At 66.2% G+C, this 57,671-nt stretch carries 55 protein-coding genes and 1 tRNA gene (2 of these 56 cut by a window edge); 30 read left to right on the top strand and 26 right to left on the bottom strand.

What is annotated here, in order from left to right; genetic code table 11:
- The 3 genes from R2733_09815 to R2733_09805 form a co-directional block, all read right to left on the bottom strand.
- On the bottom strand, positions 1 to 67 hold the beginning of the coding sequence (locus R2733_09815; GenBank protein ID MEZ5376793.1) for an RNA polymerase sigma factor. 1,184 nt of this gene lie to the left of the window's left edge; 67 of the gene's 1,251 nt are visible here — the first part of the coding sequence; it begins with the start codon at positions 65 to 67; its stop codon lies off the left edge, out of view.
- Complete coding sequence (locus tag R2733_09810; GenBank protein MEZ5376792.1) at positions 57 to 410, bottom strand: YciI family protein; 354 nt, start codon at positions 408 to 410, stop codon at positions 57 to 59. Before R2733_09810 ends, R2733_09815 begins: the two co-directional genes overlap by 11 nt.
- A gap of 186 nt (positions 411 to 596) precedes the next feature.
- A complete protein-coding gene (locus R2733_09805) occupies positions 597 to 1,277 on the bottom strand; it encodes a helix-turn-helix domain-containing protein (protein MEZ5376791.1) in 681 nt (226 codons plus the stop codon).
- A 143-nt stretch (positions 1,278 to 1,420) separates the two neighbouring features.
- Between R2733_09805 and R2733_09800 the strand changes: the two genes are divergently transcribed.
- The 4 genes from R2733_09800 (at position 1,421) to R2733_09785 (ending at position 6,092) form a co-directional block, all read left to right on the top strand.
- Complete coding sequence (locus R2733_09800; GenBank protein ID MEZ5376790.1) at positions 1,421 to 2,605, top strand: acyl-CoA dehydrogenase family protein; 1,185 nt, start codon at positions 1,421 to 1,423, stop codon at positions 2,603 to 2,605.
- 65 nt (positions 2,606 to 2,670) lie between these two features.
- Positions 2,671 to 4,053: an acyclic terpene utilization AtuA family protein gene (locus R2733_09795; GenBank protein ID MEZ5376789.1), complete on the top strand. Its 1,383-nt coding sequence runs from the start codon at positions 2,671 to 2,673 to the stop codon at positions 4,051 to 4,053.
- Entirely contained in the window at positions 4,050 to 4,355 is a 306-nt protein-coding gene (locus tag R2733_09790; protein MEZ5376788.1) for a DUF4387 domain-containing protein, read from the top strand. Before R2733_09795 ends, R2733_09790 begins: the two co-directional genes overlap by 4 nt.
- A gap of 354 nt (positions 4,356 to 4,709) precedes the next feature.
- A complete protein-coding gene (locus R2733_09785) occupies positions 4,710 to 6,092 on the top strand; it encodes a hypothetical protein (GenBank protein ID MEZ5376787.1) in 1,383 nt (460 codons plus the stop codon).
- Between the two features lie 3 nt (positions 6,093 to 6,095).
- On the opposite strand, the gene R2733_09780 is transcribed toward R2733_09785, so the two are convergent.
- The gene (locus R2733_09780; GenBank protein ID MEZ5376786.1) at positions 6,096 to 6,608 is read right to left on the bottom strand and encodes a DinB family protein; all 513 of its coding nucleotides are present in this window, start codon (positions 6,606 to 6,608) and stop codon (positions 6,096 to 6,098) included.
- 395 nt (positions 6,609 to 7,003) lie between these two features.
- Here R2733_09780 and R2733_09775 point away from each other — a divergent pair, with 395 nt between their 5' ends.
- On the top strand, positions 7,004 to 8,233 hold the full coding sequence (locus R2733_09775; protein ID MEZ5376785.1) for an IS256 family transposase: 1,230 nt from the start codon (positions 7,004 to 7,006) through the stop codon (positions 8,231 to 8,233).
- A 222-nt stretch (positions 8,234 to 8,455) separates the two neighbouring features.
- Here R2733_09775 and R2733_09770 read toward each other — a convergent pair whose 3' ends face one another.
- From R2733_09770 to R2733_09760, 3 genes are all read right to left on the bottom strand, one after another.
- Entirely contained in the window at positions 8,456 to 8,740 is a 285-nt protein-coding gene (locus R2733_09770; protein ID MEZ5376784.1) for a hypothetical protein, read from the bottom strand.
- A gap of 4 nt (positions 8,741 to 8,744) precedes the next feature.
- Entirely contained in the window at positions 8,745 to 8,942 is a 198-nt protein-coding gene (locus R2733_09765) for a hypothetical protein (protein ID MEZ5376783.1), read from the bottom strand.
- A 1,529-nt stretch (positions 8,943 to 10,471) separates the two neighbouring features.
- Positions 10,472 to 11,674, bottom strand: a complete 1,203-nt coding sequence (locus tag R2733_09760; protein MEZ5376782.1) for an IS110 family transposase — start codon at positions 11,672 to 11,674, stop codon at positions 10,472 to 10,474.
- Between the two features lie 241 nt (positions 11,675 to 11,915).
- Between R2733_09760 and R2733_09755 the strand changes: the two genes are divergently transcribed.
- From R2733_09755 to R2733_09740, 4 genes are all read left to right on the top strand, one after another.
- Positions 11,916 to 13,409 (top strand): IS21 family transposase, encoded by a 1,494-nt coding sequence (locus R2733_09755; protein ID MEZ5376781.1) that lies wholly within the window; start codon positions 11,916 to 11,918, stop codon positions 13,407 to 13,409.
- Positions 13,406 to 14,164: an IS21-like element helper ATPase IstB gene (gene istB / locus R2733_09750; GenBank protein ID MEZ5376780.1), complete on the top strand. Its 759-nt coding sequence runs from the start codon at positions 13,406 to 13,408 to the stop codon at positions 14,162 to 14,164. The genes R2733_09755 and istB overlap by 4 nt, the downstream gene beginning before the upstream one ends.
- Positions 14,165 to 14,728: 564 nt before the next feature.
- Positions 14,729 to 15,955 (top strand): IS256 family transposase, encoded by a 1,227-nt coding sequence (locus R2733_09745; protein MEZ5376779.1) that lies wholly within the window; start codon positions 14,729 to 14,731, stop codon positions 15,953 to 15,955.
- Between the two features lie 481 nt (positions 15,956 to 16,436).
- The gene (locus R2733_09740; GenBank protein ID MEZ5376778.1) at positions 16,437 to 16,691 is read left to right on the top strand and encodes a hypothetical protein; all 255 of its coding nucleotides are present in this window, start codon (positions 16,437 to 16,439) and stop codon (positions 16,689 to 16,691) included.
- A gap of 151 nt (positions 16,692 to 16,842) precedes the next feature.
- Here R2733_09740 and R2733_09735 read toward each other — a convergent pair whose 3' ends face one another.
- Entirely contained in the window at positions 16,843 to 17,631 is a 789-nt protein-coding gene (locus R2733_09735) for a hypothetical protein (GenBank protein MEZ5376777.1), read from the bottom strand.
- Between the two features lie 1,180 nt (positions 17,632 to 18,811).
- Here R2733_09735 and R2733_09730 point away from each other — a divergent pair.
- Positions 18,812 to 19,936, top strand: coding sequence for a hypothetical protein (locus R2733_09730; GenBank protein ID MEZ5376776.1), 1,125 nt, complete (start codon positions 18,812 to 18,814; stop codon positions 19,934 to 19,936).
- Between the two features lie 1,757 nt (positions 19,937 to 21,693).
- On the top strand, positions 21,694 to 21,876 hold the full coding sequence (locus R2733_09725) for a helix-turn-helix domain-containing protein (protein MEZ5376775.1): 183 nt from the start codon (positions 21,694 to 21,696) through the stop codon (positions 21,874 to 21,876).
- 4 nt (positions 21,877 to 21,880) lie between these two features.
- Here the strand turns inward: R2733_09725 and R2733_09720 are convergent, their stop codons facing one another.
- The 8 genes from R2733_09720 to R2733_09685 form a co-directional block, all read right to left on the bottom strand.
- Complete coding sequence (locus R2733_09720) at positions 21,881 to 22,084, bottom strand: hypothetical protein (protein ID MEZ5376774.1); 204 nt, start codon at positions 22,082 to 22,084, stop codon at positions 21,881 to 21,883.
- 66 nt (positions 22,085 to 22,150) lie between these two features.
- Positions 22,151 to 23,236 (bottom strand): hypothetical protein, encoded by a 1,086-nt coding sequence (locus R2733_09715; protein MEZ5376773.1) that lies wholly within the window; start codon positions 23,234 to 23,236, stop codon positions 22,151 to 22,153.
- 168 nt (positions 23,237 to 23,404) lie between these two features.
- A tRNA-Ser gene (locus R2733_09710) sits at positions 23,405 to 23,494 on the bottom strand.
- A 97-nt stretch (positions 23,495 to 23,591) separates the two neighbouring features.
- Positions 23,592 to 24,182 carry a hypothetical protein gene (locus tag R2733_09705; GenBank protein ID MEZ5376772.1) on the bottom strand — a complete coding sequence of 197 codons (591 nt, stop codon included), beginning with the start codon at positions 24,180 to 24,182 and terminating at the stop codon, positions 23,592 to 23,594.
- 153 nt (positions 24,183 to 24,335) lie between these two features.
- A complete protein-coding gene (locus R2733_09700) occupies positions 24,336 to 25,397 on the bottom strand; it encodes an ABC transporter permease (protein MEZ5376771.1) in 1,062 nt (353 codons plus the stop codon).
- Positions 25,397 to 26,467, bottom strand: coding sequence for an ABC transporter permease (locus R2733_09695; protein MEZ5376770.1), 1,071 nt, complete (start codon positions 26,465 to 26,467; stop codon positions 25,397 to 25,399). The genes R2733_09700 and R2733_09695 overlap by 1 nt, the downstream gene beginning before the upstream one ends.
- A complete protein-coding gene (locus tag R2733_09690; protein ID MEZ5376769.1) occupies positions 26,464 to 27,429 on the bottom strand; it encodes an ABC transporter ATP-binding protein in 966 nt (321 codons plus the stop codon). Before R2733_09690 ends, R2733_09695 begins: the two co-directional genes overlap by 4 nt.
- Positions 27,430 to 27,494: 65 nt before the next feature.
- Positions 27,495 to 28,184, bottom strand: coding sequence for a hypothetical protein (locus tag R2733_09685; protein ID MEZ5376768.1), 690 nt, complete (start codon positions 28,182 to 28,184; stop codon positions 27,495 to 27,497).
- A gap of 130 nt (positions 28,185 to 28,314) precedes the next feature.
- Between R2733_09685 and R2733_09680 the strand changes: the two genes are divergently transcribed.
- The 5 genes from R2733_09680 to R2733_09660 all read left to right on the top strand — a co-directional run bounded on the left by R2733_09680 (position 28,315) and on the right by R2733_09660 (position 35,128).
- Entirely contained in the window at positions 28,315 to 28,767 is a 453-nt protein-coding gene (locus R2733_09680; protein ID MEZ5376767.1) for an SRPBCC family protein, read from the top strand.
- A 100-nt stretch (positions 28,768 to 28,867) separates the two neighbouring features.
- On the top strand, positions 28,868 to 29,872 hold the full coding sequence (locus R2733_09675) for an AAA family ATPase (GenBank protein MEZ5376766.1): 1,005 nt from the start codon (positions 28,868 to 28,870) through the stop codon (positions 29,870 to 29,872).
- A 37-nt stretch (positions 29,873 to 29,909) separates the two neighbouring features.
- Positions 29,910 to 30,917 carry a DUF58 domain-containing protein gene (locus R2733_09670; protein ID MEZ5376765.1) on the top strand — a complete coding sequence of 336 codons (1,008 nt, stop codon included), beginning with the start codon at positions 29,910 to 29,912 and terminating at the stop codon, positions 30,915 to 30,917.
- On the top strand, positions 30,914 to 32,836 hold the full coding sequence (locus R2733_09665; GenBank protein MEZ5376764.1) for a transglutaminaseTgpA domain-containing protein: 1,923 nt from the start codon (positions 30,914 to 30,916) through the stop codon (positions 32,834 to 32,836). Before R2733_09670 ends, R2733_09665 begins: the two co-directional genes overlap by 4 nt.
- Before the next feature lie 75 nt (positions 32,837 to 32,911).
- Positions 32,912 to 35,128: an ATP-dependent helicase gene (locus R2733_09660; protein ID MEZ5376763.1), complete on the top strand. Its 2,217-nt coding sequence runs from the start codon at positions 32,912 to 32,914 to the stop codon at positions 35,126 to 35,128.
- Between the two features lie 176 nt (positions 35,129 to 35,304).
- On the opposite strand, the gene R2733_09655 is transcribed toward R2733_09660, so the two are convergent.
- A complete protein-coding gene (locus R2733_09655; GenBank protein MEZ5376762.1) occupies positions 35,305 to 36,177 on the bottom strand; it encodes an alpha/beta hydrolase-fold protein in 873 nt (290 codons plus the stop codon).
- A 47-nt stretch (positions 36,178 to 36,224) separates the two neighbouring features.
- Positions 36,225 to 36,833 (bottom strand): TetR/AcrR family transcriptional regulator, encoded by a 609-nt coding sequence (locus R2733_09650; GenBank protein ID MEZ5376761.1) that lies wholly within the window; start codon positions 36,831 to 36,833, stop codon positions 36,225 to 36,227.
- Positions 36,834 to 36,975: 142 nt separating this feature from the next.
- Here R2733_09650 and R2733_09645 point away from each other — a divergent pair, with 142 nt between their 5' ends.
- Complete coding sequence (locus R2733_09645; GenBank protein ID MEZ5376760.1) at positions 36,976 to 38,595, top strand: DHA2 family efflux MFS transporter permease subunit; 1,620 nt, start codon at positions 36,976 to 36,978, stop codon at positions 38,593 to 38,595.
- Between the two features lie 136 nt (positions 38,596 to 38,731).
- Here R2733_09645 and R2733_09640 read toward each other — a convergent pair whose 3' ends face one another.
- The 3 genes from R2733_09640 to R2733_09630 all read right to left on the bottom strand — a co-directional run bounded on the left by R2733_09640 (position 38,732) and on the right by R2733_09630 (position 42,425).
- Positions 38,732 to 40,819 (bottom strand): CHAT domain-containing protein, encoded by a 2,088-nt coding sequence (locus R2733_09640; GenBank protein MEZ5376759.1) that lies wholly within the window; start codon positions 40,817 to 40,819, stop codon positions 38,732 to 38,734.
- A gap of 491 nt (positions 40,820 to 41,310) precedes the next feature.
- Positions 41,311 to 41,739, bottom strand: a complete 429-nt coding sequence (locus R2733_09635; protein ID MEZ5376758.1) for a hypothetical protein — start codon at positions 41,737 to 41,739, stop codon at positions 41,311 to 41,313.
- Positions 41,736 to 42,425 (bottom strand): sigma-70 family RNA polymerase sigma factor, encoded by a 690-nt coding sequence (locus tag R2733_09630; GenBank protein ID MEZ5376757.1) that lies wholly within the window; start codon positions 42,423 to 42,425, stop codon positions 41,736 to 41,738. Before R2733_09630 ends, R2733_09635 begins: the two co-directional genes overlap by 4 nt.
- A gap of 180 nt (positions 42,426 to 42,605) precedes the next feature.
- On the opposite strand from R2733_09630, the gene R2733_09625 reads away from it, so the two are divergent.
- From R2733_09625 to R2733_09595, 7 genes are all read left to right on the top strand, one after another.
- Complete coding sequence (locus tag R2733_09625; protein ID MEZ5376756.1) at positions 42,606 to 43,436, top strand: GNAT family N-acetyltransferase; 831 nt, start codon at positions 42,606 to 42,608, stop codon at positions 43,434 to 43,436.
- A gap of 115 nt (positions 43,437 to 43,551) precedes the next feature.
- A complete protein-coding gene (locus tag R2733_09620; protein ID MEZ5376755.1) occupies positions 43,552 to 44,448 on the top strand; it encodes an ABC transporter substrate-binding protein in 897 nt (298 codons plus the stop codon).
- Between the two features lie 19 nt (positions 44,449 to 44,467).
- Entirely contained in the window at positions 44,468 to 45,316 is an 849-nt protein-coding gene (locus tag R2733_09615; protein ID MEZ5376754.1) for an amino acid ABC transporter permease, read from the top strand.
- On the top strand, positions 45,316 to 46,068 hold the full coding sequence (locus tag R2733_09610) for an amino acid ABC transporter ATP-binding protein (protein ID MEZ5376753.1): 753 nt from the start codon (positions 45,316 to 45,318) through the stop codon (positions 46,066 to 46,068). Before R2733_09615 ends, R2733_09610 begins: the two co-directional genes overlap by 1 nt.
- 31 nt (positions 46,069 to 46,099) lie before the next feature.
- Positions 46,100 to 47,401, top strand: coding sequence for an adenosylhomocysteinase (locus tag R2733_09605; GenBank protein ID MEZ5376752.1), 1,302 nt, complete (start codon positions 46,100 to 46,102; stop codon positions 47,399 to 47,401).
- The gene (locus R2733_09600) at positions 47,398 to 48,633 is read left to right on the top strand and encodes an adenosylhomocysteinase (GenBank protein MEZ5376751.1); all 1,236 of its coding nucleotides are present in this window, start codon (positions 47,398 to 47,400) and stop codon (positions 48,631 to 48,633) included. The genes R2733_09605 and R2733_09600 overlap by 4 nt, the downstream gene beginning before the upstream one ends.
- A complete protein-coding gene (locus R2733_09595) occupies positions 48,627 to 49,925 on the top strand; it encodes an amidohydrolase family protein (protein ID MEZ5376750.1) in 1,299 nt (432 codons plus the stop codon). The genes R2733_09600 and R2733_09595 overlap by 7 nt, the downstream gene beginning before the upstream one ends.
- Here R2733_09595 and R2733_09590 read toward each other — a convergent pair.
- The 4 genes from R2733_09590 to R2733_09575 form a co-directional block, all read right to left on the bottom strand.
- Positions 49,891 to 51,039 carry a DUF4214 domain-containing protein gene (locus R2733_09590; GenBank protein ID MEZ5376749.1) on the bottom strand — a complete coding sequence of 383 codons (1,149 nt, stop codon included), beginning with the start codon at positions 51,037 to 51,039 and terminating at the stop codon, positions 49,891 to 49,893. The two genes, R2733_09595 and R2733_09590, sit on opposite strands and share 35 nt — an antisense overlap.
- 197 nt (positions 51,040 to 51,236) lie before the next feature.
- Positions 51,237 to 52,004 carry a hypothetical protein gene (locus tag R2733_09585; protein MEZ5376748.1) on the bottom strand — a complete coding sequence of 256 codons (768 nt, stop codon included), beginning with the start codon at positions 52,002 to 52,004 and terminating at the stop codon, positions 51,237 to 51,239.
- Entirely contained in the window at positions 52,001 to 52,732 is a 732-nt protein-coding gene (locus R2733_09580; GenBank protein ID MEZ5376747.1) for an ATP-binding cassette domain-containing protein, read from the bottom strand. The genes R2733_09585 and R2733_09580 overlap by 4 nt, the downstream gene beginning before the upstream one ends.
- Complete coding sequence (locus R2733_09575; protein ID MEZ5376746.1) at positions 52,729 to 52,935, bottom strand: hypothetical protein; 207 nt, start codon at positions 52,933 to 52,935, stop codon at positions 52,729 to 52,731. The genes R2733_09580 and R2733_09575 overlap by 4 nt, the downstream gene beginning before the upstream one ends.
- 130 nt (positions 52,936 to 53,065) lie before the next feature.
- Here R2733_09575 and R2733_09570 point away from each other — a divergent pair, with 130 nt between their 5' ends.
- Positions 53,066 to 53,542, top strand: coding sequence for a TetR/AcrR family transcriptional regulator (locus R2733_09570; GenBank protein ID MEZ5376745.1), 477 nt, complete (start codon positions 53,066 to 53,068; stop codon positions 53,540 to 53,542).
- A 14-nt stretch (positions 53,543 to 53,556) separates the two neighbouring features.
- Here R2733_09570 and R2733_09565 read toward each other — a convergent pair whose 3' ends face one another.
- Positions 53,557 to 54,348: a DUF4386 domain-containing protein gene (locus R2733_09565; GenBank protein ID MEZ5376744.1), complete on the bottom strand. Its 792-nt coding sequence runs from the start codon at positions 54,346 to 54,348 to the stop codon at positions 53,557 to 53,559.
- 177 nt (positions 54,349 to 54,525) lie between these two features.
- On the opposite strand from R2733_09565, the gene R2733_09560 reads away from it, so the two are divergent.
- From R2733_09560 to R2733_09540, 5 genes are all read left to right on the top strand, one after another.
- Positions 54,526 to 55,158 carry a TetR/AcrR family transcriptional regulator gene (locus R2733_09560; protein MEZ5376743.1) on the top strand — a complete coding sequence of 211 codons (633 nt, stop codon included), beginning with the start codon at positions 54,526 to 54,528 and terminating at the stop codon, positions 55,156 to 55,158.
- A 54-nt stretch (positions 55,159 to 55,212) separates the two neighbouring features.
- A complete protein-coding gene (locus tag R2733_09555; GenBank protein MEZ5376742.1) occupies positions 55,213 to 55,638 on the top strand; it encodes a VOC family protein in 426 nt (141 codons plus the stop codon).
- A 43-nt stretch (positions 55,639 to 55,681) separates the two neighbouring features.
- The gene (locus R2733_09550) at positions 55,682 to 56,242 is read left to right on the top strand and encodes an adenine phosphoribosyltransferase (protein ID MEZ5376741.1); all 561 of its coding nucleotides are present in this window, start codon (positions 55,682 to 55,684) and stop codon (positions 56,240 to 56,242) included.
- Between the two features lie 33 nt (positions 56,243 to 56,275).
- Entirely contained in the window at positions 56,276 to 57,244 is a 969-nt protein-coding gene (locus tag R2733_09545; protein MEZ5376740.1) for a histone-like nucleoid-structuring protein Lsr2, read from the top strand.
- Between the two features lie 66 nt (positions 57,245 to 57,310).
- A protein-coding gene (locus tag R2733_09540; GenBank protein MEZ5376739.1) for a thioesterase family protein crosses the window boundary here: on the top strand, positions 57,311 to 57,671 show its 5' portion. The gene runs 449 nt beyond the window's last position; only the first 361 of its 810 coding nucleotides appear in the window; its start codon is at positions 57,311 to 57,313; its stop codon lies beyond the right edge, outside the window.

The following is a 57,671-nucleotide window of genomic DNA, read 5'->3' as shown; positions in this document are numbered from 1 at the left end:
TGCGGATCAGCGTGGCCGTGCAGCGCCCGGACTCCCGCCGGAAGACGGCGGCGAGGTCACTCCTCACCCTGCATCGGTCGGACCTCGACCGGACCCTCACAAGCGATCGACCCTCGTTGCGCCCAGTCCAGCGCAGCATCGAGGTCAGCCGCCTCGATGATCCAGAAGCCGCCCATCTGTTCCTTCGACTCGGCGTAGGGGCCATCGGTCATCGAGGTCGCGCCGTCGCTGAACCGGATGACCGTGGCTGAGCTGGCGGGGTGCAGCCCAGCGGCGAATACGAAGGCACCCGACGAGATCAAGTCCTCGTTGAACTTCCCCACCTGCGCCACCATGCGCTGCGCGTCATCGGTCGAGAAGTCGACCTCGTAGTCCTCATCGTGCCAAACCGAGAGCAAGTACTGAGCCATGTCATTTCCTCCAGTGGAAGTGTGTCGTCGTTGCCGGCAGATCGTGTCCGGCAACCCTTCCACGAACGACCTCTCCGAAAAGGACCGCCTCGGTCAGAAGTTTTTCGGAGATGACTGACCACTCCGGTGCCAGGGTGCCGTGGACGACAGGGTGACAGAGGAATCGTCCCGAGCTACGCCGAGCGGTCAGCGTTTGGCGTTGGCGACCACCTCGGCGATCGGGCTCAGTTCGAGTGTGACAGGTAGGCGGCGCACGATGGCCGGGGCGCCGTGCATCACCACCCGTCCGTCCTTGAGCGCTCCCTTCAGAGGAAGCTTGCCCAGCCAGACCTGGTACATCGTGGACAGATCGCTCTCGATGGTGGCATCGATCTCGAAACCGGGGTCGGTCGTACACACCGAGGGTCCCTGGGAGTCCTTCATGATCCAGAACCCGCGTGGTTCACCCCGGAACCGGAACTCGATCACGACTCGTCGATCGGGCAGCAGCGAGAAATCGAGGCGCCGGTGCACCCACCACATGAGCAGCTCGGGATCGAGTTCGCTCTCTCGTGGCTCGTCGAACTGCCACCTGGCTCCCCACCCGCCGAGCCCGAAGACGACGTCTTGCAGGTCGCGACCGGCGTCGGTGAGGAGGTAGTCGTCGCCGACGTGTTCGATCACGCCGGCTCGTTCGAGCTGACGGAGCCGATTCGACAGCAGACTCCGTGACAGGCGCGGATTGCCCCGAGCGAGCTCGTTGAAGCGTGTGGCCCCGCACAGCAGGTCGCGCACGATCAACAGCGACCAGCGCTCGCCGAGTACTTCGAGCGCTCGGGTGATGGGGCAGTACTGCCCGTAGCCCGCTCGCTGTCCCGCTCCGCTCATGTCATCCCTCCTGGTTGCCTCCACCCGAGGGTAGATCGTCGCCCGGCCCACGAGTCCAGATCCTGTACTGGTTCGACACGCCGTGCCTTTCTACGGTCGTCTCATGGCCGATCAGCCCGGCCGACACCGGAGGGAACAGACCGATGACCATGACCGAACCGCCGACGACGCAACCGCCGATCGCAACACCCGCGACGCACTGGAGCGGTGCCGATGCCGACGCGCGATGGATCTCGGTCGCCCGGACCGTCGCCACCCAGTTGGCCGACCATGCCGAACGGCACGATCGGGAGGGGTCGTTCGTGCAGGACGGCTTCGATCTGCTTCGATCGAGAGACTTCATGTCGCTTCTCGTTCCCTCTGACCTCGGCGGGGGCGGAGCGTCGCATGCCGAGGCGTGCGCCGTCGTGGCTGAATTGGCGCACGGGTGTCCGTCGACGTCGTTGGCCTACTCGATGCATTCCCACCTCGTCGCTGCCCAGGTGTGGCGACACCACCGAGATCTGCCGGCGCCGGTGCTGGACAGGGTCGCAGCCAACCAACTGGTCCTGATCTCCACTGGAGCAGCCGACTGGATCGACTCGAACGGGTCGGCAACCAAGGTCGACGGCGGCTTCCGAGTGACCGCTCGCAAACTGCCGTCGAGTGGCTGCCCGGCTGGAGACGTCGTCGTCGCGAGCGTGCGATGGGAGGACGCTCCCGATGGCCCGCAGGTGATCCACTGCTCGATCCCCTTCGCCGCCGACGGCGTCACGATCGAGGAGACCTGGGATGCGATGGGCATGCGCGGGACAGGTTCGCACACGATCGTGCTCGATGAGGTCTTCGTTCCCGACGAGGCGGTGGCACTCATCCGACCGGCCGGCGTGTGGCACCCGATCTGGAGTGTCGTGGTCGGCGCCGCGCTGCCGCTGATCATGTCGAGCTATGTCGGCGTTGCCGAGTCGGCGGCCGGACGCGCGATCGAGATGGCAAGTCGCAAGTCGGACCGGCCCGACGTCGCGCCCCTCGTCGGGCGCATGCTCAACCGCCTCACGACCGCTCGCGACACCGTCCGGGCCATGATCGAAGCGAGCGACGACCTTCGTTTCGACAACACACTCGACAGCGCTGCCGCCTCGCTCACCCGCAAGTCGATCGCCGCTGAAGCGTGCATCGACACGGTTCGGCTGGCACTCGAGATCGGCGGCGGCGCGGCCTTCTCCCGCACCGAACCCATCGAGCGGATGTTCCGAGACGTGCACGGCTCACTGTTCCACCCACTGCCGACCGCCCAACAGGAACGCTTCACCGGACGGGTGGCGCTCGGCCTCGACCCTCTGGGCTGACAACGGCTCGTCTCGTTCACCCATCGGCGTCGCCACTGACCCCACCCGCGTGCTACGACACTGGCATGACGCAGCGGCTCAGCGACACCATCAACGTGCTGGTGCCCATCGGCGCCCTCGGGTCCGGCGTGCGGGCGAGCGACGTCGAGGCCGGGATCGCTGCCGGAGCTCACGCGATCGCCTGCGACGCCGGGTCGACCGACAGCGGCCCTGCCTACCTGGCCACCGCCACATCCAAGTACTCACGGGCGTCGGTGAAGCACGACCTCGAGATCCTGATGCGGGCGCAGGCGGCCGCCGGCATCCCGCTGTTGATCGGCTCGTGCGGGACATCGGGCACCGACGCCGGGGTCGACTGGACACGTGACATCGCCCTCGAGGTGGCCCGCGAGCACGGCCTGCGGCCCCGGATCGCGATGCTGTACTCCGAGCAGGACCCAGCAGTGATGGCCGAACGAACGCGGCGTGGCGAGATCGCACCCCTGCCGCCGATCACGTCGACCGAACCATCGCTGTTCGAGGGCTGCGACCACATCGTCGCCCTGATGGGACCCGAGCCTTACATCGCTGCGCTCGAGGCCGGTGCCGACATCGTGCTCGGCGGCCGCACCTCCGACCCGGCCGTACTGGCAGCCGTCCCCTTGGCCCGCGGCGCCGGCGCCGGTCCGGCCTGGCATGCGGCGAAGACGGCGGAATGTGGCGGGCTGTGCACCAACAAGTCCCGTGCGGACGGTGTGCTCATCCGCGTTGGACCGGATGCGTTCGAGGTCGAACCGCTCGCCGACGACGCCCGTTGCACCGCCCGCACCGTGTCGGCCCACATGCTGTACGAGAACAGCGACCCATTCGTCCTCACCGAACCCGGCGGTGAAGTGCACGTTGCCGGCGCCAGCTATCACGAGGTCGACCATCGTGTTGTTCGCGTCGAGGGCTCCCGCTTCGAGCCGAAGCCCTACACGATGAAGCTCGAAGGCGCCTCCGGCGGGGCGTTCCAGACGATCATGCTGATCGGCATCCAAGACCCACGTGTGCTGGGCGAGATCGACCGTTTCGTTGCCAGGATGCAGAAGGCCCTCGTGCGACGAGTCGAGACCACGATGGCGAGCGACGCCGGCGACTACGACATCTCGCTGCGTACCTACGGGTGGAATGCCGTCGACGGGCGGCCGGTGGCATCGGCTGCGACGCCGCGCGAAGTCGGCCTCATGTTCGTCGCCACCGCCGAAACCCAGGAGCTCGCCACCCAGATCGCCAAGACGTGCAACCCGCACTTCTTCCACCTCCCGCTCCACGCCGAACAGGAGCTGCCGAGCTACGCGTTTGCGTTCTCTCCCGCCGAGATCGAGCGAGGCCAGGTCTACGAGTTCCAACTCAACCACGTCGTGAGGGTCGAAGGCCCCGACGAACTGGTGTGGACGGTCATCATCGAGGCAGGAGCAACGCCGTGAACACCCTGGCGGAAGTGGCGCACTACGTGAGGTCGAAGAACGCCGGGCCGTTCTGGATCACGATCGACATCACCTGCGCCGACCGCGAGCGCTACGAGCGATGCGTGCGAGCCGAGTCACTACAACCGGAGGCAGTGGCCGCGGTGTACGGCGTCGATCCGGCCCTGGTCAAACGATTCGAGCTCCCTGACCTCTGCGTCCTCAAGATCTCGTATCCGCGACCCCAACCGCAGGGTGGTGCCGTCGAGCGAGACATGCACGGCGGCCAGCAGTACGTTCGACTCCTCACCTCGCCTGTCTGACCACGGGCGACGGTGCCGGACACGTTGACCGCCGGCCCGTGAGCGCGCCCTGAGCCTCGCTCGATCAGTCGGGCAAATCGACCGGCTGCAGCACCGAACCGGTGACACCGAGGGCCCGCCCACCATCGGTGAGCGGGCCCTTGGTTTGCCGAGCCTGGCCATGACGGCCGACCTTCACAGGTGTCGACCCCGACGGAAAGGAGGGCCCGGCGCCGCGAACCCTCACGGTTGCTAGAGAAAGGAGAAGCGACGGCAGAGACCAACCTCGTCGGGCACTGTGACAACAACCTCTCGGTCGCTCCATCGCGGGCCCACGACCCTCAGGAATCGCCGCTGACCTGCCGATGGACTCAGATGCCGTCGCGCGTCCGAACCGTCACGATGATGCTCGCCGTCCTGTCGGTGGCCGTCATGTCCGTGCACCTTTGGCGTGGTCCGAACTTCGTGCTCGACGACTGGTTCAACCTCCGGGCGGCCGACGACCCGGCGTCGCTCCTCGGGGTCAGCAGAGATGTTGCCGCTGGTCGACCCGGCATCTTGTTGGCCTACGGCTTCACCTATGCGGTGATCGGCAACCATCCGTTGCTCGCCGTGGGCCTTCTCGCGGTGATCCACCTGGCAACGACGCTCGTACTCTTTCGCTTTCTGCGCCGGCTTCTCCCCGAGCGGGTCGCTGCGCTCGCCGTCGCCATTTGGGTGATCAGCCCGAATCACATGTCGCTGGAAGTCTGGCCGAGCACGGTGATGATCGCGTTGTCGCTCCTCCTGACGATCACCGGCGCCGATCTGATCGCCCGTCGTGGCACGTCGCTGCAACGTGAACATGCGGCCGCTGCCATGTTCGGCTTCGCTGCGGTCTTCTACGAAGCCTCGATGCCCGCCATCGCCTTTCTCACCGTTGCCATCCCCTGGTTCGTCGAACGCCGCCTTCGCTACCGTCTGGTGGCCGTGACCGGCGTGAGCCAGCTGGCGATTGCCGCCTGGATCGTCAGCCATTGGCATTCTTCGCACTCGAGCGAGGGCGCCGTCTCGCTCCGAGCTGTTCTCGCCGGCCATTTCGGTGAGGGTCTGGTCGGCTCTCGACCCGTCGGCGCAGGACTCCTCATCGTCGTGCTCACCTCCGTTGCGGTGCTCGCCTACCGAGACCTGCCGCAACTCCGGCGCCCGCTCGGGCAGGACCGCTCGGGCACGACCGAACCGCTCTTCATCTCGATCGTCGGCGTGGCGCTCGCCGTCGTCGCTCTCGGCGCACTGCCATTCACGTTCTACTTCTATACGACACAGGGGCCTGGCGACCGCGTGCTGTATCTCTCATCGATCGCCTCGTCGGTGATCCTCGGGGCTCTGTTCGAGCGTGCACTGCAGGCCCGACGCGAAACGGCGATGGCCGTGCTCGCTCCACTGTTGCTCGTCGTCGGGGTTCAGCGATGGGACAAGGCAGCTGATTGGGATTGGGCGGGTGACGAGGGCGTGGCGATCCTGTCCACGATCCACGATCGTTTTCCTGCGCCGCCCACCGGCGCCATCGTGATCGGGCCGGAGCCGGTCAGCCGAGGCAACCTCGCGCCGTTCGTCGATCACTCCAACATCCGAGGGGCGATGGCCGTGCTGTATCCCGGCGCCGGGGTGGATGCGTACGTTGCGCATGACCGGGCATCGTTCGAACAGTTCGAGGAGCAGTACCGCTTCGACCTCGTGGCCATCGCGAACGACACGGTGGAGCTCACCGGCCCGTAGCTCTCAGGTGAGCACGATCCACTGCTTGCCGTCGATCAGTTCGCGAACGGCGTCGACATGGCCGGCGTGGACCGCCGTCTCGGTGAGCATGTGAAGGGCGATGTAGCGCACGTCGGGGAAGTCGATCCCCCACTCGTCCCACAGCGGATCACGTTGTCGAGGTGGCCCGTCGAGGCGTGCTGCTCGCAGGGTTGTGTTGGAGCGCTCGATCTCGGCCTTGTACTCGGCGATGACATCGGCGACGGATTCATCGTCGTCGACGATCCAATCCGCTCCCGGTTCCTCTGGGAACCAGCCAAAGGGTGCGCCGCCCACGATGCTGTCGAACCAGTAGCGCTCGTCGGCGAGGGTGAGGTGGCGGATGAGGCCGATCAGGCTCCAGCCCGACGGCAGTGTCGGCCGACGGAGTTGCTCATCATCGAGCCCGTCGATCGCTTGGAGGATGTGCGTGCGGTTCGCGTCGAGCGCAGCGATCAGGCGATCGTGCTCGGTGGCCGAAGCTTGCGCGCTGGTCATGAGCCGACGCTACTGGCGAATGCCACACCAGGCTCCTACTGCTCCCACCAGTGGCACCGCAGTGGCACGGAGGGCTTCTCGATGGTTGACCGATCACTGCGAACTCCGGCCGCCAGGTCCCGACAGGGCCTCAGCCCGCAGGGACTCGACCAGGGGTTGCTTGGCGGAGAGAGGGGGATTCGAACCCCCGGAACCCTTGCGGGCTCAACGGTTTTCAAGAACAGCCCTCTGACCTGGAGAAACTCGCCAAGTTGTGGGTCTTACCAGGTCAGAAGATGGGTGAGTCCCGTCTCGTGGTGTAGATCGGCCTGACCATCGGAGGGGCATCCCCTCGGGTGTGGTGGCCACCGTGCGATTCTCAGAAGTGACTAAACGAACTGAGAAGGAATCGCACGATGACCGAATACGAGTCTGCACTATCCGCTTTCGAGACGCGTCTCACCGGGACCGGCCTTGCCGGATCACTGGCGGAGATTCTGACCGATGCCATCCAAGAACTCATCGAAGCCGAACTCACCGCACGCATCGGCGCCGAACCCGGTGAACGGACCCTGGCCCGCACCAACCTCCGCAACGGGCACCGCCCGAAACTGGTATCGACCCCCGCAGGCGACCTCGAGCTGGGGATCCCGAAACTCCGGCAAGGATCGTTCTTCCCCGAACTCCTCGAGCCCCGCCGCCGCATCGACAAAGCCCTGTGGGCAGTGATCATGACCGCCTACATCACCGGCACCAGCACCCGAAAGGTCGACGACCTGGTCAAAGCGTTGGGCTGCGACACCGGCATCTCCAAGAGCAGTGTCAGCAGGATCTGCAAGAACATCGACGCCGACGTCGCCGTGCTACGCAACCGTGATCTCGGCCATCAACGCTTCGTCTACGTCTGGCTGGACGCCACCTACGTCCACGTCCGCGAAGCAGGCCAGGTCACCTCGAAAGCAGTCGTGATCGCGACAGGTCTCCGAGCCGACGGCTACCGGGAAGTACTCGGTGTCGATGTCGGGGACTCGGAGAACGAAACGTTTTGGACCGAGTTCCTCCGGAGCTTGAAAGACCGCAACCTCACGGGTGTCCGCCTCGTCATCTCCGACGCCCACGCCGGGTTGAAAGCAGCAATCCGGCGGGTGTTCCAAGGCGCCGGTTGGCAACGCTGCCGCGTGCACGCCATGAGGAACCTGTTGTCGGTCGCCAAGCACCAGCACCGCTTCATGATCGCGGCGTTGATCCGCACCATCTTCGCCCAACCCGACGCCGGGTCGGCCCGCACCCAGTTACGTAACGTCGTCACCCAGCTCGCTGGTGTGTCGCCCGAGGTCGCTACCAAGCTGGAGGGCATGGAGACCGACTTGTTGGCCTACACCGGGTTCCCGCCGGCGCACTGGTCCAAGATCTGGTCGAACAACCCGATCGAACGATTGAACCGTGAACTGAAACGACGCACCGATGTCGTGCAGATCTTCCCCAACACCGAATCGGTGATCCGCCTCGTCGGCGCGCTGCTGGTCGAGATCAACGACGAAATGATCTCCTCCGACCGGCGCTACATCGCCGCCGGCAGTCTCGAACCACTCGTCGACCATGAAGGAGAACCGCTAACGTCATTGCCCGCAGCCCCAAGAACCTGACCAACAGAATCGCACGGCACTCCTACACCACCCGACGGGACTCCATCTCAGAAGATCGTCAACACGAGCAGCCGTCGACCCAAAACCTCGGCTACCGACCCCTGTTGACTCCTGCCAGTGGCACCACAGTGGCACGAACGACCGTCGATGCCCGACCGGCCGTCGTGGATCCCGAAGGCTGTCCAGAGCACGCCCTGATGCAGTCCCGTCGTCAGTCGCAATCTAGTCAGGCTCCGGAGCCCAGATGTCCACCGCATACACCGTGATCGGACCATCGGCCGCGCCGACCGCTAACAGGTGGAACAGCGGAACGGTGAGCCCCTCAGCGCTGTAGCGGCGCCCCGGAGCACCTTGCACGTCAGGCAGGTCAGGCCACCGGGCCGCCATGGCTGCCAGCGCAGGCAACATGTCCAACCGAGTGAACGACCATGCAGTATCGGGGTCGAGCTGGCGTGCAATGTCGCCAAGGGCTTCGTCGGTCACTTCGACCGACGGAAGATCACTCACCCTGCTAGAGGAGGCCCAAGCGGCGGACCCGCTCCGCGAACTCCGGGGCCCGCGCCTCCAGCGCTTGTGCGGCCCCCTCGGGAAGTTGGTCGTCAGACCCATAGGGCCTCAACTCGTCAGGGGAGGGAGCATCAGCGTGCGGGCCAGCACCCAGCGCGACCCGTAGTGCCGTGATCTGGTCGGCCTGAGTCGTGGTCTCCATCGGGCTGATGGTAGTCGACGGCGGCGCCTTCCGAGCGGTCGGAGATGGCGTTGGGTGCGCTCCCGAAGCCGTCGGCCAACCGCTCCTTTTGGTCCGACTCAGACTCAAGATCCTGCTAATGGGTACGCGTCATCCTCCCGGCGTTCGGTGATGGGGGCGGAGCAGCCAATGCCGAACGTTCGGGGGCGCCGTTGTGGCCAGCAACTGGATGTCATGTTCGCTGCTCGAGACGTGGGGCTTATGTCGGTGACAGCCAGCTGGCGGCAGTCGGTGGGCTTCAGATGCATCCGCGGGTGGATTTCATGCGCCGAAAGTGACCGGTCCACGACAGATGGTCACTCAATGTGACGAAATGCATCCGCGGATGCACGGTCCTCAAGCCGGCGATCTGGGATGGACTCCTGGCATGGATCGGCGGGGTTCGGGGGTATTTCGTCGTCTGCGTTTTCGCCGATCTCGCTCGGCTGGGCGCCGTGGTCCGCGGTGCTCAGCGGTGGTTGCGCGGCTCGCTCGGGCAACGTTCGCGATGGCATCCGGTCCAGTGTCGATGGCGGTGGTGGTCCCGTGGCGCTCACTTTCTGGACGGTTGGGGTTCGTCCGCGAGGCTGGCGCGACGACGATGTTCGCGAGACACCAACGTCTCTTGATCGCGGTATCCAGGGAATCGCTTCGGCCAAGCAAGGTAGACGAACTCTCGATCGAACCGTTCGTTCCGGGTCATCCGCCAAAGCGGATGTCGAACGACCATCGGAACACTCACAAGCGTGCCGAACGACATCGCGATGGCGAGAAGGCCGATCGACGCGCCACCGACAAGTCCCACGACTGCGTAGGGAGCAAGGATGATGGCCATTCCCAGCAGGTAGCTTCCGAACGGGCTCACGACAGAGAGCCGCTGCAGCGGATTCGGTGAGGCCCCGATCGGTCCGCGTGTCGAAGTTGATGCCGTTTCGGCCGGAGACGAGACAGCCACGTCGGGATCGGGATGGCTGTCTGGAAGCCATGTCGGCCACGACACGTACCGCACGAGACGCGAACGGCGGTCTAGATGAGCGGGGCGGCTGGCGGACGAGTGCGTACTTTGCAGCGAGAGCTCCGAAACCGGCAGCGAAGCACTGCAAACCGGTCGACGCACCGAGGAACCCGATCGCTGGCCAACCGAACAGCCACCACGCGGCGAACAGACGGGCGAGGTATGGGTGTCCGGCTTCCCACCGTTGGATCGGGTTCGGTGACTGGCAGGCGGGGCCGAACTCGACCGACCGTTCAGAAGTCATCGGCGTCACCACACTCGAGGGCCGCCAGCGGTACGCAGCGAGCGGCCCCCGAAGCGGCGGATCGCTGGTGCAGCAGTGGCAAGCATTGCTGCCGAGCGATTGTGATCATCGAGCGCACTTCTTCAGTATCGGGCGTCATCGCCCTGCGCTGAACCATCGCGCCCGACTCGTGGTCGACGCAGCCCTCGATCCGGCGATATGGGGCGGTTTCCGTCGCTCTGGCTGTAAGCGGTATGTGCCCCTATGCGGTTGTCAAGCAGCTGCCGACATTGTCGGGTCGTAGGGAACGCCGTCTCGGATCATGGCGTAGATGACGTCGCTGCGGCGACGGGCGAGCGCGAGGATGGCTTGCTGGTGGGTCTTGCGCTCGGACCGTTTGCGGTCGTAGTAGCGCCGGGAAGCGGGATCGCCGAGCGACGAGAACGCTGACAGATACAGCGCTCGTTTCAGTCGACGGTTCCCACGCTTGGAGGGATACTCGCCTCGGATCGAGGTGCCTGATCGTCGGGTGACGGGTGCGAGCCCGGCGTATGCGGCGAGGTGCCCGGCGGTGGGGAACTCGCGTCCCGAGGTCTCCACGATGATGCGTGCTGCGGTCCTGGCCGCGATGCCGGGCATCGAGGTCAGGACTTCGCAAAGAGGGTGCGCGTCGACGAGCTCCTCAACCTGGTCGGCGATCTCACGGCGTTGACGGCGCAGCATCAACAGTTGTTCGGCGAGCCGGGGTAGCACCTTGGCTGCTGCGTCGGTGCCGGTCACTACGACGCTCTGTTCGGCGAGGGCAGCCCAGATCGCGTCGGCGAGACGATCACCTTTGCGTGGCGCTCGGCGCCGCAGACGTGTCGCCATGCGTGCCCGGCCCAGTGACCGCAACGCAGCCGGTGACGGATAGCGGACCAGCAACTCGAGGACGGCCCGATGGTCAAGCTCAGGGCCGATGACACGTTCCAACGCTGGATGGATCTGGGTCAACAGGCCCCGGACCCGGTTGGAGACCCGGTTGATCTGACCGGCGAGGTCGTCATCGAAGCCGGCCAGCATCGCCAACTCAGCGGTGATCTCATCGTCCACGCGCAGCGCCCGTAGTGCGTGTGGCATCGTGCGGGCTGCGTGGGCGATCACGAAGGCGTCGCGGGCGTCGGTCTTGGCTTCGCCCGGGTGGAGATCGGCGATGCGGCGCATCGCCAGGCCGGGTAGATAGCCGATCTCGACCCCGCACGAGCGTGCGACCGCCAGGGGCAATGCCCCGATCGTGGCCGGCTGATCAACCACGAACAACACCTGCCCATGGGTTTGCAGAGTCTCGACCATCTCGACGATCTGTTTCTCGTCTTGCGGGACGGGTCGATCGAGGATCACCTTGCCGACACGGTTCAACGCCACCGCGTGGTGGCCGGTCTTGCCGACATCGACCCCCACGAACACATCGATCTCAATGTCATCGTCGTCGCTCATCAACTCGCTCCTTTTCGGTCAGGATTCTGAGTCGGCTCGACTGCGGTGTCGGCGGCCATGAGATTCTGAGCGTGGGCGGACACGTAGCTGCGCGGTGGTGGCCAACGGTTTTGCGCGTTGGTGGCCATCAGAAGCGCGCGGTTGTGTTCGTTGCTCTTGGGCGGGGTCCACCGCTGAGGGCGCTCCTCCCGGTCGAGTTGTCGGTGACGAAACCGATGACACCCGGCCGGGAGGAACTGTTGTGAAGGATGGCAAACAAGTGACGGAGATATTGGAAGCGTTCGATCTGACGAGATCGTTCCGTGCCGCGGCTGCGTTGGCGGGGTGCTCGCCGAACACGGTGGCTGATTGGGTAGCGAAGCGGGACCGGGGCGAACTCGGCGATGCTGCGGGACCGGTCCGGCGGGAGCGTCTGGTCGACGGGTTTGTCGACAAGATCGAGGAATGGGTGGATCGGTCCGACGGCAAGATCCGTGCCGATGTCTGTTACGACAAACTGGTGGCGCTCGGGTTTGAGGGGTCGCCTCGCACGGTCCGGCGGGCGGTCGCCGACGCCAAGGCGTCGCTACGGGCAGGCCGGCGGCGGGTGTATCGGCCCTGGATTGTCGAGCCTGGGATGTGGGCGCAGTGGGACTGGGGCCAAGGCCCAACGATCGAGGGCCGGCCAACGAATTTGTGGTGTGCGTGGTTGGCGTGGTGCCGTCACCGGGTGGTGATCCCGACCTGGGATCGGACACTGCCGACGGTGATCGGCTGTCTGGACGCTTCGATGCGGGTCTGGGGAGGGGCTCCGACGTATTGGCTGACCGACAACGAACGGACCGTGACGATCGATCATGTCGCTGGGATCGCGGTTCGGCATCCGATGATCGTGGCCGCCGGCAAGCATTACGGGGTCACGATCGCGACGTGTGTGCCGGCTGATCCGGAATCCAAGGGTGGATCGGAAGCAGCGGTCCGGATCGCGAAAGCCGATCTGGTGCCCACGGCTGCGAACCTGCGTGACGTCTACGGGTCGTGGGCGGAACTGGTCGAGGCGTGTGATGTGTTCATGGCCAAGGTGAATGGCCGGGAGCATCGGATCACCCGGCGGGCGCCGGCTGACATGCTCGCTGATGAACAAGCCCGGCTGCATCGGTTGCCTGATGCTGCGTTCACCCAAGCGTTCGGGCAGACCCGCAAGGTGACGTGGTCGGCAACGATCAGTTTCGGCGGTGTCACCTATTCCGTCCCGCACACCCTGGTTGATGAAACGGTGTGGGTCCGTGTCGATGGCGACGAGATCGTTGCTGTGCACGTCGCAGCGGCTGGCCCGGTCGAGGTCGCCCGCCATCGCCGGTCCACACCGGGCACCCCGGTGATCGATGAGGCGCACTATCCGCCACGCCCCGAAGGCGCGTTGGCCCGTCAACCACGGCCGGTGTCAGCTGCTGAGGCAGAGTTCTTGGCGTTGGGTGACGGGGCGAGGATCTGGCTCGTGGAGGCTGCAGCAGCCGGGACGACACGGATCAAGGTGAAAATGGCTGAAGCGGTCACGCTTGCCCGGCTCCGCGGCGCTGACCGGGTTGATTGGGCGCTCGGTCACGCCGCCATGTTCTCGAGGTTCGCCGAGGGTGATCTCGCGTCGATCCTGGAAGCGAACCCGCCCGGCCAGCGTCGCCGGGCTGATGACGTTCACTCGATGCAGGCCAGCACCAACGCCTGGGACGGCTTCGGCCAAAGCGGCCAGCAATGACTACCCCGATCGACGAGGTCGTCGAACTACTACGCGGGCTCCGCCTGCCACACATGCGCGCTGCCGCCCCTGAGTTGTTGGCGACTGCGAAAGCGCAACGATGGGAACCCGCCGAAGCCATCCGAGCCCTCCTGGCCGAAGAGCTCGCCGGCCGGCAAGCATCCTCGATCCGGGCCCGCCGAAAAGCGGCCGGGTTCCCCACCGGGAAGACCTTCGACGTGTGGGACGAGAACCTGTCATCGATCCCGGCACCGACCCAGCGGGCGCTGCGCACCCTGGAATGGGTCGGCCGGGCCGAGAACCTCGTGGTCTGTGGGCCATCCGGCACCGGGAAAACCCATTTCCTCGAAGGCCTCGGCCAAGCCTGCATCGACGCCGGCCACAAGGTGTCGTGGTTCAGCCTCGAAGACCTCGGCGCTCTCATCCGCCGCCACGGAGCCGACGACAGCGCGGCCAAAGCGATCCGCCGGATCATGCGAGCCGATGTCATCGTCATCGACGACATCGGGCTGCTACCCGTCGCGACCGAGACCGCTGAAGCGCTCTACCGCGTTGTCGACGCCGCCTATGAGAAACGAGCGCTCGCACTGTCCAGCAACCTGCACCCCGCCGGGTTCGACGAACTCATGCCCAAGACCATCGCCAACGCGACCGTGGACCGGCTCATGCACCACGCCCACGTCGTGCTCACCAACGGTGACAGCATCCGCCTCACCCAAGCCACCGCCGGCAAAGGAGTCACACCACTGACCTGACCCTCACCGCGCGGTTCTACTGGCCACCACCGCGCGATTCACCCGGCCACCAGCGCTCAGTCCCACTGACCACCCACGCGCGATCCCCACTGGCCCTTGACACTGCGGTGACGGGCGTCGGCATCCACGTTACGCGGCCTCGACGAGACGGTCTGGCCCCTATCAGCGATCACCTGTCACCTCGGAACCCGCCGGCGACACCACATATCAGATCATCACCAACAGGACACTTGAGTCATACCGACGAGCCCGAGCCGACACCGTCGGACGCTAGGTCCGACGACAACGAAGAACGTAACGGGACACTGCGATGTGCTCGAACTCGTACGGCCGATGCCGAACCGCTGTACGTGCTGTCAGCCCGGCGGCAGCAACCGGCCTACGGTCAGATGTCGAGCCGTGGACAGAGTGGCGAACAGACCAGACATGACCGGAGAACTCGCCTGGTGTACGAGTATGAGTCCCTTGGCGTGGTGGGGTTTCGGGGCGGGTCCACCTGTGGGTGAGTCACCGGCGTGATGCTCGGTGTGTACGACCAAGTGCACACCATGGAGAACCACACCGATGACTCTTGAACAGTCTGACATCGACCGCTTGCTCGACGCGATCTCGATCGGAGAAGGAACCGATCTGGTCCGCCAGCTTGCCCAGTGGGCGCTGCAACAGTTGATCGAGGCTGAAGCCGCCGAGACGATCGGCGCCGGCCCCTACGAGAGGTCGATCCATCGGACGACGCATCGCAACGGGACCCGGCCGAGGACCTTGTCGACCAAGGCCGGCGATCTGGAACTCGGGATCCCGAAACTCCGCAAGGGTTCGTTCTTCCCCAGCATCCTCGAACCCCGCCGCCGGATCGACCAGGCCCTGTACGCGGTGGTGATGGAGGCCTATGTCAACGGCGTCTCCACCCGAGCGGTCGATGATCTGGTGGTGGCGATGGGGATCGACACCGGCATCTCCAAATCAGAGGTGTCGCGGATCTGCGCCGGTCTGGACGAACGAGTCGAAGCGTTCCGGACACGCACCCTGGGTCACACTTCGTTTCCGTACGTGTATCTCGACGCCACCTACATCAACGTCCGTGACGACGCCCTCGGCCAGGTCGTGTCCCGGGCGGTGGTGATCGCGACCGGGATCACCGCTGCGGGTGACCGCGAGGTGTTGGGGGTCGATATCGGTGATTCGGAGGACGAAACGTTCTGGCTCCGGTTCCTCCGCTCGATGCGTAAACGTGGTCTTGGTGGTGTCCGCCTCGTCATCTCCGACGCCCACGAAGGGCTGAAGGCCGCCATCCGCAAGGGGATCAGCGGGGCGAGCTGGCAGCGGTGTCGCGTGCACTACGCCCGGAATCTGTTGTCCAAGGTCCCGAAAGGGCAGCAAGAAATGGTGGCGGCCGCGTTCCGGTCGATCTTCGCGCTCGGCACCACCAGCGAGATCAACACCCGTTGGGACGAGGTCGCCGACATGCTCGAGGCCAAGTTCCCGAAAGCGTCGTTGTCGATGCGTGACGCCAAGACCGATGTGTTGGCGTTCGGGGCGTTCCCGTCGTCGCATTGGCGCAAGATCTGGTCGAACAATCCGTTGGAACGACTGAACAAGGAAGTGAAACGGCGCACGAACGTGGTCGGGATCTTCCCCAACGACGCCGCAGCGATCCGGCTCATCGGGGCCGTGCTCGCTGATCAGCACGCCGAATGGGCGGTCGCTCGCCGCTACATGACCGAGGGGTCGATGGCAGACCTCAACACTGTGCGCGACACTGAGCGATCACGGGCCCAACTCGAGGCCTGACACACCGAGCAACACACTCGGAACCCCACCACTCCACGGGACTCTGTCGTGTACGAATCGTCCAAGAGCCGTGAGTCATCGAACCGAAGCAGTTGGTGGACCTGATCGCCGGTTGATGAGACGGCCGGCAACGGCGGCCTTGCTCTCCCTGGTCTTGTGGCCTGTCGGCTGCGGCTCGGCAGCCGTCGATCGCTCAGCTGAGGAGTCTGTGGTCTCGTTGGTGCCAGCGACACCTGATGACGGCGTGGCCCCTTCGGTGTGTCCAGATCGGCGAAGTACCGTGCCAGCGCCTGATCCGCCCAAAGATGCCCGGTCAGCGATCGCTAGCGGCGGGAACGCTCTCGATCGACTGCTTGCTGAATACGAGCCACCACACGGTGTCTGGGTCGATCAGACAGGGACCGTGTGGCTCAACCTGACAGCGCAGGACACTCCGCCCGCCGATGAACTCGTCCAGTCAGTCGGTCGTCCCGTGCGTTTCGTGTTGCGCTCTGACTCTCAGGCAGAAGTGGTTGCGCGGGCCAATGAGGCGATGGATGTGGTCGCAGCGATCGTCGAGCCGTACGACGCAATGATCAGTGTCCGATGGCTTCCTCGGCAGTACTGCGCAGAAGTCGTGGTCGATCCTCGACGTTCCAATGAGGATCTGGGGCCGATCTGGCAGTCCCTCGCCGATGTCGATCTCGGTGATGGAGTCGGCCTCGACGTCTCGGTTGACGTCGAGGCGGGGAGCTGACCACCTCGCTGGGCAGTGCGCCGGCCCCCAGCGGCAGCCTGTAGCCCGCTCCCACGGCCGGCGGTATGCGACGCTTTCCTGCACGTCCGGAGCGAGTGGTAGGGGGCAGCGGAGCTCCGCTGGCTGAGACCGGTTCGGCAGCGTTTGGCCTCTAAGTGATGTCGGTGATCTCGACGGTTGCGGCGCCGGCGTCGCCGGCAGCCTGACCGATAACGGCGACCATGGCGTCGCGCATCGCCGGTGTCATGACACCCTTGGTGTCGATCGTGATCAGCCAGTCGTCACCATCGACTGCGACCGAAGCGAAGTTGGGGGTGTACACCATGGACTCTGCCGACGACCAGTCATCATCGGACACAAGTTCCCGCCCTTCTCCAGTGATTGCCATCAACCGGCCCTCCAACACCACAACCGCATCGGCCGCCATCCCCGCCAACGAGCGGTCAGCAGCGACACGAACGGTCTCAGTCATGCGCCCCAACTCCCCGCCCTCGTCCACGAGGACGAACCCGCCGGATGCATCGACCGGGATCGGCGACACCTCGACCGGCACACCCACCATGACGGGTAGTTGTGTCTGCGTGCCGACGATTGCAGCCAGTTGTTCGTCGAAACCGGCAAGGAACTTTTCCTCGGTGAGTTCGGTCCCCGCAGCACACCCCGATCCGTCAGCGGCCGCAGAGGTCAGTGACCGGTACAGGTCAGCGACCAGGGTCCGGAGCTGGTCGATGGTAGGGACGGTTGCTGCATACTCTGAGCCGGCCACCGCCGAGTAGTCGAAGTTTCCTCGCTCGAACGGCTCCGGGTACCAGGTAAGCCTGACCGACATGAGCTGGGGCTCAGAATCTGCGAGACCAGACGGGCTGCTCACGTTCAACGCCACTGACACCTGGGCGATGAGGCCCGCTTCGTTGAGGAACTCGCGTTGGACACGTGGCATCGAAAATCCCTCGATCTTCGAGTACGCCATGACTGCCAGCTCGCCCCCGTCAATACACCCGGTGACAAACGACACGCTATCCAGCTTTGGCTGCTGATCAAGATCGAACCGGCTGCGGTGGACACTGGCCCAAAGACGTGCTTCGGAATCGATGAACCGGAATACGGGTGCTTCCTCAACCACGCCAGGGGCAGGCTCGCGAGGCCCGTAGAGAGGGACGACCTCTGCGCCACGGAAACTGAACTCGACACCGGCGATTACCGCTCGATTCGCCACGCCTGCACCTCCACTCGTTGCGTCCACTCCGCACGACACCAACAAAACGACCATCATCGCCGCCATCGCAGACAATGTGGTGCGGTACGAGGTTCGCCGCATGACCGTCAGCGTTCCATGAGGAACGAACAGGCTGACGCCACGACCAGACCGAGTCGCCGAGCGGCTGGCCGACGACGAGGTGATGCGTCATCGATGATCATCGAGGCCATCCAATCCCTTCGGCTTGCCCCGCGTCGAGGTAAGCACAGGTAGCCGGGACCCTGCGCGGTGCGCAAGTCAGCTCCGAATCGAGCCCGCCACCACCTGAACTCATCGCGCACGACGATCTGCACCATCGTCCCGGCGGTAGGTGGCAGGGTTCGGTACGCAGGGCTTGGGTGATAGGGGACGGTATGGAGATCGTTGTTGTCCAACCGATCTGGCAGGGGCGCAGCGCCGGGAACCAGACAGCGTTGTCTATCGTCTGAATTGTCATGCGGCGGACCTGGTTGGTGTCGGTGGTGTTGTTCTTGGTGGCTGGGTGCACCGGCGCTTCCAGCAACAGTACAAGCGGTGTCTCGACGGCCGCGACCTCGACGTCGACCGCCGAGACGGCCGGCGCAGCGCTTGGTGCTACACCGTTGTGGTCTCAATCGGAGACCGTTGCACCTGGCTTGGTGCTGGATCCGCTCGGCCCGATCGATCCAGGCGTCGCTGTAGAGGTCGAGATGTTGCCGCCGACGCTGGCGGTGACGTTGGGGGGTCTCGAGGGTGTGAGGATCGGTGTTGATTCCTGCCGCACCGTGGCACCGGGCCGGTGGGTGATCGAAGGATCAGTCGCAGTGCCCGACGATGAGACGGTTTCGGGGGTCCTGGGTGTTGAGGTTGGCGCGCGGACACCTTCAACACCGAGTATCTCGGAGTGACATTTGCTGGCTCTGGGACGTTCGCTCTCGGGTTCGAGCGACCAGCGCCGTCGACGGGGAAGCTCGACAACGGTGCGCTGTGGTGGGAGAACGAAGTGTCGCTGACGAACTGCCAGCTCGTGACCGCGACGACAGCAGGCCGGTTTGTCACGATCGAGCATTTCGAGGATCTGCCAGGGTGGGAGGCGACCGATGGCACGGTGCAGTCCTACGCGCTCGACGTTGCGAACTCGCGCCGGGGTGGGTTGGGTTGGAGTCTGGGCGTCGACGTTTGGCTGGGTGTCGCCTACCCCTTCGGGGAACTCTGGCTGCCTGATGATCCAACCCTGTTCGGTCCGATCGGCTCATCGAACCAGCCGGGTTGCGCCTCCACCGCCTACTCCATGATCGTCGGCGATGTGCGGGTCGCTGACGTCACCCACTTCGCCGGGTCCTGTCATGGCGATCCGGCGACGTTGGGCGCGGTCGAGGGGGCTGCGGGATGGGAATGGGTCGAGGCGTGGGGGACAGCAGTGACGGCTCGTCGATCGCTTGATGATGGTGGGCTCGAGGTCCGAGCGGCCGATCGTGACATGGCGCTCCAGGTCATCGATGACTTGCACCCGTACCGGAACCTGCTGGTCGGTGAGCCGGTCGGCGCGTCGACACTCGACGAAGCAGTTGAGACGGCGATGGCGGCCCAACTCGAGGGTGGCGACTCGTTTCGAGACTTGGTCGAGCGTGGCCGCGTGCCGATCGAGTCCGGCGTCGTCGTTGTTCTCACCGGTGTCACGGTTCGCAGCTGCGACGGTTGCACGGCCCGGCCCGAGTGGTATGGGTTGGTCGTGCGTGAGCGTTCGGGTCGATGGGACGCTTCCGTGCTGGGTGGCGGAGAGTGGGACGAGTGTCTCGCCCTCAGCTACGGAGGGTCCGATGATCGGGGCTTCGACACAGTGGCGATCACCGGCGAGCCGACATGGACTATCGAGAATCTCGTGGACGACGAGTGGGAAACGGTGGACACGATTGACGGACTCTGGGCCATTGTGGGGGCGCCGGATAGCGATCTACCGGTGATCCGCGCTGTCGATGAGACCGGCGTACCACAGCCGTGCGCTCTGACTGAAGTACTCGGCGGCTGACCAGACCCGCCCTCACATTCAGCAACACTGCCGCATTGCGTCATCTTCCCGGCGATCAGGGGCGGACGAACCGACCTTGGCGTTTGAGGGATAGGGGCTGAGTAGTCGTCAGGCTCCAGTGTTGTCAGATCGCTCGACGGCAGGCCCGTAGAGCAAGGGGTGAGGGTTCCCTTCAACGATGACCTCGAACCCTGCGAGTCTTGCTGCCTCGGCCACCCGTATCGGCCGGGAGCGAATGAATCCGGGAAGTGTTGGCCAGACTCCCCATAGGGCCGGAACCTTGAACGTGTCCTGCTTGTTCATTGGTCGGAGCAGGAAGCTGAGAGTGTCGTACCGCCAACCCGTGTTGCGGTATCGCTCGATGAGCACCCAATCGTGTGGGGAGTAGGTCGTGCGAGCGCGCCACCCCTGCACGATGAGCTCGTCTGGGCCAAACACTGCGCTCAATCGGGAGCGACGCACGAGAACTGCGCATAGTGCGACGGCGGCGAGAGCTGTCCCGGTCACAACGGAACTGGTGAAAAGCCAAGCCCAGAAACCCAGACCGAGAGCGATCGTGTACGGGAACATCGAGCTGGGGTGAAAGGTGGCGAATGGCGACGGCGTGCCGTCGATGCTTCCTTCCACTGACTGATAGGCCCGAATCATCGTGTTCCCCTGGGAGCTTCGACCGCCAACGTACCCGAGTGAGCAAGTTGCCGGCCCAGCCCGCTACGGCGCAGCCCGATCGAGAACAGTTGCCCGCCCATGACCACAGAGCGGTCTCGGATCCTGCGACTCGCTCGAGCAATCGGCGACGATTCGATGACCCATAACCCGCAACCGATATCCAACTGGGGCATGCCCGCAATGTGCCGTTTCGTGACGCTTTGATATCGCTACTCGCGAAGGTCTGGCGGCACCTCCCCGCCGATGCGAATCACGCCCACATAGTGTTGACACGTCCGGCTACTACGTCGCCGGGCCGACGGTGTGCGCCGCCACCACCGACTGCACCGGCCGCTGCACCACGTCACCGATCTCTGAACCTACGACTGCACCAACCGCTGCACCAACGTCGCAGAAGTGCAGTCCAGACAGCGCCAACGCTCATCGGGCCAAACGCCGGTGGAGCGATCGTCATCCAAGCTTCACCCGGGGAGACGACCGGAGGCTCCGCAGAAAGCCCCGCCGTGCACGGCGTGCGGAGGCGAGCGATGGCCACGGCCACCGGCCGCTGCTGCCGACCATGCCGAAGTCGCGTCCCTCGAACACAACGACGCCCCGTCGACATGCTCCGAACCGCTCGAAGCTACATCCACCTGCCCTTCCGCAATTCGTAGCGAGCAACGTAGGCGTCGACGTCACCAGCCGATCCCGAATTGTCCGGCACAGACTTGCTACTTCCGCCGGAGGCGGCGGTAGCGGGAGCGTCACCACTGCCGAGAACCGGGGTCGCCGCGACACGCCACGACGCCGAATGGCTGGCCCGCCCGATGGGCTGGGAACGTCAGCCGCAATCGACAAGCCGTTTCCGCCGCCAGGCGGAAGGGGCAAGTCTGTGCCGAACATCGGAGCGCCAAGTGGTGCAGTGGTGATCGAGCTCGGAAGTCGCGCCTGCACCACGGCGCCATGGTTGGATCGACGGCGAACGGAGTCGGGCTGCTCGGCGGCGAATCAGGGCACGGGTCGGCCAGGTGCGCCGTGCGGTCCCGGTGGTTGCCTGCAGTTCGCTCCAAAGGCGTCGCGTTTGGCCATCCGCAGATGCCTTCCCGTGCATGACCCTTCTCGACATCGATGGTGCCGCCGACCATCTCAACGTCAGCCCACGCTTCATCCGGCGCCTCGTGGCGCAGCGACGCGTCAACTACCTCAAGATCGGAAAGTTCGTCCGCTTCGACCAGAACGAACTCGATGAGTGGATTCAGCAGCAGCGGGTCGACGCGCGGCACCCTGCCTGAAGCGCTACGCAGGCCCGGCGGCCTCACCACGCTGCGCCGCCATCTCCGCTTGGATCATCACGTTCGAGCGGTCACGCTCGTCCTGGAAGACACCGGCGTAGACACGCATCAGCACATCGACCGAGTGTCCGAGGCGACGGGCCACCTCCGAGGGCATCACACCGGATCGCAGCATCGTCGTGGCCGCTGTGTGCCGAAGGTCGTACACCGTCGTCTTCGACAGGGCATGGCCGTCCGGCCACAGTTGCTCTCGCGCTCGACTCCATACGGGGCTTTAGTTGCTCACTGCCACCGGACGCCCGCTCGCGTTCGTGAACACCTGCGGCACGTCCGAGGGGAAGCGCTCGACGTGCGCACGCACCAGGCCTACCAGATCGGGCGGAAGCGGAACCTCGCGTGTCGCCTCCACCGGCCGGTGTTTGAGGCCCTTGTGCTCGAGGGCCTCGCCATCGGCGGTGTAGCGAGCACCGGGCGACGTGATCGCTCCCCGCAATCGAGCCGATCCCCAACCTGTCACCGGCAGGTCCAGGTCTGCCGACGTCAGTGCTGCGACCTCCGACGGTCGCAATCCGGCCAATCCGATGACAGCGAAGAACGCCGCGAATCGGGCGCCACTGGTCGAGAGTGCGGCAACGACCTCGACGATGCGGTCGACATCGCTCACCGATGGAACGGTCGAGACGTCGACCTCGAGGGACTGCTGCGGCATCTCCCATTCCATGCGGTCCATGGGATTCGCATCGATGATCCCTCGCCGCACTGCGGCCGCAAGCACCGTCTTCAGCGAGTTTCGGCGACGACGGATCACTGGCGTCGACATCGCGTTGCCATCGAGCTTGGTCGTCGCTGCCGTCAACGCCGACTCGAGCAGCCCGGGACCGAGATCCTCCAACGGCACCGACCATCGATCCAGCCACTGCGACGCCGCAGAGGCGATGGCCGGTTCATGATCGGGGCGATAGCCCGAGGCCCGCAGCCACTCACCGAGTGACTCCGGCGGCTCGGGTGCGCCAGGACGAACCAGGTGCGGAGTCAACGCCACGAGCGTCTCGACCGCAGTACTTCGGGTCTTGCCGGCCCACCTCGGCCACTTCAGGCCCAACCACTCCCTGCTCCATGTCCACCAGGTGGCATCGGAGCGGATCCACTCAACCGGCAATCCACTCACAGGATCGAAGCGCGACCCATCGTTGATCGCCACCAGCAGCTGCGAGCGGAGTCGGTCGCCCTCGGCCTTCGACTTGAACGACCGGCTGAAGTCACGACCGTCGAGCCGCCACTTCAGCCGCCACCGCCGCTTGTCCTTCACCGTGCCGGGCGGTGGGCCCTTCAGCGCAAACACCTGGATCCGTTGCCTCATGACGCGATCCGGTGTGTGTGGACAGCCTCGTGCCACTGGATGCCACCATGCCCCAAGACGAGCCGTTGCCAGTGGCACCACAGTGGCACGGCGTGCTCTCGAGCGGTCATTCCGCTACCCCCTTGCACTGAGCCCGACGGCTCGTTGTGCACTCTAGCAGGGGATACTTGGCGGAGAGAGGGGGATTCGAACCCCCGGAACCCTTGCGGGCTCAACGGTTTTCAAGACCGACGCAATCGTCCGCTCTGCCATCTCTCCGGGGTCGAGACTAGCGGGTACCGGAGAGGCCCGGACCCGGACCCGGCAAGGTGGTCAGAAACGGAGACGAACGCCGCATTCTGGCCACGGCACAGGATCAGGTCGTCGGGACGTAGTCGGAGCGGCCGTCCCAGGTCCCGTACTCGCCGAGCGGCCGGAACCTGAGGGCAACGAACTCGTGGTGGAAGTCCTTGCGGCGCTGCTCCCCCATGGCATCGACGTGGCGTGTCGGCTCGGGCACCTCGCGGTGGCCGCCGACCATGTCGACCATCGCACGTTGGCTGGTCCACACCGAGAACGTGGCCAGGGTTCGAAGCGGTCGCATGGCGGCGACCGCGAGGGTCGATGCGGGATCGTCTCGCACCAGCTCCTCGACCGGCTTGCCCCAGCGAACGAAGCGGGGGAACTGGGTCAGCTGCAGATGCGCAAGCGTCACGGCGACGACGGGCTGGTCGGGATCGTCGACGGAGGCGTCACCGGGCCGCTCGTCGAAACCGGAGACGTGGCCCCACCGGCGCAACAGTTCCAGACGGACGTGCCAGCCGTCGGCCAAGACGCTGCCGAGACCGGGCTGGCCGAGGAACCGGTCGACGGCGACCTCGTCCTCCCAGGCCGCGAAGACTGCCAGCCTCCGCATCGGGAGCCGAGACGGGGACACGATCGGAAGACCGAGGTCCATCATGGTCATGCATTCGGCCTTGATGAGACCGGGGATGCTCGCTGGCGTCGGTGGTTGCACTAGTGCACGAGCTGTGGTCGTCAGTCCCGCCGTCGCCAGATGGAACGAGTGGACCGCCACGCCGCCACCGTAGTGGCAGATCGCGCCGGTCGATCGCCGCCGTCAGCCTGCGGTCATGGCTCGGCGCAGGGATCCGGCTCCGAGCACCAGCAGGACGACGCTCGCGCCGAGCAGGATGCCGAGGTTGGGAGCGATGGCGCCAATCGATGCTCCGTCGAACATCAGCTCCTTCCATCCCTCGAGCGCCCAGTAGTGCGGCGTGACCTTCGAGGCCGTCCGGAGGAACGAGGGGAAGACCTCGCTCGGCACCATGCACCCACCGAGGGCGGCCAGGACCAAGGCGAACGGTGGCACGGCCGAGGACACCGTTTGCTCCGAGGTGAAGACCGACCCGAGGAGGATGCCACCGGCCAGGCCGACCAAGCCGAACGTGACCGCCAGCGCCGCTGCTGCCAACGGGTTACCCCAGTCGACCCCGAAGGCGAAGGCTCCGATTCCCATGATGATGAGCGTCTGCACCATGGCCAGTGCCATCCATCCGGCGCCGATACCGACACCGACCGCCGCAGCGCTCACGGGCGCAGACATGCTTCGCCGAAGCACTCCCGACTGCCGGGCCCGCACCAGGAGCGCCGCGGCGCCGAGCGAGTTGATGAAGACGAACAACACGAGGTTCTGCGCTGCGGTCAGTGCGAATGCGCCCTGCGAGGCCAACCGATCGTCACCGACCGAGCTCACTGCAACCGGCACGGCCGACTCGTCGGCCACACCCGCCTCGAACCGGTCGATGACGCGCTGGGCCGCCGCACGGGCAGCGAAGCCCGACGAGTCGGCGTCATTGGCGAGGAAGCCGTAGGTGCCGTCGCCGTTGACCACGATGGCGCCTTCCAGGTCGAAACGGCGGATGTCGCCCGTCACCTCGTCGAGGTCGGAGCGGCGTACGGACTCGATCCCGTCTTGGGCGTTCAGCTGCTCGACGATCGCTGCCGTGGTCGGGTCGTCCGGTCCGACGACGGCGATCTCGATCGACTGCACACCACCGAAGGTCGACCCGATGATGACCATGATCGCCACCGGCAACACGAGCATGAAGAAGAGGGAGGTCTTGTCCCGACTCTGCTGTTGCAGCTGCACCGCAACGAACGCCTTGATCGAATCCCACATCAGGTGCCCACCGTCTGCCGAAGTCGAACCAGACCGACCGCACCGAAGACCACGCCGAAGCCGATCAACGCCACAATCGTGACGGCGATCGACCCGAACGAGACGGCATCGACGCTGAGGCGGGTGAACGCCTCGAGCGCCCGACCATTCGGGGTGAACGAGCGCAGCGCCCGGAGCGCAGCCGGTGCGTCGGCCGGTCCGGTGAAGTTGCCGCCGAGGAGGCTGAGTCCGAACGTGACGACCGCAGTCAGGGTGGACGCCTGCTGCGGCGTCTTGGCGAAGCCACCGACGAAGGTGGCCACCCCGGCAAGCGCGACCACCGTGGCGACGATCAGGATGAAGACCGCCGGCGGGCTACCCCAGTTCGCACCGAACAACAGTGTGGTGACGATCCACACGGTCATGAACCCCAGCACGGCGAGCACCGCAACGGCGAGCACCTTGCCGATCAATACCGACCAGATGGTCGTCGGGCCGGACAAGATGCGATCGAGCGTGCGTGACTGGCGGTCCTCCAGGATCGACTGCGCCGCCATGCCCGTCGAGAAGAAGAGCAGCAGGATCGCCATCGATGCCCCGAAGTAGACGGGTGCCGAAAGCTCGCGACCGCCCAGCGTCAAGTCGGCCAGCTCGACCGGCGGCCGGCCTCCCGTCTCGATCGAAGTGGCGACGCTCGATGCGATCGACTGGGCGACCTGGCTCGACAAGGGACTCGCCGGTGTCTCGATGACCCGCAGTCCGATCCCCGGTGCACCGTCGGCCGCCTCGAACACGATCGCAGCGCCAACGTCGTCGTCCTCGACAGCGGTCTCGGCGGCAGCCACGCTGTCGATCGAGGTGAAGGTGACCTGGTCGTCGGACCCACCAACCATCGAGTCGACGATCTGACCCGAGATCGGCGACCCCGCAACATCGACGAGGCCGATCGTGAAGGACGCCGAGCCGGACGAGCTGAACATCAGACCGAACACGATCGCCATGGCCAACGGCGCAACGAACGAGGTGATGATCGCCGAACGAGAGCGGAGTCCTCGGAGCAGGTCGGCGCGAGCGATCGTGAAGATGCTCATGTGTCTCGGAGCGCTCGACCGGTGAGGTCGAGAAACACCGCCTCGAGGTTGGGCTCACGGAGTTGCAGTCCGGCGATCTCGGCATCGCAGGCGGTGAAGGCAGCCACGAGCGGACCCAAGGTGGCCCGGCCTCCCGTAGTCGACACTTCGAGACCACGAGTGGTCACTTCCACGTCGGCGACGCCCGGGGTTGCAGCGATGGCAGCCAGAAGGGCCTCGTCGTCGACGGCGGGCGTGTCGACGATGACGAGGTCGTACTCCCCCACCCGGCTCACCAGTTCGGACTGGGTGCCCTCGGCGATCAAGCGACCGCCATCGAGAATGCCGATGCGATCACACAGCCGCTCGGCCTCCTCCATGTAGTGCGTCGTGTACAAGACCGACACGCCCTCACCACCCAGGACCTCGATACTGTCGAGGATCTGGTTGCGGCTCTGCGGGTCGACGCCAACAGTCGGTTCGTCGAGCACGATCAGCTGAGGCTCGTGCAGCATGCCGGCCGCGATGTTGACTCGGCGCTTCATGCCGCCGCTGAATTCCTCGACCCGATCGTCGGCCCGGTCGCGCAGGCCGACCACTTCCAGCACCGACGCCACCCGGGCCTGGAGGTGCTTGCCGCTCAGGCCCTGTAGGCGTCCGAAGAACCGCAGATTCTCGGCTGCGCTCAGGTCTTGGTAGAGCGCGATCTCCTGCGGCACCAGCCCGACGGCCCGCTTCGCCTCGGTCGACGACGGCGTGAGCGACTTGCCGACGAGCGTCACGGTGCCGGCGTCGGGCAGCAGGATGCCTGACAGCATGGAGATGGTTGTGGTCTTGCCCGAACCATTGGGGCCGAGCAGCCCGTAGGTCTCGCCTCGGGCGACATGGAACGAGACGTTGTCGACCGCCGTGCGGTCACCGAAGCGGCGAGTCAGACCGTCACACCGCAGCACCAGATCCTGATCGGTCGGCGTGGAACCCATGACCGCAACGTAGTCACTTCACCCGTGCCCTGTCGGCGTGGTGGAATCTTTCACACGGGTTTCGTTCACACCCGGGCAGCGTCGTCGTGGCGCAGCGTCGTGACGATCACTCTCGGCAGTGGATCGACACCGGCGGAGCGAGCAAGCGCCTCGAGCACATGGGACCACATGTCGGTCTGGACCCACCAGGCGAAGGGCAACACATCATGGAGCAACCAGAAGCCACGACTTCCTGCCCGCGCCGTCGATTCGATCCGGAGCACTGGACGGTCACCATCGACCACTCGAAACTCGATCCAGCCCGCCTCCATGTGGTCCTCGAGCGTGGCGAGCCGAATCCGGTCGGGCGCGTCCTCGGCCACCTCGACCGGGCCGTTCCACGGTCCGGCCAGGTCGATGGTGAACCGCATCCCCTGGCGAAGCGGCCCGCTGGTGAACTCGGCGTATTCGATCGGTGCGAAGTCGTCGGGGTCCTGACGAAACCGATCGAGGAGCTCGATCGGTTCGACCGAGGTGCCGTCCAGTCCGATCTCGTAGCGTCGGAGGAGGAGATCGCCCACACCGTCGTCGATGGTCTGGGCATCATCGCTGCGAGCCTCGACCGGCTCGGGATCGAGCTCGGCCTCGAGCTGCGTCTCCGACCACCAACGTCGCCGCAACAGCCGATCGAGCAGCGCCAGCGGGGGAACGACCGGGCGCAGCATCGGTAGCGGGAGCACAGCGATGGCGGTGCGATAGAGCAGGCTTCGTGACACGGACGGGTCCTTCCCCGATGAGGACGGTTCAATCCACCTGCTCCGGGTAGGCCCCTCCGGTGCGAGAAGAGCTGATGACCGCCGCCATTCGACAGACCGACGAGATGATCGACGACAAGGAGGTGAACTCATGACCGTCCGCTTCGAACGCTCCGTGTTCATCGACGCTGCCATCGACCGAGTGTTCGCACTCTCGTTGAGCGTCGACTTCCACCTCGACTCCTTCGCCGACACGGGTGAGCAGGTCGTTGGCGGCGTGCGTACCGGCATGATGGCGCTCGGCGACGAGGTCACGTGGCGGGCCAAGCACTTCGGCATCTGGTGGGAGCTGACCTCGGTGATCACCGAGTTCGACCCGCCGTACTTCTTCGTCGACGAGCAGCAGCGGGGCCCGTTCTCGTCATACCGCCACGAACACATCTTCGTCAGCCACGGCACGGGTACCGAGATGCGCGACGTCGTCGAGTTCCGCGCGCCGTTGGGTCCGCTCGGGGTGATCGCCGAGCGGCTCGTATTGCGGCGCCACCTCGAGGACCTCATCGACCTTCGCAACGAGGAGCTCCGCACCATCGCCGAGGCCTGATCGGCCGCACAAAGGGGGCGGGCCTGAGCTTGACGCTGGCGGCTTCCGCACGCTCGTCGCACTTCTCAAGGCGCCCCCGAACCGCGTCGATGACCAGGGCATGTCCTCTTCGACGACGTTGCACCCTCCCATGCCCGGTGGGCCCGAATCCATGCCACCGGCACCGTCGTCCGCTGAGCAACGACCGTCGCTGACCGAGGTCGCCCACCAGATCGAACGACAGTTGGGCTCGATCCTGATGGGCAAGCCCCGACAGGTGCGGGTCATGACGGCGGCGATCCTCACCGGGAGTCACGTCTTGCTCCATGACGTGCCCGGCGTCGGCAAGACCACGCTCGCTTCGGCGGCCGCCCGAGTGGTCGGGGGCGAGTTCCGGCGAATCCAGGGAAGTCCCGACCTCCTCCCGACCGATCTCACGGGGTCGGTGGTGCTCGATCAGAAGACGGGCGACTGGCGCTATCGACCCGGTCCGCTTCTCGGCAACGTCATCCTCGTCGACGAGATCAACCGCATCTCGCCCCGTTCGCAGTCGGCACTGCTGCAGGTGATGGCGGAGCGTCAGATCTCGATCGAGGGCATGGTTCGCCCTCTCCCCGATCCCTACCTGGTGATCGCCACGATGAACCCGACGGGGTCGTCGGGCACGTTCGAGCTGGCGTCGGGCCAACTCGACCGGTTCGAGGTCGCCTTGTCACTCGGCACCGTCGACCGCGCCACCGAGCGCCAGCTCCTCCGCCAAGAGAGCGGACCGGAGATGGCGAGCCATCTGACTGCCGCCCTCCCCGCTGCTGCGTGGGCCCAGGTGCGCAAGGCCGTCGCGGCCGTGCACGTTGCCGACGCCATCACCGAGTATCTGCTCGACATCTGCGACGACGTGCGGCAGGCCGGCTACGTCAGCGTCCGGGCCTCCCGTGCCCTGATCAGAATGGCGCAAGGCATCGCCGTGCTCGAGGGACGCAACTTCGTCGTGCCCGACGACATCAAGACGCTCGCCCCCGCCTGTCTCGCTCACCGCCTGATCGAGCCGGGGGTGACCCTCGAGTCACTCACGAATCGGGTGATCGCCGCCACCGAGCGGGCGAACGCTCCCATCGTCAACCGCTGATCCATCCATGACGGGCTGGGCGCGACGACCGACGGAGATGACCACTGCGATCGTCCGGCGCCGGCGCGTCATGTTCATGTCCGAGGCATGGGTGCTCATCGCGATCGCGCCGGTGCTCTACCTGCTCTCGACAAGTGGCCACCGGGGCCTTCGGTTCCTGATGCTCGCCTTCATCTTCCTCGTCGTCGGTGACGGACTCCTCAGCCTCTTGCTCACCCGTTCCATCCGGGTCGCCGCGCAGCTGCCGTCCACCGTCGACGTCGGTGTGGGCCACGACGTTCCGATCGAGATCACCTGGCCGATCCGCGGACCGGTCATCGCCCATTTCACCAGCGGCCTGGTCTCGGAGAAAGCAGGCTCCCCCGCCGACGTGCAGGGCACACTCGCCTCGGTCGCCACTCGCCGAGGCACGGTCAACGAGGTCACGATCACCACCGCGGCCGGTGCCTTCCTGGGCCTGATCGGCTACGTGACCGAGTCCACGCTGACGCCGGCTGTGCCGATGCTCGCCGTCCCGCCCGCCGTGCCCCACCCCGAGATCGTGGCGTACCTCCAGACGATCACCACGCCGAGCGAACCCGAACTCGTCGGCGTCCGCCCCTACCGGCCGGGAGATCGACCGGCCGATGTCCACTGGCCGAGCGTCGCCCGGACCAGCGAGATGATGGTTCGCGAACGGGTGGCCGCGCCCCTCGAGGCGCCACCGCTCACCATCGACGCCACCGATACGACGCCCGGCCGGCTCGACCTCACACTCGGCCTCGCCCGGTTCGCCGTCGAACGGGCGTGGCAGCTCGGCGTCCCGGTGACGTTGGTGACCCATGAGGCCAGCGAGCCCAACCCGTCGCACACCAGCACCAGCCGCTTCCAGATCCCCTACGTTCCGCCGACACGACGAGTCGAACCACGACTCGCCGTGCGAGAACTCGAAGGCCCGGCCGATCTTCACCGAGCACTCGCCTCGGCCATCGCCGGGCCCTCGACCGACCGAGCTCTCGACGGATACCACCTCGTCATCGGCGAGCTCACGCCGGACATTCCATGACCGTTCCGCTCCAGGCCGAACAACGAGCCCACATCGTCGCGCTCCGTGCCTCCACCGTGCTCATGTCGATCGCTGCGGTGCGCCCGTCGGCCAACCAGTGGATGGTGGCGCTCGCCTGCCTCGGCGTCGGCATGTTCGGCATCCCCCAGCCGCGACGTGCCCCGGCGCCGCGTTGGGTCCTCGGCATGTTGGGCCTCGCCCTCATCGCCGCCAGCCTCCAGCGCACCGCAACACACCAACTCGAAGCGGTGCTCGTTTTTTCGACCGGGCTGATGTTGGCGGGCTGGATGGTTCGTGGCCGAGCGCTCGGTTCGGCCGCAGCGTCGATCTCGCTGCTCGGGCCGGCGATCATGGAAGCGGTGAGCCTCGCATCCGCTCGCCAGCCGACGGTGTCCACCGACACCCGCTGGATGGTCGGCGGCTTCGCCACCATGCTGGTGACCCGCTTGGTGGCCGAGTTCAGCCCCGACCCCATCCCGATGCCGCGCATCGGACGAACGCATCGCCCACTCGCCCAACCGCTCCTCCTCCTGCCGATCATGGTCGCCGTGATGGTCGCGGCCGTCGGAGGTGCAGCGGTCGCCAACGACGCGCTGCCAGACAGCAATCGACGGCCACCCTCACTCCAGTGGAGCCCTGGCCAGCTCGGTGGCGACACCCTTCGCTCCCATCCGGGCCTGTCCGGTCGGCTCGACGCCGGCGACACACCAACCCTCGACGACGAAGTGGTGCTGCGAGTCCGCTCCGAGCGGGCGCTGTATTGGCGGGGGATGACCTACGGCGACTACGACGGCCGCTACTGGACCGACAGCGGTCGCACGCAGGAGTTCATCACGCCGGCCGGAACGCTCGAACTGCAACCTGGAACGTCGCCCATCGGCTCCGAACGCCTGCTGCAGACCTTCACCGTCGAGCGCGCCGGGCTCGACGTCTTCCTCGCCGCCGATCGCATGGAGGTCCTCCACTTCGACGGCTTCGAGGGGACCTGGGGAATCAACGACAACTCGATCCGTCCCACGCGTCCGCTCGCAGCCGGCGCCCAGTGGACCGTCGAGAGTGCCATCATCCCGGTCGACGCAGCGCAGCTGCGAGCCGCCGATCAGTTTCCTCAGTTGGTGCCGCCGAGCGTGCTCCGCCAGTACGGAGCCGAGAACGACGTGTCCTCGGCGACGGCGGACTTGGCCGAAGCGATCACTGCGGACGCTGTCACGACCTATGACAAGGTGCTGGCGCTCGAAGCCTGGTTCGCCGACAACGTGTCGTACCGACAGGACGTGCCCGCCGCGCCGGCCGGAGTGGACCCCGTCGACCGCCTGCTCTTCGACGTCAACGAGGGCTACTGCGAGCAGATCGCCAGCGCCATGACCGTGATGCTGCGTTCGTTGGGCGTCCCCGCCCGGATCGCCGTCGGCTACGTGCCCGGCGAGTTCGACGCGACGACCGGCGAGTGGCTGTCTCGTGGCACCGACGCCCACGCGTGGACCGAGGTGTACTTCGCCGGCATCGGCTGGCAGGGCTTCGACCCGACGGCGAAGGTCCCGCTGGCGGGCGAACAGGACCCCGACTCCTTGGCCGGTACCTCCGTGCCGTGGCGCCTGGTCGGCCTCCTCGTCGCCTGCGTTCTTGCGGCCGGCCTGATCACCTGGTTGGTGACACGTCGCCACGGCAACGCTCGCCTGCCCTCGGAGGTCGAACGGCTGAACCGGATCGGGCGTTCGCTCGGCATCGAGTGGCCACCGAGTGCGACGTTGCGTGAACGACTCGATGCTCTGGCCACGCACGGGATCGATACAGCGGCGATCTCCGCCGCTCGAACCGCGATCGAGGCAGCGGAGTTCGGGGCGGACCATGAACCCGCCGCAACCTCACACGCTCTGGACGCGCTCGAACTGGCGGCAGCCGGCGTCGCAAAGCCGTAGCTCGCACCCAGCAAATCGAACATCTGTCCGATCGCATGGTTGCATTCTGCGGATTTCACCGTCAGCCTTCGAAGGGTGAGGTCGTTGGATGCGGAGCAGGTGCTCGCCGGGCTCGATCCGGAACAGGCCGAGGTCGTCCGTTGGCGAGGTGATTCGCTCTGCGTGATCGCCGGCGCCGGTTGCGGCAAGACCCGCACCGTGGCGCACCGTATCGCACACCTCGACGCCACCGGCGACATGCCCTCCCGCCATGTCCTGGCCGTCACCCACTCCCGCAAGGCCGCTGGTGAGCTTCGCGGCCGGCTCGTCCAACTCGGCGTGGCCAACACGTCGTGCCGGACCTTCCACTCTGCCGCGCTGGGACTGGTCAAACGCTTTGACCCGGCAGCGGCACAACGCCAGCTCGTCACCGATTCGTGGGCACCGCTCAAGCGGATCATCTACGGCGGGAAGCGGCTCGACCCCGACCAGATGGCGATCGTGTCCGATGTGAAGGCCGAGATCGAGCTGGCGCACGCCCGACTCGAGACCCCGAGTTCGATTGCCCGCATCGACCTGCTTCCCACCGGCCGCCCCGGCAACCAAGTGGCGAAGGTCTGGGAGAAGTGGATCGACCACAAGGACGACCAGCACCTCGTCGACTTCGGCGACTACCTCACGCTGGCCACGGGCCTGATCGAAGACGACGCCACTATCGCTTCGACCATCCACGACGAGTGGCGCAGCGTGGTCGTCGACGAGTACCAAGACATCGATCCGTCGCAGCAGGCGTTCCTCGCCGCGCTGCTCGGTCGTACCGGTCAGCTCTGCGCTGTTGGCGATCCCCGCCAGACCATCTTCTCGTTCAAGGGTTCCGAGCCGACCTTCCTACGCGATTTCGCCACACACTGGCCCGGGTCGGAGATCCGCTACCTCAACCGCAACTACCGCTCGACCGAACCGATCGTCGCCGCCGCCAACCTCACCTCGGGCAGTGTCGGGCGACCCGAAGCGCTCGTTGCACAGCGGGGCGACGGTCCGCTCCCCCGCCTGGTCGAAGCCCCGTCAACCGACGTCGAGCCACTCAAGGTGCTCGACGCCCTGCAAGCCGCCCACCGCGACGGCATTCCCTGGTCCGAGATGGCTGTGCTGTTCCGACTCAACTTCCAGTCGGCGGCGCTCGAAGGTTTGCTGCGGCGCCGATCGATCCCGTTCCGGGTGCTCGGCAACAGCCTGTTCTACGAGACCGACGCCGTGCTCGGCATCCTGCGCCCGTTCGGTCAAGCTGCTCGCACCGATGGCGACCGAAACGGTCTCGAACTCCTCGTACAAACCGCCAAGCGACAGGGCTGGCACCCCGACCGTGCGCCCGATGGAGAGGGCGCAGCGCTCGAGAAATGGGAGTACCAGACCACCCTTGTCGAGCAGGGGGAAACCTTCGCCGCCGAGCACATGGCTCGCACCGGATCTCCGATCGGTGCCGCCGCCCTCCGGCAGGCGTTCCTCGAATCGGCCACCAACGATGCCGAGCCGACCACCGATGCGGTCACGCTGGCCACGATCCACAAGGCCAAGGGCCTGGAGTGGGACCAGGTCGTCCTCTATGGCGCAGCCGAAGGCATGCTGCCGTATCACAAGGCGGTCACGGCCGGCGGTGAGGCGATCGAGGAGGAGCGCCGCCTCTTCTACGTCGCCATCACCCGGGCCCGCAAGCACTTGACGATCACCCACGCCGCCTCCAAGACCACCGCCAAGGGTTGGACGATGAATCAGGAGCGGTCGTCGTTCGTCGATGCCATCCTGCCGGCCCAGGTGCGCAGCGCCGGTGGCGGTCGATCGCCTGGGCGAGGCGGTGGAGGACGCAGTGGTGCGGGCCGCAGCGGTGCCGGGCGCAATGGCGCGGGGCGGACCGGCTCAGGAAGTGGAGCGACTGGGCGGGGCGCTGCAGGTCGTTCGACCGCTTCTCGGAACGGTGGCCGGGCTGGCGGAGTTGGCCGCAAGGGATCGGCGGCCCCGACGTGCGCAGCATGTGCGGAGCGACTCAATGCCGGCGAGCAGAAGCTCGGCCTCCACCTCTACTGCCTGATGGGCAACGCCGGCGCCACCGCCAGGGATGTCATCGAGTGGCGCACCCGGGTCGCCAACGACCTCGGGACCACCGCCGACAAGATCGCCTCCGACGAGCAGGTGGCCCACTGGATCGCCGATCGCCCCACCTCGACCAGCAACGGCGCGTTCGACAAACTCCCGCAGCGCAGCCTCGTCCTCCAACGCTTCGGCGACGAACTCCTCACTATCCTCGCCCGCGCCTGAGCGACCGCTACCGCCATCCGTCGACGCTGAAGCCCAAACCACCCATCTGTCGACACTGAAGCCCGGTTCCGGGCTTCAGTGTCGACAGTTCGGCGAGATGGGCTCGAATCGCCGACGGTTCGGGTCGCAGCGGTGCCGGGCCCGACGGGCCGGATCAGACCGACGGGGCGAGCGGATCAGCGGGGTGCGTCGAATACCGAACGCAGGCCGCGGGAGAGGTGCAGCGGACCCACCGTGACGTGAAACTCGTCGGGCAGCACGACCGACTCCAGCCGCAGGCTCGGATAGTTCCGGCTGCGAAGGACGGCGGCGAAGCGCTCGGTGTCGTCGACCATGTCGAGGCGTCGAGCACGGGCCATGGCGACGGCCTCCGGTGGCATGTTCGCGTTCTCCCGCTGACGACCCTCGTGGGTCTCGAGCTCACCGACACCGATGAATACCGTCGCTTCGAGGTCGTCATGGCGGGCGGCGAACTCCGCCTCGGTCGTGAAGCTCTCGTTGCCGTTCCACCACAGCGACGGACTCCCGAGGATGTATCGCTGGAACACCCCTGGCTCCGTCAGCAGCACGTGGGAACCGAGCAGGCCACCGAACGAGTGCCCGAAGAACGTGGCGTCGTTCGGGTCGATGGCGTAACGAGCAGCGACCCACGGCTGGAGTTCGTCGGCGAGGAACCGGACGAACGCCGGACCGCCACCGCTCGGTGTGCCACCCATCCACTCGTCGGTGAATGCCTGATCGGTGCTCGGCGTGAGGTCGCGCACTCGAATGGCGACCGTATCGATCAGGCCACCCATCGGATAGCCGACGCCGACGACGAGCATCGGCGGCAGCATGGCCCTGAGCTGCAAGTTGCGAACGGTGTCGACCGCCGTCCCGAAGAACCCGTTGGCATCCGTGACGTACAGCACGGGTGCGGGCGTCGATGCCTCGAGATCGCCGCAATGGCCGACGAAGATCTTGAACGTGTCACCGATGGCTTCCGAGGCGAGTTCGTGGACCTCTGTGCCGGCAAGCGGGCTGTTTCGATCGAGGTCGGGATCGGTCACGACCTCGACCCTACGTCAGCGACACCCGAGCGTCGTGGCGGTTTCGATCAAGCAGGGCGGGCCCGGAAGCCATCGACCATGAGCGTGGTCATGTCGGTGATCAGATCGTCGAGTTCTCGGGGCGTGGTGCCCATCAGATCGTTCATCATCTCGAACTTGGGCGACAGCACGACCAGGCCCTGCATCATCGCCCACGCCGTGATGGCCGCCGTCTCGACGTCGAGGTCGGGATTGCACTGGTCTCGCACCAGCTCGATGGCGGCCACCAGCTGGCCGTACGCACCGAGGCTGACCCCCATGCAGTGGTCGTTCTCGGGATCGATGAGGTCGGGCTGGAAGATGACGGCGAAATGGCCGGGGTACTCGAGCGCGGTGCGCACGTAGGCCTTGCCCAAGGCTTCGAGCCGGTCGCGAGCGTCGACGATGTCGGCCGAGTCGCGCATGGCCTCGTTCAACCGTTCGAAACCCTCGGCGGCCAGCGAGGTGAACAAGCCGCGCAGATCGCCGAAGTGATGGGCGGGAGCAGCATGCGACACGCCCGCTCGTCGAGCCGTCTCTCGCAGGCTGAAGCCCGAGGTTCCGCGCTCGGCGACGAGTTCGGCCGCGGCGGCGCGCAGTGCCGATGGCAGATCGCCGTGATGGTAGGGGGCCGACATGCCGCTCATCCTACGCCGGTTCCGCTGGTCATCTTTCCATCGTCAACCTTTCCCTTGACACTGTCAAGACCAATCTTTACGGTGTCAACTTGTCACTGACAACTTGCCACTGACAAGACGAATCGATTGCCCCGGAGGACCCATGACCATCACCACACATCCAAACCGACCACCTGACGCCGACGCGTCTCGACCGGTCGCAGCAACCCACGACCGGCGCTGGGCCATCCTCGCCGTCCTCTGCCTGTCGGCCTTCGTCACGGTGCTCGATGGCACCATCGTCAACGTCGCCCTCCCGTCGCTATCGATCGATTTGGGCGCCACCACCCGCCAGCTGCAGTGGATCGTCGATGCTTACCTGCTCGTGTTCACCGGCCTTCTCCTGGCAGCAGGCAGCGTGGGCGATCGGTGGGGACGCAAGCGGGCCCTGCTCGTCGGTCTCGCCGTCTTCGGAGCGACCTCGGCCTTCGCCGGCTCGGTCGACTCGGCAGGCGCCCTCATCGGTGGTCGAGCACTGATGGGCGTCGGCGCGGCGCTCATCTATCCCGCCACGCTCGCCATCATCACGGCCACGTTCACCGACGCACTCGAGCGGGCGAAAGCCATCGGCATCTGGGCCGCCGTCAGCGGCATGGCCGTGGCCTTCGGTCCGATCACCGGCGGCTGGTTGCTCGAGCACTTCTGGTGGGGGTCGGTGTTCTTCGTCAACCTGCCGGTCGTCGCCGGTGCCATCGCACTGACCGCCTGGCTGGTCCCCGAATCGAGTGACCGTGAGACCCCGCCACTCGACAAGCTCGGCTTCGCCCTGTCGATCGCCGGCATCACCGCCTTGGTGTTCGCCATCATCGAGGCCCCTGAATGGGGTTGGCTCGACGGGCAAACCATCGGCACGTTCGGCCTCGCCGCCGGCCTCCTCGCCGCCTTCGTGGCCTGGGAGCTGCACGTCGACGAGCCGATGCTGCCCGTCCGCATCTTCGAGAACCTCCGCTTCTCGGCCGCAAGCGCTGCCGTCACTTCCGCCTTCTTCGCCCTGTTCGGTTTCGTGTTCCTCGTGACCCAGTACTTCCAGTTCGTCCGCGGCTATCGCCCGCTCGAAGCGGGCTTGCGGACAATTCCCGTGGCCGTGGCGATCGCACTGGCATCCATCGTGGCGCCGATGCTGGTTGAGCGGGTCGGGACGAAGCGGGTGGTCGCCGCGGGCCTCATGTCGATGTCGGCGGCCTTCCTCTGGATCTCGACGGTCGCCGTCGGGACCGACTACCTCGTGATCGTCGGACAGATGATCCTGCTCGGCGCCGGGCTCGGCGCCACCACGGCACCGGCCACCGAGTCCATCATGGGCTCGCTGAGCGTCGACAAGGCCGGTGTCGGATCGGCCGTGAACGACACCACCCGGGAGCTGGGCGGAACGCTCGGGGTCGCCATCCTCGGTTCGGTGTTCAACTCGCTGTACTCCGCCGGCATCGAGAGTGGCACCGCCGTGGCCCAGCTTCCCGTCGCTGCTCAGGAGGCGGTGAAGGAGTCGATCGGCGCCGCCCGGTTCGTCGCCAACGACCTCGGTGCTGCAGCACCCGCTTTCATGACCGACGTGAACAGCGCGTTCATCGACGGCATGGCCATGGCCTGCTATCTGGCGGCGGGGGTCACCCTCGCCGGTGCGATGTTCGTGCTCCGCTTCCTGCCCGCTCGCTCGGGTGAGGCAGCTGCGAGCGAGACCGCCGGTCGCGCCGAGCCCGCCCACATGGTCGCCGAACCGGCCTGAACTCTCGCCCCACAACCCACCATCGGTCAACTCTCGGCTGTCGAGCCCACTTCCGGGCTCGGCAGCCGAGAGTTCGCTGCGGGTGGGCTCGACAGCCGAGAGATCGGGGCGGGGATCGGAAGGTTCGGCTGACTGGTCAGCTGAAGGATTCGGCTTCGACGGCGAGGAGGCTGTCGGCGACTCGCTCCAGGTCGAGCTGGTCGAACCGTAGGTCGTCGAGCGCCTTGCGGGCCGGAACGCCGGCGGCAAGTGCTCGGTGGAGTTCGGGCATGACGAACGCCGTCTTGTCATCGTCGAGTTCGACTGGCGAGATGATGAGCTCCTTCGTGCCGCGCGAGGCAAGGGCCGACGCGAAGCCATAGCTCACGTCGCTCCCCGTCGAGCCGCCGGATCCGACCAGACACGAGGCCAGCACAACCATCGGCGGCGTGGCGTTCGCCATCTCGATGTCGTACACGGTCAACGGACCATCGAAGAGGGTGATCATGGCGAGCAGCGGATCCTTGGCGTGCAGCGAGCCGTGCCCGGCGACATGGGCAATGTCGACCTCCTCGAACGCCCGGAGCACGGCCGACACGGTGGCCTCGCTGCCGGTCAGCACGATCGGGTCGTCATAGAGGGCGGCCACTCGTTCGACCTCGGCGGCGATGCCATCACCGAGGTCGGGACCGGCGACGACCAGGGCCCGACGGCGGGGCACCGCCGACGCCACGTCATCCTGCTCATTCCGACAGACGAGTGGCGTGCCGACATTGATGCCGAGGCGCCAGCGCTTCACGCTCGGCAACACCCGCCACGGTACGGAGGTCAGGAAGCGACCGGGGAAGAGCATCACCTCGCTGTCCGGTGCAATGTCGACGCCGGCGAAGAGCACGGCGTCGAGCTCGCCCGCCCGACGATCGAGGCCTTCGATGAGTTGATGGGGAATCGGTGATGGGCGACGAGCGAGGCTGTCGGACACGTGCCGCACACGGCGGATCGTGGTGGTCAACGTGTCGAGGTCACCGAGATCGACCAGCGTGACCCCGTCAGCCAAGTCGGCCGACGACGGGAGCACCAGGCGCCATACGTGACCACCTAGTTCGGCGAACATGACCAGGGTCTGCTCGCATGCGGCCGCCCGCAACTGCTCGATCCCGATGGCTTGGCGGGGCGGCGCCGCCGTGCGCTCCATCCGACGATGCAGTGATCGCAGACGTCCCTCGAGCAACTCGACCTCGGCGCGGTCGATGCGGGCCGGATCGCTTTTTGCGATCGACGTTCGTAGCGCGTCGAGCTGGGTGACGAGTTCGGTGTCTGTCGCCGACAACGGCGCCGTCGAGTGGACGACCGTATTGGCGGCATCGACGAGGCAGGCCAGGTCGGCCGGGTCTCCGGCGGCGGCGATTCGTACCGCCAGCCCTTCGACATCGACCAAACCGAATACCAGCGCAGCACGAAGTTCGACCGCGTTGATGTCGGCGGTGTGCTCGGCCAACGTCTCGATCAGCAGCAGCGCCTGGCTCTTGGCCGCTGCGACCCTGCCACCATCGAGCAGGAGTCGAGCCTGGGCGTAGCGCCCGAGCACCCGCAACTGCTTGCGCTCCGACTCGAGCGCCCGGGTGGCGGCGGCCCAGCAGGTGGGCGCGAAGTCGGGATCATGATCCCCGAGCGCAATCAGCGCCTCATAGACCGCATCCGCCCCCGGCTCATCCGGCCCGATGTCGGGGACCTGGTGGGCTTGGAGTACACCCCGCAGCTCACCACAACGTTCCTCGCTGGCATGTCGCCCTTGATGCGAATAGAGGTGTTCAGCCTGTTCGATTGCCTGACCCGCATTGGTGAGTGCTCCGAGGCGAGCCAGCGCACGAGCATTGAGCATCAGCAGATCGGGCACCTCGAGGGACGATCCACCCGGGCGCGAGCGCTCGATCTCCAGTGCAGCACCTCCCGCCGCAAGGCACTCCTCGAAGAGGGCTGATGTCAGGAGGATCTCAGCTTCTGCGATGAGTGCCTGGCCTCCGTCGAGTCCCTGTCCGTCGCGGTCGACGGCGGCGCGTCCGAGCCGATCGAACGCCTCACGCACTGCGCCTTTGAGACCAAGAAGGGCTCCAAGATTGTGCTGCGCCATACCACCCAGCCGTACGTCATCCGAAGCGGCGAGCAAGACCGATCGAAAGTCGAACTCGGCCTCATCGAGGTTGCCCAATCGCTGCAGTACGACGGCTCGGTTGTTTAGTGCCAAAGAATGAACATAGGGATCACTACGCAACTGGCTGAGGACGATCGCCTGTGTGTATCGGTCAAGGGCTTCTGGATATCGCTCCTGCAAGTCTGCATGGACTCCTCGCTGCAACTCGTAGAGCGGGAGGTCCCTATCGTCGAGAATCGACCGTGCGCCCGCAAGGATGGCGTCTGCCGCCTCAAAGTCTCCTAGTCGCAGCCTGACGCCTGCGTAGTACAAGCCGGAGCGCCCAGCGACTGGCGAAGCCGGAGCATCACGAATCGACCGTTCAAAATGCCTACACGCCGCCTCAAACTCGCCTCGTTGTCTGTGCAGAAGGCCCAAAGCGCAGTTCGCACTACTTGTGTCAACGGACGCGGGAGCTCCGCTAACGAGCATGATCAGATCGCGCTCCACACCATCGGCGACTCCAACCGCCCGCGCGTTCTCAACGACTTCGAGGAGTTGTACGCCTGAGCACTGCTGTCGTCCCATGGAGTCGTTGCCGGGGACTACAACCGGATCCACTCGGTCGAGAGCCGGCGCCCGGAATCGGTCACCAGTGCCACACGGAGCACATCGCTGGACGGCCGCTCGATCCAGAAGCTGCCGAGGTCGTCGACTTCGACCGGTTGTTCGTCGTCGAGGGTCACGAGTCGGGCCGAAAGGATGGGCTCGCCGATGACCTGGCCGAGCAGATCAGGGCCGTCGAGCCGGATCGCCAACTCGAGATCATCGAACTCGAAGAGCAGATCGCGCTCGAGACTGGCTGCCCGACGAACACCGACCGGGAGCTGCTCGAAGGAGTCCGATGTCAGTTCGGCGATCTCCTCGCCGATGGTGCGCACGTCCCAGAGGTCCTTTGCCCGATCGACCACGTCGTCGCTCGGGGAGTCCTCGAGAAGTTTGCGTAGTTGATCGAAGAGTTGCTCGTCGGTCATGACCAGTCCTGGATGTCGCTGTCGGGAAACACCTCGTCGTAGAGGCGTCGAAGGTGGGCCAGGCAACGCTTGCGCCGGGGCCCGATGGTGCCAACGGCGATATCGCATCGCTCGCTGATCTCGGTGTAGGGGGCGGGTGGGTCCTGCACCAGCATGAGCTCGAGCAGGGTGCGGCAGGCTTCGGGCAGGCGGGCCAGCGCGCGACGCAGATGGTGCGCACGTTCGGCCCGACCGATCAGCTCCTCCGGCTGCTCGGCCGCACTACTCGGCGCGTCATCGACCTCGACCGGGGGGATCCGCCCCGACCGTTTGATGAGGGCCTGGCACTCGCGACGAGCCGTGGTGTAGAGCCACAGTCCAACTCGTTCCGGGTCGTGCAGCTGTCCGAGGTGCTGGGTGAGGCGGAGCCAGGTGAGCTGTGAGACGTCGTTGATGTCGTGCCGGTCGAGCCGATGGCGGGCCCCCACCGCTTCGACCAGTCCGGCATAGCGCTCGACCAGTTCTTCCCACGCCAGGCGATCGCCGTCATTCGCCCTCTGGACCAGGTCGGCATTCGTCGCAAGGCCGGACGCATGCCCACGTTCGGGCCGACGACGGCTATGGAGCACCACCGGGATGGGGCGTGGCGGCTCGAGGAGGCCGACCCCCGACGAAGAAATTTCGCGATTTGTTGAATCAAACGTCATGGTGCCTCCTCTCTCTCCCTGAATCGTCGCTCAAGTCCAAGGACATTGCACCATGAACAAGATCAAGTTCGCCGCCGCCGCCATCGCCACCGCCGCCGTCTCGGCCACGGTCGGTCTCGGTCCCATTGCTGCCTCAATCACTGGCGTCGGCTGACCGTTCCCGACCACTAGCGTGCGGCGATGCCGTCGCCCGCCTCATTCGAACGCGCCTCCCGCGAGGATCTGCGGGCGCGCTTCGAGTCGGATCGGCCGATCCACGTCTACGGGCTCGGCGATCTCACCGACGAGTATTTTTCGCGTTCCCGCTGGTGGCAGCGGGGTCAAGCGACCATCGGTGAGATCGGTCTGCCCGGTGATCCACCCGAACTGATCGTCTACGGCGTCAACGCCGGCGATCCCAACGACGCGCTCGCGCTGTGGGCCGACGTCGACCATCTGCTTCCCGATCGCTACTTCGCGACCGGGCCCGTGGGGTTCGCGGCGTACCTCTCGGCCCGGGGTCGTGTGGTGGAATTCGACGCGGGTGAGCACGTGAAAATGTTTTCGAAAAATCTTTCGCGAACCCTCGAAATCGCGCCCCGAAACGGCCAGGTCGTCGATTCCGAGCGCGGTTTCGTCGGTCGCGCCATCGATCAGGGCGACCTCGGGGCCATCGAGGCGCTCCAGGCCACCCACGACGACCCGGGGTCGTTCTTCACCCCGACCCTTCTCGACGACGGTCCGTTCTACGGCGTCTTCGACGGCGACGAGCTGATCGCGATGGCCGGCATCCACGTGTGCAGCACCGAGATGGACGTGGCGGCGATCGGATGCGTGCTCGTCCATCCCGAACGGCGAGGTCTCGGGCTCGGCACGGTCGTGACCGCAGCGCAGGTTCGAGCGCTCCACGACCTCGGCATCGGCTCGATTGGGCTGAACGTGAAGGCTGACAACACCACGGCCCGAGGCATCTACGAACGGCTCGGATTCGTCGAGGTCCACCGGTACGAAGAGGCGCTCCTGGCCCGGTAGCGGGGTCATTCCTTCACCGAGTCGTAACGGCCCCGGTAGGCAACTCCGGCCGGACTCCGACCGAGCGATGGTAGACAAGCCTGGTTCCACCATTCACTTCGACCTGGGAGGGTTCATGCGATCCCGACTGACACAACTCCTCGCCTTGCTCTTCGCTCTCGCCATGGTGTCCGCGGCCTGCGGTTCCGACAGCGCAAGCGAGACCGACGCTGCCGATGCGGCGAGCGACACCGGTTCCGAGGGTGCTGCCCTCGACTGCGCCATCGAGAGCCTGCCGCTCACCGAAGCCGGCAAGCTGACCATCGCCACCGGCGAACCGGCCTACGAGCCGTGGATGGTCGACGATGACCCCACCAACAAGCAAGGCTTCGAAGGTGCCGTGGCCTACGCGATCGCCGAGAAGATGGGCTTCGCCGACGCCGACGTCGTCTGGACCCGCAGCGACTTCGACGAGGCCATCGCCCCCGGTGAGAAGCCCTACGACTTCAACATGCAGCAGTACTCGATCACCGCCGACCGCGACAAGGTCGTCGACTTCTCGCTGCCGTACTACTCCGGTCAGAAGTCGGTCATCGCTCTCGGCGGCTCGCCAGCTGCCACCGCCACGAACTTCGAGGAGCTGCAGGCCGGCACCTGGGGCGCCACCATCGGTACCACCGATCTCGACTACATCGAGAACACCCTGGGCATCGAAGACGTCGCCGTCTACGACACCCAGGCCGACGTGCTCTCCGCCATGGCCGCCGGCCAGATCGACGCCACCGTCGTCGCCCTGCCGACCGCCCTCTACCTGACGGCAGTCGAGATGGACAACGGCGTGATCGTCGGCGTGCTCCCGACCGATCCGAGCCAGACCGAGGGCGACCAGATGGGTCTGCTGTTCACCGACGGCAGCGAGCTGGTCGGCTGTGTGAACGAGGCGATCACGGCGCTCACCGACGACGGCACCCTCGAGGCACTCGCGGTCGAGTGGCTCCAGGGCGAAGGCGACATCCCCGAGATCGCCAGCTGATCCCACGGTCCACCGACCGATGACGACGCTGCCAGAGTCGACGCCGCCACCGGCGCCGAAGACCCTGAGCGCGCGCGAGCGCTACACGCCCGTGCTGATCTCCGTGATCAGCACGGGCGTTGTGCTGTTGCTCCTGATCTGGTGGATCGGCTCGGCGCCACAATGGCCCCGGGTCCGCAGCCAGTTCTTCTCGTGGTCCGACATGAGGGCCTCGTTCCCGGATGTCCTCGACGGGTTCTGGGTCAACATGCGGATCTGGATCATCGCCGAGATCCTCATCCTGATCGTGGCGCTGGTCCTCGCCCTGATGCGATCGTTCACCGGCCCGATCGCCGCCCCGTTCCGCTTCGCCGCCGTCGTCTACATCGACGCCCTCCGCGGCGTTCCCGCCCTACTGCTCCTCCTCTTGCTCGGCTTCGGTGTGCCGGCGCTGCAGCTCCCGGGCCTGCCGAAGAGCGCCGAGTTCTGGGGCACCGTGGCCCTGGTCGCCGGCTACTCGGCCTACACCGCCGAGATCTATCGTTCGGGGATCGAGGCCGTGCACGACGGGCAACGAGCCGCCGCCAAGGCCTTGGGCCTCAACCAGTGGCAGACCCTGCGCTACGCCATCATCCCGCAGGCGGTGCGCAACGTCTCCCCCGCCCTGCTGAACCTGGCCGTCGCACTTCAGAAGGACGTCGCCCTGCTCAGCGTGATCGGCGTCCGTGACGCCGTCCGAGAGGCGCAGATCTACACCGCCCGGACCTTCAACTACTCGGCCCTGATGGTGGCAACCGTGTTGTTCCTCGCCACGAGCGTCCCGCTGGCTCGCTTTGCCGACCGCTACGCCCGCTGGGACCAGGAACGCCGTCTGCAGAGGACCCAGTGATGGCGGACCAGCCGAAGATCGAGGTCAAGACCCTCACGAAGTACTACGGTACGTCGTTGGTCCTGCGTTCGGTCGACCTGTCGGTCGCAGCCCACGAGGTCGTGTGCCTGATCGGGGCGTCGGGATCGGGCAAGTCGACATTGCTGCGCTGCATCGGGCGCCTCACTCCGTATGACCACGGCCAGATCCTGCTCGACGGAGTCGACATCGAGGGCGACGACCTCCCCGAGGCCGACTTCCGCAAACGAGTGGGCATCGTCTTCCAGTCGTACAACCTCTTCCCGACCATGACCGTGCTCGACAACGTCACGCTTGCGCCGCGTCGGGTCCACGGCGTGACGAAGACCGAGGCCGAGACACGAGCCCGGGAGCTCCTCGATCTCTTCGGCATGGCCGACTTCGCCGGCGCCTACCCCGACCGCCTCTCGGGGGGCCAGCAGCAGCGGGTCGCCCTGGTGCGGGCCATGGCCACCAACCCCGACGTCCTGCTGCTCGATGAGGTCACCGCCGCACTCGACCCCGAACTGATCGGGGGTGTCCTCGCCGTGATCAAGGACCTCAAAGCCCAGGGCATGACGCTGGTGATCGTCACCCACGAAATGGGATTCGCTCGCGATGTCGCCGATCGTGTGTGCTTCCTGGATGCGGGCCGCATCGTCGAGGAGGGCCCGCCCAACGACCTGTTCACGAATCCGCAGGAAGAACGCACCGGGCAGTTCCTCCAACGCATCATCGACGCCGGGCGACTATGAACACCATCGACCGATCCGAGACCACCAGAGCATGAGCACCGAATCCGCAGCCGGCACCCCGGCGAGCCGTTCGCGCATCGCCGACGCCACCCTCGCCCCGACCGGCCACCAGGCCATCGAATGGGCCCGACGACGATCGCCCGTGCTCGACGGCTTCGTACGCCGCCACATCGACGACGGATCCCTCCGAGGCAAGCGAGTGGCCGTCGTCGTCCACCTCGAAGCGAAGACAGCGTTCCTCGCCACGGTGCTCGCCGACGCCGGGGCCACCGTGGTCGCGGCCGGCTCGAACCCGTGGTCGACTCGCGACGACGTCGCAGCGGCGCTCGTGGAGCGAGGCATCGAGGTCCACTCCAGCCGGGGCTCCACCAACGAGGTGTGGGAAGCCGATCTCCTCCGAGTCGCCGACTCGAACCCGGAGTACATCATCGACGACGGCGGCGAGCTGACCATCCGTATGGCACGCGACAAACCGGCCTTGTACGCCCAACTCAAGGGCGTCTCCGAGGAGACCACCACCGGTGTCGCCCGCCTCGCCGAGCTCGAACGACTCGGTCGGCTCCCGATGCCCGTCGTCGCCGCCAACGATGCGGCGCTCAAGCACATGTTCGACAACCGCTACGGCACCGGCCAGTCGACGATCCAGGCCATCCTCGCCCTCACCAACCTGCGGCTGCCGGGCAAGCGGGTGGTGGTCGTCGGCTACGGCTGGGTCGGTCGGGGCATCGCCACCTACGCCCACGCGCTCGGGGCACGGGTCACCGCCGTCGAGGTCGATCCGATCCGAGCGCTGGAAGCCCACACCGACGGGCACGAGGTGGCCGACCTGAACACTGCGCTGTCGACCGCCGACATCGCCATCACCGCCACCGGCGGCATCCGCGCCATCACCACCCGCCACTTCGACGCGATGAAGCCGCACGTCATCTTGGCCAACGCGGGCCACCACGACCACGAGGTCGACGTGCCGGCGCTCGTCGAGTCGGCCGACGGTGTGGCCGAGGTCCGGCCCGGCGTCACCCGCTACCTCCTGGGCTCGAAGCCGGTCTACGTGCTGTCCGAAGGGGCGCTGGTCAATATTGCCGGCGGACTCGGCCACCCGGTCGAGATCATGGACCTGTCGTTCTCGGTCCAGGCGCTGGGATGCCACCACCTCGCCTCGAACGACCTGCCGCCCGGCATCCACCAGTTCCCGGCCACCCTCGATCGAGCGATCGCTACGGCCAAGCTCGCCAGCCGCGGCATCACGATCGATCACCTCGACGAAGATCAGACCGACACACTCAGCGAGATCCTCGAGGCCGACACCTTCCATTCCTGGGGGAACCGATGAAGCACACGCCCACCGAGGCCGAGATCGGTCGCGGCATGATCGATTTCGCCAAGAGCTTCATGCCCGCACTTGCCGCCGCCACCGAGGTGGTGCGGGAAGGGGGTCGCCTCGAGGGCAAGCGAGTCGGCGTTGCCCTCACCCTCGAACCGAAGACGGCCTGCCTCATCGAGGCGATCGCATCGCTCGGCGCAAGCGTCGCCGTCCTCGGCTCCTCCAACTCGACCAAGGCCCCCGTGGTCGCAGCCCTGACCGAGGCCGGCATTTCGGTCTTTGCCGAACCGGGGGCGACCCCCGAGCGGGCACGAACACTGGTCGACGCCTTCATCGACACCCGTCCCCAGCTGCTCGCCGACGACGGTGCCAGCGTCGCTCGCCGCATCCACGGTGAACGCAACGATGTGCTCGCCGACCTCGAAGGTGTCGCCGAAGAGACGACCAGCGGTGTCCGCCCCCTCCGCAACATGGAGGCCGGCGGCGAGCTGCGAGTGCCGTGCGTCGCCGTCAACGACGCTCGCACCAAGCTGGCGTTCGACAACATCTACGGCACCAGCCAATCGGTGGTCATGGCGCTGCTCGACGCCACCAACATGCAGATGCAGGGCAAGGTCACCGTCGTGGTCGGCTACGGCAAGGTCGGTCGGGGCATCGCCGCTGCGGCTCGCGCGCTCGGCTCCCGCGTCACGGTCACCGAGATCGACCCGGTCGAGGCGTTGGTCGCCCATCACGACGGGTTCGCGGTCGCACCCCTGCTCGACGCCCTGGGCGATGCCGACTTCGTGATCACCGCCAGCGGCATCGGTCATTCGTTGGTTGCCGATCACGTCGCCGCCATGAAGGACGGCGCGGTGATCGCTGTCGGTGGCGCCGGGCCACCCGAGTTCGACCCGGACACCACGCTCACCGGCGAGCCGTCGGCGCTCCAATGGGGCGAAACGGTGCGAGCGAACATCGTCGAATTGCTCGTGCCCGATGGACCCACCGTCTTCGTGGTCAGCAACGGCTACTGCGCGAACACCTCTGCCGGTGAGGGCAACCCGATCGAGGTGATGGACCTCTCGCTGGCCCTGCAGCTACGGGCCCTCGACTATCTGGCGGCCACCGACCTCGCTCCCGGCGTGCACCTGTTGCCAAAGCAGATCGACGACGAGGTGGCGGCGAGCCAACTCCGAGCCGCCGGCCTCGAGATCGACACACCGACCGCCGCCCAGGTCGACGCCGCCACTCGATGGTGACCGACGACGTCACGATCCACGTCGCCGACACCGTCTGCCCCATCGCTGCCCGCCCGTTTGCCAATGGCGGTGTCGCGGTACGAGCGGGAACGATCATCGCCGTCGGCGACAGCGAGACGCTGCGTCGGAACTTCCCCGACGCCGAGGAGCGCCGATGGACGGGGGTACTCACACCGGGGCTCGTCAACGCCCACACGCACTTGCAGTACACATCGTTCGCGTCGGTCGGGTGCACGCGACACGAGACCTACACCGCCTGGTCGATCGCCTTCGTCGAGGAGTACGAGCAACGACGCAATGACGACTGGTTGGCGAGCGCCAACGCCGGTGTCGATCAGATGCTGGCCAACGGCATCACCTGCATCGCCGACATCGTCACCGACTACGTGGCGCGCGACGTGCTCGTCGATCGGGGCGTGCCCGGCATCGCCTACCTCGAACTCATCGGCACCGACGCCGACAGCTGGCGGCAGACCGAGGCCGCCCGGCTGCGTCGGGCGATCACCGAGGCGCCGACGACGCAGGCGACGTCGATCGGCATCTCGCCCCATGCCCCCTACAGCCTCGATGAACCGGTGCTCGAGGGCATGGCAGCCTTGGCAAGAGCGCTCGGGGTCCGGCTGCACGTGCACGTCGCCGAGTCCGACGGGGAGGACGAGTACTACCGCTCCGGCACGGGTTCCCTGGCCGACCGGCTTCGCGTCGTGTCGAGTCGCCCGCTGGGGATCCTCGAACGGGGTGGGGCGGGCATGACCGCCGCCGAGTTGGTGGAGCACCTCGGGCTCACGGGGCCGGACTGCCACATTGCGCACGGCGTGTATCTCGGTCGAGAAGGTCGAGCGATCATGGCTCGAACCGGCACCGTGGTGGCGCTGTGCCCACGATCCAATCTGGTCGTCGGCATCGATCCCCCACCGGTCGCCGACTTCCTCCGTGAAGGCGTGCCATTCGCCGTGGGCACCGACTCGCTCGGATCGACACCCTCGCTCGATCTCCTCGAAGACGTGGCGCTGCTGCGATCACTGGCCGTCGAGCATGGTTATGACGCCGACGACCTCGACCACCGCCTCCTGGCCGCTGCCACCATGGGTGGGGCCGGTGCGCTCGGCCTCGACGAGCAACTCGGTTCGCTGGTGCCCGGGAAGCGGGCCGACCTCGCCGTGTTCGACGTCGACCCCTCGGTCGATTTGGTGGAGCGTTCGCTCGTTGAGCACGGCGCCGGTTCGTGTGTCGCCACCATCGTCGGTGGCGAGATCGTCAGCGAATCGGGGCGAACGGGTAGCGGTTCGTGAACTCGGTGTTCGCGGTGACCCAGCGGACGACCTCGTGTGGGTCGAGCCCCTGCGATCGCATCTGATCGAGCCAGTACGCATACCCAGCAGGGTCGGGCGACCGACCCAGCATGTTGGCGAACATCAGCGACAGGAACCCGGCGTCGTCGACCTGACCGTACCGTCCGGTGAACTCGGCCGAGTTCGCAAAGCTCCATGCCAGGGTCTCGGGCGTCGCACCGAGGCGTGATTGCGAGATCCAGTACGCAGCGCCGGCGGCGTCGGGGTCACGATCGAAGAAGGCCCGGTAGAGCCGCAGCGTCTCGGCATCACTCGCCGAGTAGTCGGAGGCGGCGAGGACATCGGTCAGTGTGCGGGCGGCGGCGACGGTGCCGGGCAGCGGGGTCGAGGAGGTGCCCGGCCTCGGCTGCGACGGCTGGACGATCGTGGTGGAGCCGGCCTTGGGGCAGGCGTGGTAGTAGGCCGTGTTGTAGGCGTCGCCGGTGACGGAGGGGACGGCGGCCGACGCATTGGGCGTCGACCAGTTCCCGCTCGCGTTCAACATGGTGGCGCCGATGATCAGATAGCTCGAGCCGTTGGCCTCGAAGCACGCGGCGTAGACCATCATCGACGTTGCGTCGGGCGACATCAGCCACTTGGTGTGCGGGGGTGACGTCAACCATGAGGTGGCGGTCTGCACCGGGTTGGCACCACGAGACCCGCCTGACCGCCAGGACGCGGCGAGGATCTGTTCGCCGGGAACGGTCGAGGTGCGCTTGGGTCCGCAGACGTTGCCCGGATCGTGGGTGAGGCTGGCCGGCGAGCCGAGCAGGCCGGCCATGTTCAGCTCGAGCAGACAGTTGCGCCAGGCCACCAGTTGGGGATTCGCCGAACCGTCGGTGGTGACGATCAGATCCAGTGGGGCGAGCCCCTGGTCGACCCGCATCTGATTCATCACCGTGGCAACGTCCTGCTCCATCTGGGGTGCCACCTGCGGTCCGGTGAAGCCGGTGGCCGAAGCCGGTGCGGCAGCAGCAGCGAGTCCGGTGGCCGCGATGGCGGTCGCCGAGGCGATCTGCAGGGCTCGGGTGGCCCGGGATCGGGCGCGTCGAAGCAAGCTGGGTTGGTGATCCATGGGCTGTCTCCATTCGCCGTCGCATGAAGAAGCGACCGGTGCCGCCAGGCGGCCGAACGTGCCCAGGTGATGTCGGACCCAGCCCCGAAAATCTTGAGGCCTTCCACCAGAAACAGGCGAGACGACCTAGAGGCGCATCGACCGAGCACGACGGCTCGGTCGATCCATGGCGGCAGCGACCGCTCAGTCCACGGCGCTCACCGAGCGTCCATCCGAGCGATGACTCGGCTGGTCACCACAAGTGCTACCGCCGTCTCGATCAGCAGCACGAGGGCCCCGACCACCGGCGACAGCAGCGAGGGGTCGGGACTGCTGGTCGCCGCCAGGCCCGCCGGCCCTGGCAACCATCTGCCGACGTCAGGCATCCCGAGAATGAGTGGCGGCTCGATGACCAACAACCAAACGAGCACGGTGCCGATCGCCACGGGCTGGTTCCGCATCAACGAGCCGACGCAGACGCCGAGGAGCGCATTGAGCGGTGTCGCAATCCCGACCCCGACCAGTGCCCGAGCCACGGTGGGTGAAACGAGGTCCATCTCGTTCCCGGTGACTGCTCCGTAGCCGACGAGATCAGCAACAGCGGCCACCATTCCCACCACGCCGTAGGACAGACCGACAAGCAGCATGACCTGCGCCTTGGCCAGGAACCAACGCCGTCTCGACGGGTCGGTGAGGAGCTGCTGATCGATCGTCCCGTACCGATGGTCGCTGCTCGATGCGTAGGCACCGGCAACGGCAGCGAAGAGCAAGGCCGGCACGGTGGCGGCGTGCATCGTCAGCTGAAGCGTCTCGACCGAGCCGGCGTCGCTCGCCGTTGCGAGATTGGCCGAACCGGTCACGACGGCCATCACTGCCGATCCCAGCAGGAGCACGCGCGCGGTGGGTGTGGACCAGACCGCGAGTCGCTCGGCCTGCACCAACGGACGCAGCCGCTCATGTGTCGAACGCACTGCCACGGCAGTCATGCCCACACCGCCGTGTCCTGCGACATTCCGAGCACCAGGTCCGACAACCGTCGGGCTCCGGAGGCGGCGAGCACGTCGGCCAACTTGCCGGCAGTCGCCACTCGACCGTCGTGTAGCACGACGACATCGTCGATCACGTCGTCGAACTCGGCGAACTGGTGCGTGGTCAGGATCACCGTCTGGCCCTCGGTTGCACGAGTCGTCATCAGTTCGCGAAGCCAAATGATCCCCGATGAGTCGAGACCGCTCGACGGCTCGTCGAGTACGAGCACCTCGGGCTCACCCAGCAGGGCGGCCGCCACGGCCAGCCGTTGCCGCATGCCAGTGGAGTAGCCGCCTACCCGATCGTCGAGTCGTCCCGACAGACCAGCCAACGCTGCGACCCGATCGACGCGTTCGGGATCGAGCCCGGCGCCGGCCACGATGAGCTCCAAGTGACGTCGAGCTCGAAGTCCGGGGTGAGCTCCGAGTCGGTCCGTCACCGCCCCGATGACCGACCGCGGGCACTCGAGCTCGGCGATGGGCCGGCCGGCCACCATGACTGATCCGCTCGTCGGCAGCGTCAGACCGAGGATCATTCGAAGCGTTGTCGTCTTGCCTGATCCGTTGCCACCGACCAGAGCCGTCACCGCGCCGGGTCGGGCCTCGAAGCTCACATCGTCGACGGCAAGGCGGTCCCCGAAGGACTTCGACAGACTTCGCACGTGCACACCGCCGATCGGGCTCATCGTCGACCTCCGGTTGCGGCGGCTCGTCGACCCCACCACCAGGCAGCGCCGAGGCCAATGACCAGGTGCAACGCGCCGAGGACGGCGACGGCGCTGATCGCAAGATGGAGCCCGGCGAAGACACCGATCGCTCCGAGCGCCATGGCGACCATCGGAAGGTGTTGTCGGAGTTGTTGTTGCCATGTCGAGGTGTTATCGAACATCCTGTTCGGAAACGTACGATGGTGTCGCCGAGGAGGTCTACCGACAGATGTCGCCATTCGTTCGATATCGAACAGATCGACCGCATTGACCGGAAACACCGCACCGACCCGCCGACCCGACGCCAGGGTCGTGCGGACCAAGCGACTCCTCACCACTGCCCTCCTCGAGCTGATCCAGGAGCGGCGCTGGGAGAAGATCAACGTCCAGGATCTACTGGACCGCACGGGTGTCAGCCGATCGACCTTCTATGCGCACTACGAGAACAAGCTCGACGTGCTCACCTCCGGGATTCCGACCGTCGCCGACTCACTCGTCGTCGACCCCGCAGGAACGATCGACCTCGAGCCACTCATTCGACACGTCGACGAAATGGCCCCTGTTTTTGCGCCACTGCTCAGCCAGCCCGTGCTCGGCGAGATCGTCCTCCGGTTCCACCGTGAGCTGGTCGAGGTGATCACACCACTCGTGGAGACGCCGCTGGCTGCCGACTTCATCGCCGGGGGACTTCTCGCCGCCATCCGGGCCCACGTGTCCCAGCCGACGCGCCGACACCCCGACGAGGTGGTGGCCGAGCTGGCCATCCTCGTCGAGGCGGCGCTTGGGTAGTCGCCCAGCCCGGATCAGCGAACCGCAGGCTTGCCCGCCTTGGTCAGGAGCCAGAGGCCGAACCAACCCTCGGCAATCACCGATGGGATGGCGACCATGGCCAGGAAGGCCCCGGCGTAGGTGTCGTAGTCGGCGAGCAGGGTGTTGGCGCTGGTGTCGATGACATACGCCAGACCGGCGAGCATCATCAGGTAGCCGAGCACCCGTGGCGCCTCGGTGGACCGGGTGACGAGTGCACCCATGACGACCAGGTGGACGCCGAAGGCAGCCAGCCCGATGAGCCAGGCCGAGTTGAACAGCTCGAGTCCAGCCAGCGCCTGCGCGTTTCGTTGGGCCTCGCTCATCGCCTCGGCGAGGTACGGCGATTCGTAGAGGTTGAGCGCCTGGAAGAAGAACACGGCGGCAACACCCATGAAGACGGTGTAGACGATGCGGAACCACGCCGAGACGAGCGACAGGTCACGATGCTGCGAGCGGAAGAGCACGTAGAGCGCCCAGGCGACGACGACGTCGATCAGGAAGACGGCGAGAAAGCTGAAGAGTCCGATCCGGAAGAGGCCGAGCGACTCGGTGATGTTGGTGGCCGTGGCCGTTGGATCATCGGCCACCACGAGCCCCTCTCGCACGACGAAGTTGGCGAAGATGCCGAGAACGAAGAGGGCGACGTAGCCGACCCCGGCAACGATCGCTGCCCGGCGACGATCGGTGACCGTGGCGTCGAGTTCGCCGGCCGAGCCTGCACCGACGGCGTGAACCGGGGTGGTGGGGACGGCGGATGTGGTGCGGTGATCGATGGTGATGGTCATGCGGGTTGCTCCCTCTCGTACTTTGTACGAACGCATATTGGATCGTACAAAGTACGATGTCAATGACTTTCTCTTTCGGAGGCGATGCCGATGACGACCGACCAGCCCTCGAAGCGGCGAACCAAGGCACCGTCTGTTGGCAGCGACACGTCCTCTGAACAGCCGGGACGCACCCCCTTGACCGCCGATCGCGTGATCGATGGCGCCATTGCCCTCGCTGACCAGATCGGCATCGAGGCGCTCACGATTCGCAAGCTCGCCGAAGCGATCGACGTCAAGCCGATGACGATCTACCACCACCTCCCGAACAAGGAAGCGATCATCGATGGCATGGTCGACCGGGTCTTCTCGGAGATCGAGCTTCCGCCCGTCGACCTCGACTGGCGAGCCGCCATCGGGGTGCGCTGTCACTCCATGCGGGCCGTGCTGGCACGCCACCCCTGGGCGTCACCGCTGATGGAGACGCGCACCACTCCGGGTGTCGCCACCTTGCAGCACCACGACGCCGTCATCGGGTGCTTCCGGCGGGCCGGGTTCTCGTGGGTACTGGTCGGGCATGCGTTCGCCATCATCGACGCCTTCATGTTCGGCTTCGCCCTCCAGGAGTCGACGCTGCCCGCAACCGACGGTGACGAGATGAGCGAGTTGGCGGCCTCGATCTTCTCCGAGATGCCGGCCGACCTCTTCCCCCACCTCATCGACTTCACCATGAGCCACGTGATGCAGCCCGGCTACGACTTCCGGCTCGAGTTCGAGTTCGGACTCGGTCTGATCCTCGACGGCCTGGAGGCCGCCAGCCGGACCCAGTGAGTCGAGCACTTTCGGAGAAGCCGCCGGTCGGCGACAGGTCGTAGCGTCACCGACATGTACAACTCCATCAGCCGCTCCACCACCTACGTGCTCGACCAAGACGAGGCCCTCGACTTCTACGTGAACACGCTCGGCCTCGAGGTCGCGAACGACATCGACATGGGCTTCATGCGCTGGCTCACCGTGCGACTGCCCGGCGACCCCGTGCGGGAGATCCTGCTCGAACGTCCGGGTCCGCCGATGATGGATGACGCCACGGCCTCACAGGTCCGCGAACTCCTCAGCAAGGGCGCCGTCGCCGGTGCGCTGTTCCTCACCACCGACGACGCCCAGGAGACCTACGAGACGCTCGTCGCACGAGGCGTCGACGTGACCGACGAGCCGACGTCTCGGCCCTACGGCATCGACTTCGGCATCCGCGATCCCTTCGGCAACGCCATCCGCATCGGCCAGATGGCCGACGACCAGCCAACCAAGTAGTTCTCATCGCCGCGGCGCCGTCAGCCGCTGCCACACTGGGACGATGGCCGCAGCTGCGCTCGATCCGGACCTCGAAGCCCGCCTGCGGTCGGTCGTGCGCACCGTGCCCGACTGGCCGCACGCCGGGATCATGTTCCGCGATGTCACCCCACTGTTCTCGACGGCCGACACGTTTCGGTTGTTGACTGCAGAGCTCTGCGCCGAGGCCGATCGGCGCAACGCGGTGTCGGTGGCCGGAGTCGATGCCCGAGGGTTCATCGTCGGCGCCGCCATGGCGCACGAGCTGGGGATCGGGTTCGTCCCCATCCGCAAGGCCGGCAAGCTGCCGGCTGACGTCATCGCCGAGAGTTACGACCTCGAGTACGGATCGGCGACCGTCGAGATCCATGTCGATTCGATCGGCCTCGGCGATCGGGTGGTACTGGTCGACGACCTGATCGCCACCGGTGGCACGATGCTCGCCGCTCATCGCCTGCTCACCCGGCTCGGTGCCGTCATCGTGTCGGCCATGGCGATCGTGGATCTTCCCGAGCTCGGTGGGTCCGCTGCCCTCGAGGCAGCAGGTCTCGACGTCTACTCACTTCTGACCTACGAGGGCGACTGACGTCCCCAGGTTCGGCCGGTCCACAGCAGTACGGTGACCGTTGTGGTCGACTTCGTGATTGCTCGGAACCCTGACGCCGATTCGACGTTGCCCTACGTCGTCCGGCTCCCACTCCGCAGCGGCACCGTGTTGCTCAAGACACGCGAACTGTGGCCCCGAGCCTCGAAGGTCTACTGCCACCCGACGACCGTGTGGCCCGACGAACCCGAGATCGTCGAGACGACACCGATTCGATCGATCGAACGCCGCGGTGTGTCCATCGACCTCGTGCTCGATCGAGCACGCGAGAACCGCTCACAGTTCATCTTCACCAAGGGACGTGGGCGCGACATGGTCTTCTGGCAGTCGGCCAGAACGGCGAAACAAGCACGCCCGTCGGTCCGGACGCCGACCGCTCGTGCCGCCGGGCAGGTACTCGACATCATCGTGGACACACGGGAGCGATACGCGTGGAAGTTCGGCCAGCAGCAAGCGAGTACTCGTGCCGAAGCTCTCGCTGTCGGCGACTACGCCGTACGCGACCCCCAGACCGACACGCTGATCGCCGTCGTCGAACGCAAGTCGCTCGGTGATCTCGTCTCGACCATCACCGGCGGCAAGCTGTGGACCTTGCTCGCCGCACTCGCCGACCAGCCACACTCGGCCGTGGTGATCGAGGATCGCTACTCGGCCGTGTTCAAACTCGAACACCAGCGTCCGCTCGGCATCATCGAAGCGATCGCCGAAGCCGGCGTGCGCTATCCCCGAGTCCCCATCGTGTTCGCCGAGAGCCGGCAGCTGGCCCAGGAGTGGACCTATCGGTTCTTCGGGGCTGCAGTGCAGCACCGACTCGATGATGACGCCGGTCGCCGCCGACTCGCCGCGGCCACTGTCGAGCCGGCACCACCGGTGACGACGGCCGACATCCGGGCCTGGGCGATCGAGGCGGGCCACGAGGTCGCGGCCAAGGGTCGGCTGCGGCCCGATGTCGTCGCCGCCTATCACGCCGCCCATCCCCACTGAGGATCGGCCACCGAGCACACGCTGCCCACTTCGCATCTTCCCTGGTCAGCTCGTACCATCCGGCGGATGTCGTTCCTTCGAGCCACCTCCGTTTCCCCTGACAAAAGCGTCGACGGTCGCTACCACGGCGAGGTTCACGATGGGTGGGACATCGGCGGCAACGCCAACGGTGGCTATCTCATCTCGATCGCGGCTCGGGCCATGGCCGCTGCCAGCGGCCGAGCGCACCCGGTGACGCTGACGGCCCACTATCTGTCGCCCGGTCGTCCCGGGCCGGTCACCATCGACACCGAGATCGTGAAGTCCGGCAAGTCGTTCGTCACCGTCACCGGCTCGATGCGGGCCGAGGGCAAACCCGTGCTGCAGTTGCTGGGTGCGTTCTCCGACATCAAGCCGACCGGCGACGTCCTGCTCGCCAACGGCGCCC

This window comes from Acidimicrobiales bacterium (assembly GCA_041394265.1).
In the GTDB taxonomy this organism is placed as follows: domain Bacteria; phylum Actinomycetota; class Acidimicrobiia; order Acidimicrobiales; family SZUA-35; genus JBBQUN01.
This window is presented reverse-complemented; position numbering and strand designations above follow the sequence as displayed.

Bases quoted from the DNA above. Each gene is read 5' to 3' on its own strand.
- R2733_09665 (MEZ5376764.1), top strand. From the start codon at position 30,914: ATGACCGTTCCGCTCCAGGCCGAACAACGAGCCCACATCGTCGCGCTC.
- R2733_09705 (MEZ5376772.1), bottom strand. From the start codon at position 24,182: ATGACCATGATGGACCTCGGTCTTCCGATCGTGTCCCCGTCTCGGCTC.
- R2733_09760 (MEZ5376782.1), bottom strand. From the start codon at position 11,674: ATGAGCGACGACGATGACATTGAGATCGATGTGTTCGTGGGGGTCGAT.
- R2733_09715 (MEZ5376773.1), bottom strand. From the start codon at position 23,236: ATGAGGCAACGGATCCAGGTGTTTGCGCTGAAGGGCCCACCGCCCGGC.
- R2733_09780 (MEZ5376786.1), bottom strand. From the start codon at position 6,608: ATGACCAGCGCGCAAGCTTCGGCCACCGAGCACGATCGCCTGATCGCT.
- R2733_09785 (MEZ5376787.1), top strand. From the start codon at position 4,710: ATGCCGTCGCGCGTCCGAACCGTCACGATGATGCTCGCCGTCCTGTCG.
- R2733_09645 (MEZ5376760.1), top strand. From the start codon at position 36,976: ATGACCATCACCACACATCCAAACCGACCACCTGACGCCGACGCGTCT.
- R2733_09700 (MEZ5376771.1), bottom strand. From the start codon at position 25,397: ATGTGGGATTCGATCAAGGCGTTCGTTGCGGTGCAGCTGCAACAGCAG.
- R2733_09800 (MEZ5376790.1), top strand. From the start codon at position 1,421: ATGACCATGACCGAACCGCCGACGACGCAACCGCCGATCGCAACACCC.
- R2733_09605 (MEZ5376752.1), top strand. From the start codon at position 46,100: ATGAGCACCGAATCCGCAGCCGGCACCCCGGCGAGCCGTTCGCGCATC.
- R2733_09620 (MEZ5376755.1), top strand. From the start codon at position 43,552: ATGCGATCCCGACTGACACAACTCCTCGCCTTGCTCTTCGCTCTCGCC.
- R2733_09680 (MEZ5376767.1), top strand. From the start codon at position 28,315: ATGACCGTCCGCTTCGAACGCTCCGTGTTCATCGACGCTGCCATCGAC.
- R2733_09695 (MEZ5376770.1), bottom strand. From the start codon at position 26,467: ATGAGCATCTTCACGATCGCTCGCGCCGACCTGCTCCGAGGACTCCGC.
- R2733_09625 (MEZ5376756.1), top strand. From the start codon at position 42,606: ATGCCGTCGCCCGCCTCATTCGAACGCGCCTCCCGCGAGGATCTGCGG.
- R2733_09590 (MEZ5376749.1), bottom strand. From the start codon at position 51,039: ATGGATCACCAACCCAGCTTGCTTCGACGCGCCCGATCCCGGGCCACC.
- R2733_09555 (MEZ5376742.1), top strand. From the start codon at position 55,213: ATGTACAACTCCATCAGCCGCTCCACCACCTACGTGCTCGACCAAGAC.
- R2733_09630 (MEZ5376757.1), bottom strand. From the start codon at position 42,425: ATGACGTTTGATTCAACAAATCGCGAAATTTCTTCGTCGGGGGTCGGC.
- R2733_09670 (MEZ5376765.1), top strand. From the start codon at position 29,910: ATGACCACTGCGATCGTCCGGCGCCGGCGCGTCATGTTCATGTCCGAG.
- R2733_09690 (MEZ5376769.1), bottom strand. From the start codon at position 27,429: ATGGGTTCCACGCCGACCGATCAGGATCTGGTGCTGCGGTGTGACGGT.
- R2733_09675 (MEZ5376766.1), top strand. From the start codon at position 28,868: ATGTCCTCTTCGACGACGTTGCACCCTCCCATGCCCGGTGGGCCCGAA.
- R2733_09805 (MEZ5376791.1), bottom strand. From the start codon at position 1,277: ATGAGCGGAGCGGGACAGCGAGCGGGCTACGGGCAGTACTGCCCCATC.
- R2733_09580 (MEZ5376747.1), bottom strand. From the start codon at position 52,732: ATGAGCCCGATCGGCGGTGTGCACGTGCGAAGTCTGTCGAAGTCCTTC.
- R2733_09550 (MEZ5376741.1), top strand. From the start codon at position 55,682: ATGGCCGCAGCTGCGCTCGATCCGGACCTCGAAGCCCGCCTGCGGTCG.
- R2733_09725 (MEZ5376775.1), top strand. From the start codon at position 21,694: ATGACCCTTCTCGACATCGATGGTGCCGCCGACCATCTCAACGTCAGC.
- R2733_09735 (MEZ5376777.1), bottom strand. From the start codon at position 17,631: ATGCCACGTGTCCAACGCGAGTTCCTCAACGAAGCGGGCCTCATCGCC.
- R2733_09810 (MEZ5376792.1), bottom strand. From the start codon at position 410: ATGGCTCAGTACTTGCTCTCGGTTTGGCACGATGAGGACTACGAGGTC.
- R2733_09595 (MEZ5376750.1), top strand. From the start codon at position 48,627: ATGGTGACCGACGACGTCACGATCCACGTCGCCGACACCGTCTGCCCC.
- R2733_09565 (MEZ5376744.1), bottom strand. From the start codon at position 54,348: ATGACCATCACCATCGATCACCGCACCACATCCGCCGTCCCCACCACC.
- R2733_09745 (MEZ5376779.1), top strand. From the start codon at position 14,729: ATGACTCTTGAACAGTCTGACATCGACCGCTTGCTCGACGCGATCTCG.
- R2733_09615 (MEZ5376754.1), top strand. From the start codon at position 44,468: ATGACGACGCTGCCAGAGTCGACGCCGCCACCGGCGCCGAAGACCCTG.
- R2733_09600 (MEZ5376751.1), top strand. From the start codon at position 47,398: ATGAAGCACACGCCCACCGAGGCCGAGATCGGTCGCGGCATGATCGAT.
- R2733_09585 (MEZ5376748.1), bottom strand. From the start codon at position 52,004: ATGACTGCCGTGGCAGTGCGTTCGACACATGAGCGGCTGCGTCCGTTG.
- R2733_09765 (MEZ5376783.1), bottom strand. From the start codon at position 8,942: ATGGAGACCACGACTCAGGCCGACCAGATCACGGCACTACGGGTCGCG.
- R2733_09650 (MEZ5376761.1), bottom strand. From the start codon at position 36,833: ATGTCGGCCCCCTACCATCACGGCGATCTGCCATCGGCACTGCGCGCC.
- R2733_09775 (MEZ5376785.1), top strand. From the start codon at position 7,004: ATGACCGAATACGAGTCTGCACTATCCGCTTTCGAGACGCGTCTCACC.
- R2733_09635 (MEZ5376758.1), bottom strand. From the start codon at position 41,739: ATGACCGACGAGCAACTCTTCGATCAACTACGCAAACTTCTCGAGGAC.
- R2733_09575 (MEZ5376746.1), bottom strand. From the start codon at position 52,935: ATGTTCGATAACACCTCGACATGGCAACAACAACTCCGACAACACCTT.
- R2733_09610 (MEZ5376753.1), top strand. From the start codon at position 45,316: ATGGCGGACCAGCCGAAGATCGAGGTCAAGACCCTCACGAAGTACTAC.
- istB (MEZ5376780.1), top strand. From the start codon at position 13,406: ATGACTACCCCGATCGACGAGGTCGTCGAACTACTACGCGGGCTCCGC.
- R2733_09795 (MEZ5376789.1), top strand. From the start codon at position 2,671: ATGACGCAGCGGCTCAGCGACACCATCAACGTGCTGGTGCCCATCGGC.